Source organism: Photobacterium salinisoli (assembly GCF_003614885.1).
GTDB classification, from domain to species: domain Bacteria; phylum Pseudomonadota; class Gammaproteobacteria; order Enterobacterales; family Vibrionaceae; genus Photobacterium; species Photobacterium salinisoli.
On sequence record NZ_QZMS01000011.1, the window covers coordinates 1,375,379 to 1,427,710 of the forward strand.

Genomic DNA, 52,332 nt, shown 5'->3' on the forward strand with positions numbered 1-52,332 from the left:
TTCGACCATCATGATGATTACCCGTGAAGACGGTGGCGTGATTGGTGCCTGATGGCGCGTGATGATGAAACATTAACAGCGCAATAATCACCAGAACGAAAATGGCCTCAGTAACCGCTGAGGCCATTTTTTCTCAGACTGACCAGCCTTTGATTAGGATTGGACAAAGCAGCGGTGATCGCAGCGTGTGGAGCACTGTCTTGTTATCTTGTCGTGGTGAATCAGGATAACTATGGTATAATCCGCCGCTAAATTTTCTTCCGGCTGTGAGCCAGGTCACAAGCAATCAGCGGGAAATTTTCTTGTTTTAGAGCGTTTTACCGGAGCAATACTTTGCACTTTAAAGATCTTGGTCTTGATCAGCGACTGTTGAAAAAATTGAATCATATGGCCTTCTCGCAGGCGACAGAAATCCAGCAGCAAGCTATTCCTGTTGCGATTGCTGGAAAAGATTTGCTGGCTTCCTCGAAAACCGGTTCCGGTAAAACTCTGGCATTTTTGCTGCCGGCCATGCAGCGCATGTATCGTGGCAAACCGTTTACCAAGCGTGACCCGCGAGTGGTCATTCTGACACCGACCCGTGAACTGGCAAAGCAGGTTTATGCACAATTACGCACGCTGAATGCCGGTACACCTTATGACAGCACGCTGATTGTAGGTGGTGAAAATTTCAATGATCAGGTAAAAGCGCTGCGCAATGACCCAATGTTTGTGGTGGCAACGCCTGGCCGTTTAGCGGACCATCTGGAGCACCGCAGCACGCATCTGAACGGTCTGGAAATGCTGATTATGGATGAAGCGGATCGCATGTTGGATCTGGGCTTTGCGCCGGAGTTGCGCAAAATACACCAGGCCGCTGATCACAGACGCCGTCAGACGCTGATGTTCTCTGCTACGTTAGACGATCCGGAAGTGATTGATATCGCATCTGAAATGCTCAATGACCCTAAGCGTATTGCCGTCGGACATGCGGCGCAGGATCATGGTGATATTGAGCAACGTTTTATCTTGTGTGATCACCTGGATCATAAGCAGGCTATTTTGGATCGCTTGCTGGAACAGGAAAATTATGACCAGGTTATTATTTTTACCGCGACCCGGGAAGACACAGACCGACTGACCGGGCTGCTCAATGAACGCAAACTCAAAGCGGTTGCCTTGAGCGGTAACCTGAATCAAACGCAACGTAACAATATCATGAGCCAGTTTGAGCGTAATGTTCACAAGATTCTGGTGACTACGGATATTGCCTCGCGTGGTTTGGATATCAGTAAAGTCTCACATGTGATTAACTTTGACATGCCCAAGCATGCGGAAGAGTATGTTCACCGTATCGGACGTACCGGACGGGCCGGCAATAAAGGTGATGCGGTTTCGCTGGTGGGGCCGAAAGACTGGAAAAGCTTCAAGAATGTAGAAGCTTTCCTGCAGAAACAAATTAGTTTCACCGCTCTGGAAGGGTTGGCAGGTAAGTTTAAGGGCCTGAAACCAGCGCCGAAGAAGGCCTATACGCCGAAGAAAAATACCAAGGCGAAACCTCAGCAGGATAAAGCCAAAGCGGCGTCTAAGCCGAAGAAGAAGCTGGACAAACGCTTTTACGACAATATGGCAGTCGGGGACAATGTCTTTATGCCGAAGAAGAGAAAACCGGCAGAACCGTCATCAGATGACGAGTAACGGAAGACAAAACTGAAGAAAACAGGCCAGCTTTGCACTGGCCTGTTTTTTATGTGTTACCCATGCGGTTTTGACAAGTGCTGGACAAGGGCCCTGACAAACCGGGCAGCTTCACCTCCGGTGCAGGCTCTGTGATCAAAGGTCACTGACAGCGGCATGGCTTTTACAGACAGTGGCTTGTTATCTTTCATCACGAGTTTATCAATCAGCCGGCCTGCGCCCACTATGGCAACCTGTGGCGGGGTGACCACCGGTGTTGCATAGATCCCCGCAATCGCACCGAAGTTAGACAGTGTGATGGTGGCATGCTGAAATTCTTCCCGACCTATTTTTCTTGACCTGATACCTTCTGCTGTTTCGTCGATCCAGCGTCGGATGGCTTTGGGATTCAAACTGCCTGCATCCCGGAGTACCGGGACATACAGACCGTGAGGGCTGTCGACCGCGATACCGATATTAACTTTTTGGTGTACGCAGCGAGTCATGGTGTCGGCATCAAACCAGGCATTTAACGCCGATTCCTGTTCACAGGCAGAGACGATGGCCTGAATTATACGGGTGGTGATGTCTTCGTCTTTTGGCCATTTGTCCAGCAATGCTTCTTCAGTGATGGTAACAGCGGCGACTTGCTGATGGGCTTCAGTCATGCTGCCGACCATAGTACGGCGAGCGCCTTTTAGCACTTCAGTGCCGGGCAGTTGCTGATCGCAGGCCCGGTATACATCGGCTTCGACAATCACGCCATTGGGTCCGCTTCCGTTGATCTGCCTGAGGTTTACCCCCAGTTTCTGAGCCAAAAGCCGGGCGGCAGGTAAGGCGCTGATATGTTCAGAGGACGGTTTTACCTGACTGCCAACCCAAAACTCATCAACACTGACACTCTGCGCATGGTGAGAAACGTTGCCCACCACTGTGGCGGCATCGGCACGTTGTTTTTTTTCCGATTGCTTTGTTTCTTTGGCATCGGTATCGGTAGAATTTGTTTCGTCGATCTCCAGCAGCAGGCTACCAATGGAGATAACATCACCTTCATTACCGTGCCGACTGACAATGGTGCCACTGTAAGGCGCAGGTACTTCAACGGTGGCTTTTGCTGTTTCAACTGTCAGCACGACCTGGTCGACTTCCACGGTATCACCGACACTGACATGCCATTCAATAATTTCTGATTCGGCGAGTCCTTCGCCCAGATCCGGCAAGGAGAATGTTTTCATTTCCACCCCTCCACAAGTTGTTTGGCCGCAATGACAATGTCGTCTTTATTGATCATGAAATACTCTTCATTGCGGTAATAAGGCATGACGGTATCCATACCTGTTACCCGAATCGGTGGCGCTTTTAACAGGCACAATGCTTTCTCAGACACTTGTGCCAGCAATTCGGCACCGACACCGCAGGTCTTACTGGCTTCATGCACCACCAGCAAGCGGCCTGTTTTTTCCAGCGAAGCAATAATGGTGTTGATGTCGATAGGTTTTATCGATGCCAGATCGATGACTTCGGCTTCAATGCCCATTTTTGAGAGTTCGTTCACTGCTTCCAGGCTTTCGACAACGCAGGCTCCCCAGGTAACTAATGTTAAATCTCGCCCTTTACGCAATGTGAAACAGGTATCGAGCGGAAGCGCTTCACCGTTGTCGATGACATCGGATTTCACTGTCCGGTAGATGCGCTTGGGTTCGAAGAACATAACGGGGTCATTGCTGCGGATCGCTGCGAGCAGCAGGCCATAGGCACGTTTCGGCGAGGAAGGGATAACCACTTTCAAGCCTGGTGTATGGGCAAAAATCGCCTCAACACTTTCTGAGTGGTGCTCCGGGGCATGAATCCCACCGCCGAAAGGAGCGCGGAAAACGGCCGGACAGGTGAGGCGGCCACGGGTACGGTTACGCCAGCGGGCTGCATGGCAGAGCAGGTGTTCTAGTGCAGGAAAAACAAAACCCTGAAACTGGAACTCAGCGACCGGGCGAAGTCCCTGGCTCGCCATCCCTATGGTGACACCGCCAATCAGAGATTCAGCTAACGGCGTGTCAATGACACGCTTTAAACCGAATTCTTTCTTCAGGCCTACAGTGGCACGAAATACACCGCCGTTATCGCCTACATCTTCCCCCAGTATGACCACATTAGGATCCCTGGCCATTTCGTGATGCAGAGCGAGGTTGACGGCTTCCAGCATGGTAATCTCAGCCATGACGGCCTCCCTGCATGCGCATTGCTTTATTGATAATCGCATCCCGCTGGGGATGCATGTCATCAGTAGGTTGTTCATAAAGATAATCGAAAGCTGACTCAGGAGGTTGAGGTGCAATGGCTAGATAGCGCTCTACTGCATCTTCCACGACTTTACGGCAGTGTGTCAGCCATTGTTTTTCATCGTCTTCAGACCAGGCGTTTTGTGACACGAGAAACGCTTTCAGGCGTTTTACGGGCTCATACTGCCAGGCTTGCTGCAGTTCATCTTCACTCCGGTAGCGGCTGGCATCATCAGCGGTAGTATGATCACCTAAGCGATAACTGACGGCTTCAATTAAGGTCGACCCTTTGCCTTTTCGTGCACGGTCCAGGCTTTTTATAATGATGTCGTACATGGCAATGATGTCATTGCCGTCAACGGTTATGCCGGGTATGCCAGCGCCTTTCGCTTTATCGGACAGAAACTCGGCACCGCACTGCAACTTGCGGGGCACGGAGATAGCCCACTGGTTATTGTTAATGACAAATACCAGCGGGATGTTCCAGGCACCGGCACAATTAATGGATTCTAAAAAATCCCCCTTAGATGTCGCGCCATCACCACAGGTGACGAGCGCAGCATGATGACCGCCCTGAATTTTCAATGCGGCAGCAACGCCAACGGCATGGGTGCATTGCGTGGCAATAGGTACACAAAAGGGAAGATCACGGCAGGGCTGGTCGTTAAACGAAAAATCGCTGCCTCGCTCGTCACCGCCCCAGTACTGAAGATTTTTCTCCATTGCTATCCCGCGAGCCCACATTGCAGGCATGTCGCGATAGTAAGGCACAAATACATCGTCTTCTCTGAGGGCACGGCCAACAGCGATACCTATAGCCTCTGATCCTAAATGGGATGGGTAGGTCCCAAGTTTACCTGTACGCTGAAGCGCGACAGCTTTGTTGTCGTAAACTCTGGTCAGCACCATGTCCCGGTAAAAGCCTTGCAGCGTCGGGATGTCCGCCCATGCCGGAAGAGGCGAGAGCAGTTGTCCCTGATAATCTAAGTAGCGGTGCATGCTTGTGGCTTGAACATTCATATCAAGCTCCTTCTGTCACTGCCCGAAACGATTAGGGCAGAAAAGTCACTGTTGTTAATTGCGTATTGCTAAGCCTGGCTATCCCATTCATCCTTAGCGTTGCAATTAGTTTCGGTGCAACCTGGCATTTTTGGGTATAGTAGGTGCATTACATACATGGAATGGCGAACACTTCTAATTGTAATCAAAGTGTTAAAAAATGCGTTGGTAGCACATTGCCAACATAGTAAAGAATTCGGTACAGCAGGTGATTTTCCAGTGTTAAATGCTGTATTTTTATGAGTGTCAGGGAGATGTTTGGATGAAGTTGATTGGAATCGCCAGACGAAAAGCGTCACGTGCTGTTATGGAAGAATTACATCAAGTCAATGTAACCTGTAAAAACGGTGTGGAAGGTGACTTTCGTGGTAAACCCGGCAAGCGACAGGTGACAGTACTATCCTTTGATTCCTGGCAAGATGCCTGTGATGAAGTGGGGGAGACATTGCCGTGGACTATCCGCCGTGCCAATCTGCTGGTGGAAGGAATGCGCTTTTCAGAGAGTAATGTCGGCGATGTTATATCAATTGGTACTTTGCAGCTGCAGATTACACGGGAAACAGATCCCTGTCCCCGTATGGATGAGCAATTTCAGGGCATGACTCAAGCGCTCAGACCAGAATGGCGCGGTGGCGTATGCTGTCGCGTGTTAGCGGATGGCGATATTCAATTGGGGGACAGTGTTCAGCTTGTCACTCAGGTTGAGTCCTAAGTTTCTCAAGAGATAACAAGATGTCTCAGTGCTAAGAAATCGCGACCTTTACACGTGTTGATCAGAGCATTTCACGCATACTTTTCTATATATTGAAGGGCCGCGATATGCTGACGCAGCCCGGATCCTGAACGGGAAGTGTGTGAAATGAAGTTGTATTTTGTTGTCTTTATTGCCTGCTTTACGGCATCTGCCTGTTCTTCACAACGTGGCAGCGATAATGTCTATGCCCAGCAGGAGAGATACGTGCAGCAGGCATGTTACAGTCATTCAGCGATAGACAGCTACGCTGAGAACTTCAATACATTCCTGACTGAACGTAAAAAGGAATTGAAAGTACTTCGCCCTGAGCTAAGTTCCGAGAATTACCAGCAGTTGGATACAGCATTAAATCATTTTGCAGATTATTGGCAAACGCTGAACGATGAGCGGGATCTTGCGTGCGAAGAGCAGGCCGTCTGCGAGTTCATGCAACTGAAATCGCCCCAGATCAAAATAGCCGATTCAGAAATGTGTGATGGCTCAAAGTTTATGTACAGTGTCAGCCGGGCCAAGATCATCTCATTTTTTAGTGATATTGAACGGCTCCAGTTGCAGCGAACCGATTTTTGAATTTGACGGCAAAAGCAGCGACTTGTCCCACTCTGTGATATTGAGTTAAGTTAACGGGGCTGGCACTTGCCGTTATCCTGGTTTTTTATAAGTTGTGGTATACTGGCGGAAATTTGTATCAGGCGGCCTTTCTGAGCAACAGAGGACAGGCTGGGAAAAAGGGAAAACATGCCAAGTTTTACTGTGAGCTGTCCACATTGTCACAAGGCAGTGTCTCTGCAGACCACATCACTATCCAATACCGTTTCTTGCGTACATTGTTCTAAAGCCGTATTGGATGGCAGCCCGGTTGAGGCCGACAGTAAGAACTTTGCTATGCTGATTCAAAGTCCCAAACCTGTGATAGTGACGTTTTGGGGCAATAATTGTGCGCCCTGTCAGGCATTTAAGCCCGTGGTTGAGCAAGTCGCTAAACAGAAAAAGCAATACCGTTTTGTCAGGGTGAATGTTAACCAGCATCCGGATTTGGCAAAACGATACAGAGTAAGAGGTGTTCCGACTGTTCTGGTTTTCAGGAAAGGGCGTCAACAGGCAACCTTGAACACTGCATTACGAAAACCTGCGTTTTTGCAATGGCTTGAAGAGGCACTTGATTGAGTGCATGCTATCAAAGCGTGTTTCGCAGCTTCATTAAATCGTCATGCTTTAATGGTTGACTGACAAGAGGTCAACAGTTTTAAGCTGATACTTAAAATCAACACTTTGGAATAAAATGAGGAGGTATTTATGGCTATCAGCCGTAAAATTAGTAAGGAACGTCTGGCACTGAAAATGTCTCTTGCCGGTACGGTCCTGCTTGCCACTATGGGTATAGGTTATGGGCTGTATGTGGGATCTAGTGCGATTCTGCTCGACGGTATGTTCTCTTTTCTGAGTATGGGTATGACAGGCCTGAGTCTGTATACCGCCTACCTGGTCTCAAGACCGGACGATAACCACTTCCAGTTTGGTTACGCCCACATCGAACCTTTGATCAATGTCGTCAATGGCTTGCTCATCTTGGTAACCTGTTTGTTTGCACTCGCTAGTGGTGTGCAAACCATTGTCAACGGTGGCCATGAAGTTGTGCTCGAGCATGCAATGGTATACGCAGTGCTGTCTACCATCAGTTGCTTTGGCATCTATTTCACGGAAACTCACATTGCCCGTAAGGTAGACTCGGAACTTGTTCGGGTCGACTCACAGGAATGGTTGGTCGATGGCATCTTGAGTGCCGCAATTTTAGTTGGTTTCATGCTGGTAATGGTGTTCGACAAAATAGGCTATTCACATTGGAATGCTTATGTCGATCCAATTTTGGTGTCTGCAATGGCGATAGCTGCGTCGGTTCTGCCGATTAAAGTGTTACGCCGTAACCTGCGTGAGGTGCTATTGGTCGCTCCTCATGACCAGGTGCAGAACCGGGTCGATAGTGTCATTGAAGATTTGTCTAAACAGTACAACTTTGATGACTATACTCACCATTTCGCTAAAACAGGTCGTCAGTACGATCTGGAAATCAACATCCTTGTAAAAGACGATAAATACTGGACGACAAAGCGCCAGGACAAGATCCGTCAATTATTGTGGGATAAATTGAAAGGCGAGTTGGGTGATACTTGGCTGTCTGTTACCTTTACCGGCCAAAAACGCTGGCTGTAATGCTTCAGGTAGAGAGATGAATGAAATGCGGCCCACTGGGCCGCATTTTTTATTAGTTAAACTTATATCAAGTTCAAAGAATCGTAAGGCAAATTTTGCTGGAACTTTGTGCAAATAAAGCGCAGAATACGCGTGGCTAAAAAATAGTCGCCGGGATGTTAAAGCAAACTTTCAGTTGGAAAGCCGGATTTGAACCTTTTTCTCAGTATGCTATTGATACTGAGTCCCTTTCGGATGTGCTGCCTGAACTGATAATCGCCAAACCGGAGACGGAGGAACTACTTTCTTGTAGGTTTTAGCCGTTCTGTATATTTTTTCTTGGCTGGTCATTTAGGACTGCAGTGATTATCTGAATTTGGGGAAAGTTATGTTCGAGACACTACTGGTTATGGCGTTTATTGTTGGCGGGATTGTGGTTGTATTAAAAGAAAAGAAAACCTGCAAGAACATTAACTACTCCAGTAAATCACTGTAAGTCAGCACAGATATCCACCTGCACAGGTGGTAACAGCACGCTTCTTTACACATCAATCCCTGAGCTCTGCTCGGGGATTTTTTTATATACTATCAGACAAAACAGCAGGCGATTAACTGTACGGTAATTCACCTGTAAGGTGACGTATGTCTGTCAGTGAGATGCTACAGGCGGGTAAGTGCGGACATGCAGACCAAAAGTGAAACACTGGAGTTTATGTAATGAAGTGTTTTCGATATTATTGCCATGAATACAAAATTTTACTTTTCATAAATATCAAGGATAAGTCGAGATGGCAGCTAGTTCTCGAAAAACGACAAAGGGAGAGCTTACCCGACAAAAAATCATTGAAGCAACATTGGATTTGATTGCGACTACAGGTTTAAACAGCCTGTCACACCGAAATATTGCCAATGCTGCTCAGGTTCGGTTATCACTTACCAGTTATTACTTTGAAAGCATGGATCATTTGATCCTGAGTGCATTTGAAGAGTTTGCCCAACGAGAAGTGAAACAGATTCAATGGATTCAGGAGCAAGTGGACACGATACTCAGGGAATACCTGGATAAGGGAGCGACTGAAGCTCGCGAATCATGTGTTCAGCAGCTAACCGAATTGTTAACACAGTACATTTCGACTGAGTTGACAGATGAGGCGCGCAGAAAACAGCTGACAATCCGCTGCCATTTCCTGTTTGCTCTTGGGCAGTCAGAGATGCTGGTCAAGAGAGTCAGTGAGTATAAATTGCAAGTGTTGCGCTTGATCGAAAAGACGGCTGAATTGATAGGTAGTCCGTATCCGGAAATTGATGCCAATCTGGTCATTTTCACCTTCAGGGAGTTTGAGTTTGCGTTGGTCAGCGGGGATCAAAACTTCAATCAGGAGATTGTTTCTAAAACGTTAAAGCGATTATTGTCGACACTTATTGCTACTGAATAACCCCCATTTCTTTATTGAGTTTTTTCCTTTTCTTTACCTTCTTCTTTTTCGTAGCTTGACCTATAACCGCCGCTGTGTGATTACACAGTGGCTTCTTCGCTGAACTCCGCATTTTCACTGACTTTACCAGTTTGAATTCTTTGAATCATAGTCACATCTCATGGCGATTTTTTGTGACAGAACAGCACACACTTAAAATAATTGGACGTTTGACCTATTTTGTGTGGACGTTCAGCTTTGATTCAGTTAACCTCATCTTGAAACAAAATAATAACGAAGTGTTAACAATCTTGTTGGGAACTTCGAAGATAAAACGACAACGGATGTCTCGTCTCATCGAACAAAGATAGCAGGGGTGTTGTTAACCGTAGAAGCTCACGACGGCACACAGTGCAGTTCAAGCGGGTTAGCAATAGGGGGGAAATAGCCTTGTTATCACACTGTGGTGAGCACGGGTTCACATGTAGAGGTATTCGATCAATGAAGTTGAAATATCAATCATTACTCGCCGCAATTTTGTCTGCAACGAGCTTTTATTCTCATGGTGCGGCCTATGAGTTTGGACGCTATAGCTACAGCAATTTGTACAGCCCCGATGATAAGGTGGCAGTGTCGTATTCCTATTTTAACTACGACATCCAGGGCAACCACCCGACGTTTGGTAGCACAGGTGATATTTTCAATGATACTAACTATGTCCAGGGAGCCGTGAATTACTTTTTTACGGAGAAGTTCTCAGGAAATGCGCAGTATTACCTTTCAAACAATATCGATACTCAGCACACGGGCGGTTTTTGGCAGGGGTCCAGCGCTAACGTAAAAACCCGCACCGTGGCTTTAACGGGCAAGTACCAGTTTTCCCATTCGTTTTCAGCTTTTGCTGGCCCGACTATCAATCAAACTGAAATTAATGCCAAATTCAACACCAACATGAATGGTGGTTTTGGTGGTTTAGATTTGGACCTGGGTGATGATATAGGTTTTGGTTATACAGCAGGCGCGTCTTACCACATTCCTAACATGGCGTTACGCGCCACTGTCGCGTATCAGTCGGCGGTAGAGCACTCGTTTGATACAACCGAATCCGGTGCCTTAATTGTGAATAAAACAGCGGGCAAGGCAAGCTCAGTATCAAGTCAGTCGGAAATTGAATTGCCAGAGACTATAGATTTTGATTTCCAGACGGGGGTTGCAGAGAATACATTAATGACTTTCTCTGCTCACTGGCGCAGATGGAGCGAGCATGTGATAAAAACCCAGGTACGTGGAGAAGTAGTTACCTTTGATCGGGACAGTGTCACTTATGCACTGGGGCTGGCTCGCCAGTTTACGCCATCCTTTGGGGGTGGTATCGAACTGAATTATGCCGAAGGAGCCGGTGAGGGTAATCTGAATCCTCTTGCGCCAGGAAATGGTGCAAAAGGTGTGCAGCTAGGAGGCAAATATGCCTTTGGTAACACCTCGCTGTTTGGGGCGGCTCAGTACAAAATAGTCAAAGACGGTAAAGATATTTCCGGCACTGTCTACGAAGATAACAGCCTTTATGGTCTGACAGTTGGGGTAGAACACAAGTTTTAACTCAGCGCCATGCCCGGCTTAAATAACAACGCCCGGTCTTCCGGGCGTTGGTGCTTTGATGATATGAACAGGGCAGCAGAGAGTTAAAAACGGATTAGTGCGTTTTTTCCTGCCATTCTTGATGAAGTCGATGAATGGTTTCAGAGCGCTGCTTCCATTCAGTCGTTCTTACCATCTCTGCATACTGTGCAAATGGCTTTTTGAGTAAATTATTAAGCACGGGAGCCTGCGTTTGCGGCAATGCTTCAAGTGCCTCAATCGCTCCACTGCGGTTGTTACATAGCATTACCATATCGCAGCCTGCTTGCAGAGAAGCAACAGCACGATCGCCGTAGGAACCCAGTACATCCGCACCTTTCATATTAAGATCATCTGAAAAGACGACCCCTTTAAAGTTAAGTTGTTGCCGGAGCACGCTCTTTAACCAGTATTCAGAGCCGCTGGCAGGTTTATCATCGTATGACGGATAAATCACATGAGCTGGCATCATGGCATCCAGTAATTGTTCCTCAATTAATGCTTTGAACACCGACATATCACGAGCGACGATATCATTACGTTCATCAACGGGGGTTTCATGATGTGAATCTGCAATAACGCCACCGTGTCCGGGGAAATGTTTGCCTGTTGCCGCCATTCCCGCCTCTTTCATACCTCGTATAAACGCACTGGCATAGTGAATAATTTTTTCGGGTTGATCTGAAAACGCGCGGTCTCCAATGGCTTTACAGTCAAAGCCGATATCCAATACAGGTGCCAGGCTGAGATCGATATCCATAGCCAGTAATTCAGCGGCCATCAACCAGCCCCCCTGACGGGCAAGGTTGACACCGTTGTCGGCCGTTGCAAATGCCCGGGCAGGAGGCAGTAAAGTAAAACCATCACGAAAGCGTTGGACTCGTCCGCCTTCCTGATCCACCGCGATGATCAGAGGGCGCTTTGCAGCCTGACGAATGGATTGTGTCAGAGCAAACAACTGCTCTCTGTCGTGATAGTTGCGGGCGAAAAAAATGACTCCGCCTACTGTGGGGTGTTGAAGAATTTCACGCTCTTCGGCATCAAGTTCGAAACCTGACACATCTAGCATTAAAGGCCCCATGGTGGCACTCCGTTTTGACTGTATCTCAGAAGAAACATAGGTGTTAGAAAGCATTAAGTTATCACAAGCTGATCAGAGTCAAAACCGCATTTTGCTGATTGGCTCTGGCCTCGGACAGCTGATTGTTGTGGCATTGTTCACTGTATTAAACATTGTGTTTCATTTATTTCATTGTATGTGTGACTGGTGTCAATTTATTGGATGGGTAGAGTGATTAGACTTCTGTATTCATCGTACAGGCACTATCAAGTTAGCGTTTTCAGAGGTCTTAACATGTCAGCATTAATTGCTATAGCAATAACAACCGGTCTGTTATCTGGTCTGTGGGGCTGGGTAGCTGTTTCACTTGGCTTGTTTAGCTGGGCCGGATTTCTGGGTTGCACCACATACTTTGCCGCACCAAAGGAAGGACTAAAGGGTATGGGTATCAGTATGGCAACCAATTTGAGTGGTGTTGCCTGGGCAATGCTGATCATTCACAGCTCAACATGGATCGGTATAGAGCTGTTCGGCTACATCGCAACCGGGATCGTTTCATTTTTGATGTGTGTACAGGCAAAGCGTGAGTGGCTTAGCTTTATTCCGGGGACTTTTATCGGCTGTTGCGCGACATTTGCTGCGGCCGGTAACTGGCAACTGGTTATCCCTTCATTACTAGTTGGAGTAGTGTTTGGTTATGCGATGAAAACATCCGGTTTGTGGTTGAAGGCGCAAGCTGAAAAACGCACGCAGAAGGCAGCGTTTAAGTCTGAACTTGCCCCTGCCGCTGCTTCTACAAAATAAAGGGTTACAGTGAGGGAAGTACCTCACCATCGTGTTGCTGACAAAAAGCAGAAAGTGGTGCTGAAGTACTTCCTTTTTTGACCAGAATACAGACGCGGACAGCCTGACTGAGTAGAGCTTCTGCCTTTTCCAACAGGCTCTCCATACTGCAAGCTTCACGATCAGCATCTCTGCGGCACAGATCAATGAAACCCGCCTGACTTTCTTCATCGGTGTACAGTACCATTTCAGCCTGCTGCATCAGTCTTAATGCTTTCAATGTCAGCATTTCAACATCGGTACCGGTTTCTACAACACATATTGTCCCTGTTGCCTGATTGTCCTGAGCCAGTAGCTGGACAAAAGCCGCTTCAAGGACTTCAGCAGACTGGGCATTTTCTACCTGAGGTAAGCGGAAGAATTGCTCCCAAAAGTGCCTTCTTTTATCGACAGTATCGTAATGTTGTTTCAGGCGGTTTCTTTGTCTGCCTGCGAAATCTGCCAGCAGAGACAAATTTTGCGCGAGCTGGGTTTCAAGCTTTTCTCTGAGATAACGCACGAGTACAGGTGAAGCGCCACCACTGGATATGGCCACCTGGATCGGGGAACGATCTATCATGGAAGGGGTAATAAAGTCGCAATGGGCAGGATCGTCAACAGCATTGACCCAAATTTTCTTCTGCTGGGCATCCCGAAAGATACGCTTGTTTAGCTCGCGATCGTCTGTTGTTGTCCACACCTGATAATACCCTCCCAGACTGCCAGGCTGGTAAGATTCAGCTAACCAGCGCAGTTTTTGCTGGCTGGCCAGCTTTTGCAGCGCAGGATGCAGACGTGGTGATATAAGTGTGATTGCCGCTCCGGCCCGCAATAAAAGATCGACTTTACGGCAGGCAACTTCTCCGCCCCCTATGACCAGTACAGGTTTATTGTGTAATTGGGTGAAGACAGGAAAGTAGTCCATATTCGCGTCCTTGCAAAATCAGAAAGTGCTGGCACCGAGTTCAGGGACATTAACCTGATGAACAGCTGGATTCAAGCAAAGCCTGCTTTTGTTTGATGTGGCAAGTGGCTGGATTTCTGAGAAAAAGGTTTAGTCTGGGTGTATTACCTGCTATCACTATCACCATGTAGGAATGATAACCTGAACGGCTGTTATGGAGATGGTTATCTTGTTTAATATAAACAGCTGAATTTGATAGGGATAGGTGATTAGAGTATGGCAAAAAATTCATTACCGTCGTCTGTTGTCAGTGCTGAGTGGTTGCTGGAACATGCCGATGCGCAAGATACCGTGATAGTGGATGCGAGCTGGTTCATGCCTGGCAGTGGCCGTGATGCCAGAACAGAGTGGGAGAGTGAACGCATTCCAGGATCTGTTTTTTTCGATTTTGATAAAGAGATATGCGATAAGGATTCCAGCCTTCCGCATATGTTGCCTGGCGCAGATCAGTTTGCCAGCCAAGTGTCGGAACTGGGAATCAGCAACAAAGACACTGTCATTGTTTATGATTCTCACGGACTGTTTTCTGCACCGCGGGTGTGGTGGATGTTTAAAGTGATGGGGCATGACAAAGTCGCGGTACTGGATGGCGGGTTGCCCGCCTGGAAAGCGGCCGGGGGATCGTTAGAGTCGGGTAGCGTAACTGAAATGCCTGAAAAAGGGCAATTTTCTGCCAACTTCAGAACCGAGTGGGTGATTGATGCACAGACACTGCTGGAAAAATTAGCAGACCCACAGGTTGTTGTGCTGGATGCACGTCCGGCAGCGCGTTTTTATGCTCAGCAGCCCGAGCCGAGAGAAGGCATACGCAGTGGTCATATGCCAAATGCCAAAAGTCTCCCGTTTGGCCAGTTGGTGAAAGACAGCAGGCTAGTGTCGCAATCAATACTGAAACAACGTTTTGATGCGTTCTCGGAACAAGATCAGCAGCTGATTTTCAGTTGTGGATCCGGGGTAACGGCGTGCATTCTCGCCCTTGCCGCTGATGTCGCCGGCCGTAAAAACCTGACAGTCTATGATGGTTCCTGGACGGAATGGGGCGCAGGCATGAAATATCCGGTGGTATCCTGAACAAAACGTGGCTTACCTGATTGATCAGGTAAGCCAAAGAGTGCGTATTGTTTAATGCACAACGGGAATGTAACCGCGATCATGCAGTAATTTCTGGCTGTTTTCAGACAAGAGATAATTGAGGAAGTCGCGACCATCCGATGTTAGCTTTTGGCTTCTGTAAAGCATGATGAACGGGCGGGAGATTTGATATTGTCCCGACTCCAGATTTGTCAGGCTGGGTAATACACCTTCGAAAGCAAGTGGTTTGACTGAATCATCAACAGAGCCAAGTGACATATAGCCAATGGCGTGCTTGTTTCTGGTAATCAGGCTTTTTACCATGCCATTGGTGTTAACCACCAGAGCTTTTGCATGGATATCAGAGACGCTTTTATCACCAATGGTACGTGTCAGGTCCATAAAATCTTCAAAAGAAAATCGTGAACCGGAAGCGTTCTCTCTGCTGACAACTGCAATGGGGAGGTCATCACCACCGACTTGTTTCCAGTTGGTTATTTTCCCCTTATAAATCGCCATTACCTGTTCTTTGCTTAGGCTTTGAATTGGGTTGTTTTTGTTTACAACCAGTGCAATGCCATCATGAGCAATTAATGTGGTTGATACATCCGGGCGAATTTCGTCCTCTTTCAGAAATCGCGAGCTCATTCCGAGCTCAGCAGCATCTTGTTTGACTGCCGAAATACCCGCAGATGAGCCAGTCCCTTGCACTGCAATGGAAGTATCGGAATGTTGCTGCTCATAGTGTTCAGCTAACACTTCGAGTATATGACTGACGGATGTGGAACCTGATACGGTAACGGTTTTGGCATTAGCCTGAATGGGTAATAGGGTGATAATGGCCAGTAAAGAAGCCAGGCGAAGCAACATTGCGTCTCTCCAAATTTGAACTACGGGGGTAGCCGCTATGGTATGACGAGGATATGACAGAAATGTGAATCAGACGTGAGGTTACCCGACACGAGTTTTTTGTTCTTTTTCCTGATACATGGCGGTATCTGCTTTAGCGAGCAGTAAGTCCGGATCGCTGAGGTTGCCGGGATGAAACGGGACAAGGCCTACACTGATACCTAGTTTGAATGTATCTCTGAGTTCTTGAGTTTGCTCATAGAGCTGATCAAGCCATTCCTGACTTTGGCATTGGTCTTCACTGGGCAGAAGAACAATGAATTCATCACCGCCTATGCGATAGACCTGACTGCCTGTTGGCGAATGCCTGAAAATGATGTTGGCAATTTCAATCAGTACCAGATCTCCCTGGCGGTGACCAAGGCGGTCATTTACCTGTTTGAAGTTGTCTATATCAATGTAAGCCATAATGCCGCGATTAAGGTTAATCGCCATGTGATCGAATCGTCTGAAAAGAGAGCGTCTGTTCTGCAGCCTGGTCAGATCGTCCTGCAGTGCCTGTCGGCTGAGCTCCAGTTCCAGTTCACGGGATTTGGCAATTTGCTGCTTGAGTTTTTGTATTAACTCACGGCGTTGATGCAAGAGTTTAATGAAGCAGAAACACAGTAAAAAAACACCAATATTACTGAACACATCATCGGTGCGAATCAACAACCAATGATTCGTAAGTTCCGGAATATCATCAAGAAGATCCGCAATTACACCAACTCCGTAGGTACAGGCAGACAGAAGTAATAAAAACTTCATTTCTTTGCTGGCGACTTCGCGAACCAGCAGGATAATCAGTACCAGTGTCAGGCTTGAAGTAACGGCATCCAGGTTACCTTGCATGGGAATAAAGGTGGTTATTAACACCCCAAAACACACAAAAATTGTCAGCCCGACAGGCAATTGAGAGATCTTCTTCATAATTGAGTAAAATATTATCACGATGATTTGTGTTGAGATAGCGCAATGTAGTAACAAATCAAGACATAGTCCGAATCTTAAACATGCATCGCAAACCCTTACATTCTGTGATTTTGTGCTCATCCTGAATGCTTCAAAAATGAAATCAATGATTGATCTATGTTGGTTACCTCCCCAGTTTGATATACCCTGTTTGTAACAAAATATGTATATTAACATACTTGTAACAATGTGTTTTTTACGGCTATTCTGTGGCTAGAATGAGATTTTTCAGCACCACCCATTTCATTTCTATATCAGACCCTTTTGCCTCGAGGAAATGACAAACATGCTATCTATGGCGGCCAATAGTCTACCCAATAAAGCGCTGCTTGCTGAGCGGGTAGAGAAACTTATTCAGGCTCTGTCAAACGGGGTCTATGAAAGAGAGCATACCATTCGACTCTGCCTGCTGGCGGCTCTGTCTGGTGAGAGTGTATTCCTGCTTGGCCCTCCCGGAATAGCAAAGAGCCTGATTGCTAAGCGATTGATTGAAGCCTTTGATGGCAGCCGCTTCTTTGATTATCTGATGACACGTTTTTCGACCCCGGAAGAAGTGTTCGGGCCTTTATCGATTCAGGAGCTTAAAGATCACGGTAAATATGTTCGTTTGGTTGATGGCTATTTACCAACAGCGGAAGTTGTTTTTCTCGATGAGATCTGGAAAGCGGGTCCTGCGATTCTGAATACACTGCTAACGGTCGTTAACGAGCGGACATTTAAAAATGGTCAGGAAACGCTGAGCGTACCCATGCGTTTGCTGATTACGGCATCCAACGAATTGCCGGATGAAGACAGCGGTCTGGAAGCTTTGTACGACCGTATGCTGGTTCGTGTTTTCGTCAATCGCATACAGGAAAAACAAAATTTCAAAGCCATGTTGCTGGGTGAAGGCCCAGAGATGGCGAGTTTGCCTGCCGAGCTGAAAATCAAAGAAGAAGAGTATCAGCAATGGCAGGCATTGATCGATCATATCCAGCTTGATGAGGCGACATTTGAAACCATCTTCCAGCTGAAAGCTGTGATCGAGGAGAAAGTGGAATCGGGCAGCAGCGAGCTTTACATTTCCGACCGGCGATGGAAAAAATCGGTAAGGCTGCTCAAAGCCAGTGCTTTCTTTAATGGCCGTGACAGTATTAATCCACTTGATTTGCTGTTGCTGCAGGAGTGTCTGTGGCACAGCCCGGAATCCCGGCAGGATATCAGGGAGATCTTACGCGACTTTGCTATCAACCAAGTCTTCGGGCAGCAAGCAGCCACTCAGCAGGCCGATACGGCGCAGCATCAGATAGAGGAAGTCCACCAGGCAGTTGCCAGCAAACTTTGCGTGACGTTTGGGCATGACACGCTGATGGGTAAGGAAAGATACAAATACGATTTTTCCGGTGCCAAGCGGTATACGGTCAACAACAATCCGCGCATGATCAAGCTGGTCATGCTGCAGCATAATCCTTCCGTCTCCGAACAGGAAACCGGTGATAGCCGCTGGGTGTATGTAGATGGGGACGAGTTTGAGAAAAAGATCAAGGCAGGACAGTGTGATATCTATGGCTTTGTCAACAAGAACACACATTTATGCAGGCTGCATTTTGAAATTGACGCCTCAGATCGCCTGGTGATCAAAGATATCGCTAACCGGAACGTGCTGGTTGGCATGGCCGGAGATTACGGCGTCAGCCAGGAGCAGCTGGTTGGCTGGCAGCAAAAAGTTGAGCAAGCCACGGATGCTATCAGCGAAGCGGCGCACTTACTGAAACTGGCACGAAGTCGCTTTCACGGAGCATTGCCTCACAATTTCGTGGACCCTGAATTTCCGGTGCTGATTGAACAAAGTCTGGCAACTGCAAGTGAGGAAATAGCGACAATCCAGAGGCATTTGGACAAAAGTGCTATGCGTTTAACCCGTCTGACCGAATACTTCGCATAACCGGGAGGGGGCATGCCAGTTACCGAAGGTATTAACCTCGCTCTGATGCTGACAGAGTCGGGTATCATTGAAAATGCAGTGAACGAGCTGATGACACGGCCGCAGCTGATGATGGCAGCAGACTCCAGTCCGGGTATTAAGTCATCTATGAAGCTGCAGGTCGGTAAGTGGCGCAGCTATGTACAGCACCGCATCGCAAAAGTGGATGTGGCTGAACGATTCAGTCAGGAGCTGGCTTTATACCAAAAGGTTCGGCAATGGTCTGCGGATACTTTTATGGACAATGCAGAGCAGGTCGTCAGTGAACTTGAAACAACGTCCGGCTTTTATTTTAAAGCGCGCCGATTGCTCGACCACGATCAGAAAAAACATAACCCAATGTTTCACAGCTACTTTTGTCATCAGTGGTATGAACATTTGCAAGTGGCATTGAAGAAAGCGCAGGAATCTGAATTAGAGCATCATAAAGAAGCTCTGTTAAAAGACCTGTATCAGCGCATTGAAACCATGCAGCAAATGGAGAAAGTCGATGAAGCAGGTGATGAAAAGCGTGCTGGGCGGTTGTGGGATATGGCGAAAGCCAAACTGACCAAAACGGATGTCGAACGTTTAAAATCAATCGCAAAATTTCTTCAAAAAAATGATGAAATTCAGGAAATTGCCGACAAGTTGGGCCGCATGGCTAACGAGGTCGATGATCCGAGTCAGGCCAGGGTTCAGACGGAAGAGCTGAAAATGGTCGAAGAGAAGAGTGACAACGTCACTGATGACATAGTGGGTGTGCACCCCAGTGATGATCTGGCTCGCTTACTGCCTAACGAGGCGATGTTTCTTGCCTATCCTGAGCTGGAGGTGGTGTTTTACAAGCACCTTGTTGATAAGCGTTTGATGAATTACCGAATGCAGGGCGTCCAGCGCAAACTGCGTAAAGTGAAAGCCTACAGGAAACAGAGTAAGCAGGTCGAGCAGGATAAGGGGCCATTTATTGTTTGCATCGATGCATCAGGCTCTATGTCCGGTTACCCTGAGCAGTGTGCAAAAGCGTTGGCCTACGGGTTAATGCAGATTGCACTTGCTGACGACAGAGATTGCTTTGTCATGTTGTTTTCTACTCAGCACATCACCTATGAGCTGACCCGGCAGGATGGTTTAAGTGAAGTGTTGAATTTCCTTTCTTATTCCTTTCACGGCGGCACAGATTTAACCCCTGTGTTGGATCAGTCCCTGATGCTGATGAGCGGCGATAAATACAAAAATGCTGATCTCATTGTCTTGTCCGATTTCATTGCACCATCGCAATCGCCAGAGATGCAAGAGCGAGTGGCAAAGCTGAAAGAGCATAAGAATCGTTTTCATGCCGTTTGTTTGTCACGGTACGGCAACCCGGCTTTGATGGACATGTTTGATACACACTGGTCTCACCATCCCTCGGCACTTGGCCGGCTTTTTTCACGCCGCACTTCCTGAATTACCTGTCGCTGTGCTGGGTGTCATGGCTCTGCACTGCGATCAATCCTACACCGAATTCTGTGCGCTATGCTTAAGGTGGTGGATAACCAACGCCTAAGAGTTCAGGTTTTCCTATCTGGTTCAGTCTGGTACACCTACTGGGAGCATGCGCCATGAAGTTGTTTTCCATTCTGACATTCTGGCTGGCTTTACTTTGGCCAATGTGTTCTCAGGCATCCGATGTATGGCTAATTGATATCAAAGGCGGGATCGGCCCTGCCGTCAGTGATTTTGTATCACGTGAAATTAACCAGGCCCATGAGGATCAGGCCGCTCTCATCGTGCTTAAAATGGACACACCGGGCGGTTTAGATACCTCAATGCGGGAAATCATCCGCGCCATCACAACATCTCCGGTTCCAGTGGCAACCTGGGTTGGCCCCTCTGGAGCCAGAGCAGCGAGCGCTGGGACATATATTCTGTATGCCAGCCATATTGCTGCGATGGCACCGGGTACAAATCTTGGTGCTGCTACTCCTGTTTCTCTGACAGGTGGCTCACCAGGCGGCAAAAAAGATAATCCGTTTGATGACTCTGACGATAAGGAACCGGCAGGAAAGGATGACGCGGCTAAAGAATCAGACGAAGGCACACAGTCAGGTCAGGAAGTAAACGCCGAAACAGCAATGGAGAAGAAAGTCATTAATGATGCTGCGGCTTATATAACCAGCCTGGCTAAATTGCATGGCAGAAATGAAGTCTGGGCAGAGAAAGCGGTGCGGGAAGCGGCAAGTTTGGATGCCGAAGGAGCATTGAAAGAAAATGTCATCGATTTTATGGCAACAGATCTGGATGATCTGGTTAACCAGATTAATGGTCGAACCGTGCTTATTAACGGGGTAAAGCAGACATTATCGCTTGAGAATGTCGCGTACGTAGAACGCCAACAGGACTGGCGGTTTAAGTTTCTTGCTGTCATTACCAATCCGAACGTGGCCTACATTCTCATGCTGATTGGCATCTATGGCCTATTGTTAGAATTTTACAATCCCGGGGTGGGTTTACCTGGTGTACTCGGCGGTATTTGTCTGATTCTGGCTATGTATTCGCTGCAACTCCTGCCCGTAAGCTATGCGGGACTGGGATTGATCATACTGGGGATCATTCTGATGGTGGCAGAAGCCTTCAGCCCCAGCTTCGGCATATTGGGGCTGGGCGGTATCGTTTCCTTTGTGATTGGATCTGTCATGCTGATGGATACCCAAGAGCCGGGGTATCAAATTGCCGTTCCTTTGATTGTGGGTCTGACAGTCACTTCTGCGCTGTTTACCTTTGTTATTCTTACTTTATTGCTAAAAACTCGCCGTAAGCCTGTTTCCACTGGGGTAGAAATGCTCCTTGGGGATCACGGTAAAGTGGTAAGTGGTTTTCCCGGTGAGGGGCGGGTACTGGTGGAAGGTGAAATCTGGCAAGCCCGATGCGACACGCCGCTGCGGGTTGGTCAGGAAATTATTGTTAGGCAAGTCGATGGCTTGTGTTTACATGTTGCAGCCAAAGAGAAGGAATAAACCATGATTACGTATACCCTGGCAACCGTTATTGTGCTGGTGCTCGCGCTGATCATCAGCATGTTCAGAGTGTTGCGTGAGTATGAGCGTGCTGTCGTCTTTCTGTTAGGGCGCTTTTATGAAGTAAAAGGGCCTGGTTTGATCATCATTATCCCGATCATTCAACAAATGGTTCGGGTCGATCTGAGAACCATAGTGCTGGATGTGCCAACACAGGATCTGATCACCAAAGATAATGTGTCGGTTAAGGTCAATGCCGTGGTTTATTTTCGGGTGCTCGATCCTAAGATGGCGATCATTAATGTCGAAAATTACCTTGAAGCTACCAGCCAATTGTCTCAGACAACACTGCGATCAGTACTTGGTCAGCATGAACTGGATGAATTGCTATCGGCAAGAGATACATTGAATAAAGATTTGCAGGGCATTCTTGATATGCACACTGACAATTGGGGTATTAAGATAGCAAATGTTGAAATCAAACATGTCGATCTGGATGACAGCATGGTGCGTGCATTAGCTCGCCAGGCTGAGGCCGAACGTTCACGTCGTGCAAAAGTTATTCATGCCACGGGTGAGCTGGAAGCATCTAAAAAATTGATGGAGGCAGCAGAAGTGCTAAATAAAGCGCCTAATGCCATTCAACTTCGTTACCTGCAGACATTAACTGAGATTGCCAATGACCGGACGTCAACCATAGTATTCCCTTTGCCTATCGACTTAATCGGTAAAGTCAAAAGTATCGTTAATAAGAATAATGAGTAAAAGTCAGTACAGAACAGCGATATTTCGTCAAGCAACTTCATCGTGATTGGTTGTTTTTAACTCAACGAAAGCGGGCGGATTTTTTAAAAAGTGGACTTCGAGCTAAGAAAATGTAATCAAATAACTTTTTGGCCGGTATGAATTGAATTATAGCTTTAAGTTGTTATGATTTTGGACGCATAAAAGAGATGCAAGCATTTTGCGTTAATTAAGTCTAAGGAATAACAATGAAAAAAGTAATTGCAGCGGCAGTTTTCGCGGGCATGATGCCATTCTCTCAAGCAATGGCTGATCAGGATATCGGTTGTGGTCTGGGTTCTATGGTGTTTGCTGGTCAAGAAGGTAAAGTATTCAAAGTACTGGGTGCGACCACTAACGGCACTTCAGGTAACCAAACTTTCGGTATCACGTTCGGTACACTGGGCTGTGACGGCAACGGCGTGATCACTTCTAAAGAAAAACTGGCTATGTTTATCGACGGTAACATGGACAACCTGGCTCGTGATATCGCGCGTGGTGAAGGTGAAACGCTGGCAACTCTGACTGATGTTTGGGGTATGAGCGATGAAGCAAAAGCGGAATTTAACGCGACTGCTCGTAATAACTATGCGTCTATCTTCGCTTCTGAAAACGTCACTTCTGCAGATGTTCTGGCTAACCTGAACACTATGGTTGCTGATCAGAACACGCTGGCAGCTTACGCACTGTAATTTAGTACAGCTGTGAACCGTTCAGATACAGCGCCAATGGGCGCTGTATCTTTTTCTAATCTGGTGCCTTGTTCATTCAACGCGCTTGACTGAACCTATTTGATCCCATCGATGTTTTCATGAAGTTCTGGTTATCTCTGCTCCCTTTCAGCGTTATCAGCGGCACCGCTTTTGCGTATACCCAGCAAGATCTGGTGCATCTTTCCACCTCTGATTATTGGCATACCCTGGGGCATTATCAGCCCGGGCTGACCGGCTCGTTCACAAGCCTGGTCGATTCACCTTCTTTTTTTCTCAGTCCACAGGGTAAAGATGATCCTCTGGCTGAGCTTAATGCCACCGTTGAGGGTTTTGAAAGCGAGGCGAAACAGCCCGATAGTCCGCCCAATGATCAACGTTTGAGCTGTCGGTATCCGGCTCGTTTTCATTGGTTAAAACAAAAATTAAATACAGATTGGCCAGCCGCCGTTTGTCCTGAGCAAGCTCTTTGGAAGCAGGCACTGAACCCCAAGGGGCTGACACTGGTTTTTCCGACCGCATTTATGAACAGCCCATCGTCTATGTTCGGGCATACTTTGCTTCGTGTTGATGCCAAAGATCAGAATCGAAACCGCGAATTAGTGGCCTTTGCAATCAATTTTGCCGCAACGCCTGAGAGCAATGACAATGCATTTTTGTACGCGGCAAAAGGGTTGTTCGGAAATTATCCTGGCACCTTCAGTGTCATGCCTTATTACCGAAAAGTGCGTGAATACAATGATTTAGAATCGAGGGATATTTGGGAATATGCCCTAAACCTGGACGAGGAAGAAGTTCAGCAGGTACTGCGCCATCTCTGGGAAATGAACGGTGTTGAGTTCGACTACTACTTCATTGATGAGAATTGTTCCTATCAGTTGCTGGCACTGCTTGAAGCAGGCAGGGAAGGGTTGGATCTGACTTCCGGTTTTGATTATCAGGCGATTCCGTCAGACACAGTCAAAGTGCTCAGAGAAAACGGACTGCTTGATGCTCCCAAGTACCGGGCTTCTTTTGGTACACGCTTAATGCATTATGCTGAGCAGCTGGATAATCAGCAGCTTATGGCAGCCCGTGCTGCCATGTCGGGCCAGTACCCGACTGAAGGATCACTGAGCGAAAAGGCAGCCATTCTGGAAATGGCCTATGAGTGGCTCAACTTTGAGTTTTATGATCAGGCGCTCGCGCGGGAAGAGATTGCGCCTCAGTTACAGAAACTGTTGATTGCCAGAAGTCAGCTGAATACTCCTTCGCCATTCTCTGAACCAGTAAGGCCTGCCATGTCGCCCGATGAAGGCCACAATTCAAGCCGGTTAGGATTGGGATACCGCTACAGCAATCACAACGCCGATCAGGCATTACTGGAATGGCGAGTGGCCTATCATGATTTATTGGATAACGCAGGCGGTTACATTCCAGGGGCACAGATCAGCTTTTTCGACCTGCAATTAGGGGTTAACCAGGATGGCGATGTGGATCTTAACCAGTTGTATCTGATTGATGCTATGTCACTGGCGCCTGATTATCGGGTATTTGATTCATTATCCTGGAATATCCGTGCCGGTTACGACAGACAGCCAGATACTACCGGTTTGACTGGCCGATACTTTATGCAGGGCGGGTACGGTAAATCATGGGGAGATGCTAACCGTCTACACGCGTATGCGTTAGTGTCTTCGGAGCTGAACTATTTTGATGCTCAGGGTGAGAATCTGTCGCTGGGTTTGGGAATGGAGTCCGGCCTGGTCTGGCAGGCTAACGAAGAGCATAAGCTGGCCTTGTCCGCCCAGGGCTTGTATCAGTGGGATGCTATGCGCTGGCGTACGGAATCACAGGCAAGTTGGCATTGGGCGTTTAGCCAACAGCTGGGATTACGCACCGAAGTTACCTATCAGCAGTGGCAGCGTGATGACCTGTCCTCCACCTTGCGGCTCTTTATCTATCTGTGATGGCCTGCGATTGTCTATAGTGATAACACCTTGCGGTTGTTTACCGCAGGGGGTTTTTAGGGCAATCACGTCGTTTTTCTTTGACTGGTTCAGTGCATGTTTCAGCACTCAGTGTGCACTGAATCAGACTGTGAGATTTATCAGTGTAATGTGATAATTTTGCTACCATAAAATTCGTAAACCCATTATTCTTTGCGCCGCTTGATTCCCGTGTTAGTGAATACGTTCGTACAACCTGTTTTTTACTCATTTTTGAACGTCATTTTTTGTTAAACATTGGGATGTACATACATATGATCACCGCATCAATAGCCATATTGCTGGGATTTGCTCTTTTAGTCTGGAGTGCAGATAAATTTGTCGACGGGGCTGCCGCCAGTGCTGGCCATCTGGGTATGCCGCCATTGCTAATTGGCATGGTTATCGTGGGCTTTGGCACATCAGCACCTGAAATGGTGGTTTCTGCCATGGCATCGATTGACGGTAAACCGGATCTGGCACTCGGAAATGCCCTCGGTTCCAATATTGTTAATATCGGTCTGATCCTGGGTATCACAGCAATCATTGCGCCCATTGCTGTTCAGTCGAATATCATCAGAAAAGAGCTTCCACTCCTGATACTTATCGGTATTCTCGCAGGTATTCTCCTTTGGGATGGTGAGTTAACACGCGCTGAAGCGGTTGTCCTGCTGATTGGATTTTTTGGCTTGATTGGCTGGTCTATTTATTCTGCGCTGAAAGGGAAAGGCGATACGCTGGAAGCCGAGACGGAAAGTGAGCTGAAAGCACATGAGATGCCTTTAAAGAAAGCCGTGATGTGGCTATTTATTGGCCTGGTGCTTTTGGTGGTGAGTTCCCGAATTCTGGTCTGGGGCGCGGTGACAATAGCTCAGTCACTCGGTGTCAGTGATTTGATCATCGGTCTGACAATTGTGGCTCTGGGGACGTCATTGCCTGAACTCGCAGCTTCTGTGGCTGCTGCGCGTAAAGGCGAACACGATATTGCTATTGGCAATGTTGTCGGTTCGAACATGTTTAATATACTGGCAGTGATTGGTATTGCGGGTGTCATCTCGCCGATCAGCGGTATTGGTGTTGAAGTATTTGCCCGAGACTGGACTGTCATGATGGGACTGACCGTTGCACTGGTTGTGATGTGTATGGGATTCCGAGGTCCTGGCCGCATCAACCGCTTTGAAGGTTTGTTGTTACTGATTGCAGTGGTGGCCTATAACTTATTTTTATTCAGCACTGTAGCTGGCTGATTATTTCACATACAGTAAAAAGAGAGGGGGCAATTAAGCCCCCTTGGTTATTTCTTTTGATATTTCCGCTGTCAAAAGTGATCTTTCTTCGGTCTTACTGCGCATAATTTGTATGTGTTAGTCTGAAAGTGAGAATCTACACAGGATTGCATTCAATTCTCTTCTGCCTTATTTATCATTACTTAAAAAGTCGTCCATGATTGGTTTGGATAATTTTCTATCTGAACTAAGCAAATATCTCTTTGGGAAAATCTTCATTTGAGAGAATAAGGACGTTAACAATGCGAAAAACCCTCATTCATACGGCAATTGCATTGGTATTGGCCAGCCCAGTATCGGCCTATGCGATTGATTGTACATCTTTGCCTGTCTGGGCAAGTGGAACTCCATATAACGGAGGGACACAAGTACAGCATCTTGATAATGCCTATCAGGCAAACTGGTGGAGCCAGGATAAGGATCCCGTTCAGTATTCTGATCCTTATGAAGATTGGTCTTTGCTGGGTGTGTGTAATGCACCAGATGGTAATCAGCCCCCGACAGTGACTGTGACGTCACCTCTGAATAATGCCCAGTTTGGTGTTAATGAAGTCATCTCTTTGACCGCCGATGCGGCTGACAGTGATGGTCAGCTGGTTGACGTTACATTTAAAGTGGACGGTAATACTGTGGGGATTGATGATACCGCCCCGTATTCTGTGCAGTGGAGTACGGTTGAAGGTAATCATTCAGTCACCGTTGTAGCAACCGATGATAAAGGAGCGAGCCGAACCGATTCCGTGACTATCACTGTGGTGGCAGAAGGAAACAACCAACCCCCCAGTGTGGTATTGACGAATCCGACGACCGTTTCCCAAATTAAAGAAGGTGACGTTGTCACTATAAGCGCTGATGCTTCGGATCAGGATGGTACAGTCGCTTCTGTTGAGTTTTATGTTGATGACCAGCTGGTGGGAACAGCAAGTTCATCGCCATTTGAAACTGTATGGTCTGCCACCGCGGGCAGCCACGAATTTAAATCAAAAGCCACGGATGACAACGGTGCGGTGACCTGGAGCTCAGTCGTTACAGTCGCTGTTGCTGGTGCCACTGGTGGCGGCTGTGCCGGCGTTCCTGTCTATCAGGCTGGCACCAGTTATCAGGTAGGTGATCTGGTCCAAAATGCAAATTACAAATATAGCTGTGATGTGGCTGGTTGGTGTTCGTCAGATTCGGCCTGGGCATATGAACCGGGAACCGGCCTTTATTGGACCGACGCCTGGACTGAGCAGGGAATCTGTGCGGTTGTACCCACAGTCACCTTCAGCGCTCCGGCTGACAATGCAACAGTGCTGAATGGTGACGTTGTCACAATTTCGGTGGATGCAACAGATGCTGACGGCTCTGTGTCGCAAGTGGAATTCTTTGCGGCTGGGCAGAGCTTAGGGATCGACACATCGGCACCTTTCAGTATCACATGGACAGCGACAGGAACAGGGGCTGTCAGTCTGTCGGCTGTGGCAACAGATAATGAAAACAATCAGGGCAGCGCGGGCGTTCTGGTTAATGTCAGTGACGAGCCATTGGTGGTTACCCTGACATCGCCGGCATCCGGTACTTCTGTGGGGCTAGGCAAGTCTGTTGTTGTGTCTGCGGATGCAGCATCACTGAACAGCACGGTGAACAGTGTTGATTTCCTGGTCAATGGTGCGGTAATTGCCACTGATACGACTTCTCCATACAGCACCAATTGGACGCCAGGCGCTGTGGGTAATTACACAGTCTCTGCGAGAGCCACTGATGCAACAGGACTGGCCGTTACATCTGCTGCCTCTACCGTCAAGGTGCTTCAGCAGTCAGTGAAAACCCATAAGCTGATTGGTTACTGGCATAACTTTGTCAATGGCGCGGGTTGCCCTATCAACCTCAGTGAGATGTCCGATGCATGGGATATCATCGATATTGCTTTTGCAGAGAACGATCGCAACAGTACGGGGACAGTCCATTTCAATCTGTACAGTGGTGATATTCACAGCAGTTGTCCGGCACTGGATCCTCAGAAGTTCAAGCAGGACATGGCGGCACTGCAGGCTCAGGGTAAGAAATTCGTCTTATCCCTTGGCGGAGCCGAAGGTACTATTACCCTCAATACGGATTCCGATGAACAGCACTTTGTCAGTAGTCTGACTGCGCTGATCAATGAATGGGGATTTGATGGACTGGACATTGACCTTGAAAGCGGCTCTAACCTGGTTCATGGCTCTCAGATTCAGGCTCGTTTGCCTCGCGCGCTGAAGCAGATTGAAGCTAACATGGGGGGTGATATGTACCTTACCATGGCTCCTGAACACCCGTATGTGCAGGGAGGTATGGTTGCGTACTCCGGTATCTGGGGGGCTTATATTCCTTTGATTAATGCTCTGCGCGATACCTTGGATTTGCTGCATGTGCAGTTATATAACAATGGAGGCTTGCCAAATCCATATCTGCCAGGTGCGGCACCGGAAGGTTCTGTCGATATGATGGTGGCACAATCTAAAATGTTAATTGAAGGATTCACCTTAGCCAATGGCGAGCAGTTTGCGCCACTGCGTGATGATCAGGTCGCCATAGGTCTGCCGTCCGGGCCCAGCTCTGCCAACTCAGGTCAGGCGCCGACTCAGAATATTCTGGATGCACTGGATTGCCTGACCCTTGGTACCCATTGCCAGACTGTGGTTCCGGCGTTTAATTACAGTAATTATGCCGGGGTCATGACCTGGTCAATTAACTGGGATAAACACGACGGTTATAACTTCTCCGGCCCGGTAGGTGCCAAGCTGGATGCGATGAACGCGCAGTAAAATTGCCTTATGGCGTTAAATGAAATACGGGCTGCAGTTGGCAGCCCGTATTATTTGTTGTCATACCTGAAACGTTCTCTATATCGGTAATGTCTGTTTAGTACGCTTTTACGTCCGTCACAAACCCTTTGGGCTTGAGGGCCAGAATGGAGCATTTAGTATTCTGGATAATGTCTTCGGCAGTATTTCCCATAATAAATCCGGGTATGCCGGATCTGGCAACTGTTCCCATTATTAACAATTCAATACCTTCGCTTTCAATGATGTCGGGGATGCAAGTTTGCGGAAGGCCTTTGGGGTGGAATTCTTTTACTGGCCCCGCAATGCCAGATAGCGTGATCAGTTTTTTCAGCCCATGTATGTTTTTTTGTTCCGCTTCCTTGATGGACTGCTGAAGCTCCTGCTCTGGGACATGAATAAACGGGTTGCTGGTAATTTCTTCGTACGGGAAATCCCAGCAGGAAATGATGTTCAGACTTCCGTCACAGTCGTCGGCCAGTGATCGGGACAACTGGAGCAACATCAGATCCAGATCTGTTTCTTCCTTGCTATTGTTTTCTGCATCAATAGCAACGGCGACATGAACTTTTCTCTGCGAATGTGTAATGGGACGGCATAGCCAGACCGGGCAGGGGCACTGCCTGAGTAATTCCATATCAATCGCTTTCAATCCAGCCTCGCTCTGATTGAAACTGGCGGATTTGATCACCATGTCATAATTGTCTCTGAGTACATGCTGAATGATTAAGGTTGAGGGTTTTTTGCTGCTTTCCGCCAGAATGATCGGCATCACAGATTGCTCAGACAGAGACAGTGCTGATTTTGCCTGCGCAAGCTGCAGTTTAGTGTTCTCAATGAGTGCTTGTTCCCAGCGTCCCTGATAATTCCCCAGTGACTCAGGCAGTTCAGGATAGATAATCAGCACAGTCAGGGTGCAGTGGTGAGCTTGTGACAGGCTCAGCGCCTGTCTCAGTCCATCCAATTCATCCTGCACACCATCACTGATGAAGAGCAAGTTTTCAAATCGACGCATACGGATGATCTCCTGTGCTTACAGAGGATTACAGAGGTGTATTGTTAGCCTAGACCAAAGTACCGGGGTTGCATGCATCTGGTTGATAATAACTGGCGGTATAAAAACTGTGCTATAACAACTTATGGTTATAACAAAACCTGCTTTCTTAGTGTGATTAGGTATTTTTATCTGCAGTGATGCTTAAACAATAATGAGCATCAGGAAATATAAAAGTAGTAATAACTCAGATGGATAAGACAAAGAAATCGGTAGCACTGGTATTGCTGCTGACATTAGGCGCAACGGTGACAACGGGCGGCTGGAGCGCTTTGCTGAGTCTGACGGCTTTTTCGCTGCTTTTTTATCAGGTTGCCACAAGAGCCTGGTCCGGAAAAAGGCACAGCAGCGAACAAGAATCGGCACCGCAATGGGATACCGACTAAGTCACTCATGCCGCCCCGAGCAATATGGCAAGCAATGAACCAAGGCCAATTATCAACCACAGTAACATACCCAGAAGCAGTGGTTTAAAACCGGCTGCACGTAGTTTCTGTACCGTAATTCCTGCCCCAATCATAAATAAGCACACCACCAACACGCGTTTCGACAGTGTGAAGATCCCCTGATACAGTTCAGAAAATTGGGGTAGCCAATGCGCAGTCAGCATAGCGACACAATAGAGGACGATGAACATTGGCACGGTGAGCTTTTTCTCTTTTCCCCGGAACATCAGAGCACTGAGAAACGCGAGCGGAATAATCCATAACGCTCTGGCTAATTTGAGCGTGGTGGCTGTTTTTAAAGCCTCGTCGCCATAAGCCCCTGCGGCACCAACCACTGAGGACGTGTCATGTATGGCAATAGCAGCCCAGACACCAAACTCGTGTTGTGTCATATCCAGCAGATGGCCAACAGAGGGAAACAAGAAGAGCGCGGCTGAGTTCAGTATGAAAACCGTCGCCAGTGCCAGCGAGGTCTGATGGCTGTTAGCGCTGATGGCAGGAGAGACTGCGGCAATGGCACTGCCGCCGCAAATTGCTGTTCCGGATGCAATCAGATGCCCGGTTTTGCTGTCTATCTTCAGCCAACGGGTGAGTAACCATCCCATGACTAAAGTCACGAAGATGGAAGCGACAATGAGTCCTAAACCTGCCTTGCTGGCTGCAATGGCAACATCAAGCTGAATGCCGAACCCCAGGCCGATGATCGCCATCGACAGCAATTTTTTTGTGATGGCGGCAACAGGAATATCTGCCGGGACAAGTCCTAAGGTGGCAAGTGAGAAACCCAGAATCAGCGCCACAGGGGAGTTGATAAATGGCATCAGGCAAATACACGCACTCAGCCAGAAAAGGGGATAGCGCGTTAACTGTTGTTTGAGTAAGGCAGGTTGGAACAGCATCTTTCTACAGCACACAGAAAATGAGAGCTGAAGTATACCTCGTCCTGGCAGTGAATATGACTGAAAATTTCAGTCATTAAGGCGTGTTATCTGTTTGAGGTGGCTGAATGGTGCGCTGAAGCTGCGCTTACTTTTTGACCCACAGACCGCTTGGGCTCTGATAGAAATGGCCGCTTTCGGTTTTTTCTATCGCTTTTTTATACGCGAGGCGGCTTACTTCTGGCAATGTCAGCCCGTGAGATACAGCGATACGCTGGTAACTTTCTTTTCGTTCACTGTTAACAGTTTGAATAAGTTGACGTACTTCCGCTGAAGGCGACGGTGCCAAAGCGGCTATGTAGCCATTGTTGGCTTCACCGACTAAGCCTTGTGCTTTCGCTTGTTGTAGATCGATAGCAAATGCATGTGCGCAAAAAAGCATCATGGCCAGGTAAGTCAGTATGCGTTTCATAACAGGCGCTCCGCCTTGTCAGAAGACATCATCGTCACTGAAAAGATCATCGATTTCCTTATCTACTTTAATCCTGATTTCATGTTCAATTTTCACGTTCAGATTGACTTCTATTGGCTTGTCAGAGGCCGCAACCTGTACTGTAGGTGTGCATCCGGACAGACCGAAAGTCATTAAGAGTATCACTGCGAAACAGCCTGTCATACAGTAATACTTAAACTGAATATCCATGGGCGTCGACCTTTTCAAGTCATTTGCAATAAATTCAGCGCAAAAGTCTAATTTTCAAGACCAAGCTGCTTCACAAAAATCCGCTCAAACTGAGACGTATTTATCGTATTGAGCGTTTTGATCAGTGCTGGGATATCGTCTTCGATGTTCAGGTTGATGTTGACCGGCCTTCCGTTCTGAAAGTGAGGATTCCGGCCCTTGAACCTGGCACTAGCATTTAATTGACCCTCTTTGGAATAGTCTATATCAACCGCAAGAGAGTCGTATTTATAATTTCTGAGAATCCGGGTGATCACTTTGAGGCTGTTTTCGCCTCTGGCGCTGACGTTATCATCGATACTTGCCCCTTCTTTATATTTCAGTACTCCCCCCGGACTTCTTGAAAATAAAGCACCTTTTTCAATGACGGGATGTCCGTTCACAACGCGTATGGGCAATAATCCATCCATTGTTCCCGTCAGTTCCACATCTTCAGGGTTAAATAAATCCATTAATTTCTTAAGATTGAGACTCTGGATACGCAAAGGAATCACGTCAATATTGGTCAAAGAGTGGCTCACAACATTGCGGGTGCTTAACTGACCACCAAGCACGTTGGCGGTTGCTCTGTGCAGTGTATAGAGGGGCTTATTGGTGTTGAAATCAATGCTGGCTGTTACGTCGTGAAACAAGGTGCCGAAATGAAGATAACTGGAGTGAACAGTCAGCGGCTGACGGCTCCGTATCGTATTGTTGGTTACCAAACTGGTCAATGACACGTTCAGATCGGCAAAGTGGGTGTCTTTGATATAGCCGCTTAAATGCGTTGTGAAGATATCCAGCGTGCCAGACCAGTTAGTATTCTGATATTTCAGATCTGCTCGGAGACTCACACTGCCATTATGCAGATCTGCACTGATAGGCAGCGGCGCGAGATAGTGTTTCTTAAGGCTCTGTTTTGCGGAAAAAGAAATGGGCTTTTGTGCTATCTGAATGCGGCTGATACGACTCTTCCATTCCTGAGTAAATGAAAAATCTAACCATGGCTGACTTTGCGCGGTACTTAACCAACCTGTTATTGCGAGTGCGTCTGCGTTGAGTGTCAGTTTTCCCTGGTTGCGGATGACAGGCAACGCCTGGTTATTCAGGCTGAGCGCAAGTTGTGTCGAATAATCGCTGGAGAGCCTCCATGCCTGAACGTTTTTCTCTGCCTTTAATCCGTTTAACGTGATTGTGAGATGACCGTCAAAGTGTTGCGCCGGGAGAGAGCTCTGATTCTTTCTCGATTCAGTGTCTTTAGCAATTGTGCGTAAGCTGCTGAATGCCGCATTCAGTGTGGCTGGTGATTCCCCGGTATTGAGCCACCGCAATTGCGATGACGGCGATGATGTGGATGGCAGTGTAAAGAGACTGCCCAGTTGAAGGACTGTATTGGGTATATCTATGCGGACCTGATTTAAGCTGTTTTGCGTTTGATCAGCATAATCAGGCAAGACGATCGTTTGTGCGCTGAGCTGGGTGCTTCCCAGATTCAGCCTGAGCACGTTGCCAGTGCTTTGTATGTCGATGCGCTGTGATAGCTGCAGATTACTGATTTTCAGTGGGTCGAGCTCAAGAAGAGGCGCCTGTGCTGTAAGCGTATTGGTGCCGTGGCATTGAGGCTGTACTGCCTCAGTTAACCGGGCCGGTATAGTCAGCGGCACCTGGCAGGAGAGGGCGTTTATAACAATTTGCCCTTGCGCAGCCGGGTTGTCGACGCTGATGTCCAACTGTTCCGGGGTGGTTAATCTGAACTGTGCCTGTTGCTGATCAAACGATAGTGCCCATGTCCAGATACCGTCATGGTTTAACGCTATGGCACTAGTGTCGTGAGGCTGATGTGAGCGGGGTATTCTGAACTGAATGCTGCCGGGCGCTCTTATCTTAATCGCATAGTGCCATACCGGCGAAAGCGAATCTGGGACAGAGGCTGAATCAGGCTGGTGATCTTTTTTCTCTGGTTGCTTATTCTCCGGGGGGATTGTTTCTATTAGCTTTGCCTCAAAAGCTGCCTGCTGCAAATTCGGATCAGGCAGCGCTATAGATTGGACGGCGAAATAATCCATCACCTTAGTGACATTGTCACTTTTGCAATTAAGAGACTGTGGCATGTCCGACGTAAATTGCCAGCTGGCATCACAGCTCACTAAATCCATACCGGACGAACGTGTTTGCTCAGCATCAGTGAGCTGTAAAGTAAAAACAGCCGGTTTGTTTTCAGACGCCAGAAAGTGGCTGGTAATCGGTAATAAGGTATTCTTGGCTGCTTTCACTTTTCCCTCTAATTCAAACCATGTGTTTTCTGTTTCTCGCTGAAAAATAAACCTGGCCTGAGACAAGTAATCTGTGATTGTCATCGATGCGATTTCAATTTGTTTAACCGGCGCCTGAAACAGCAAACGGGCGATTTGTCCCAAATGGGGAAAATTCTTCGAGGCTGAAGACTGTTCCTGAGACAAGAATGCAGTGGGATTCAAGCGTAATGCGCTGATACTGAGTGCGAGCGAGTGCGCTGGCGACAATAAATCGATAGCCAGAGAGAGTTGGTGTATCCCATCCTGGTCAGATTGATCTGACAATGCGCTTGCCGGTGCTATGTGATCAATTGATAACGAAAGGGGAAGCGATCCCTCCTTAGCCGGCAATGCAAAAGAAAGCCCATTGAACGAGACGGGGTAACTATCTTCTGTGAAAGCGGCCAGAGGGGGCTGGATATTGCCATGCCCGACTGTTCCACTAATCTGCAACACCGGTGTCGTTGAGACAGCAAGACTGATGTGATGTAAAGACTGCCGGTAGAGCGTTTTTGATGAAGGTATCGTTCGTTTAGTGTCTGACAATTCAGTGTCCGCAAGCGCGGCGGTAATAAGGAAGTGCCCCTCGGTCAGTGCTCCTTGGGTCATCAGTGTTACCTTGTCGAAAGTAACGATGTCAGCGATCAACCCATTTTCAAGTAAAGTTTTTCTGAGTGCCGGCGGAATAGCCACTGCCAGCCTGTCGGCTTTAATTATCCAGCCAGCGGCAAGAGAGTCCCGAGGGAAGTCTGGCATGTTCGGCTGTTGTTCCCCGGCATAGCGGTTGAGCAGCAAAACGTTATTGAGGACAAATTCATTATCTTTAATGTTGATACTCAGTTTTTTAACTGAGATACCTTGTTTCGACAGGCTGATGCCAGAGACTGATCCTAATTGAATACCTTCTCCGGCTAACCAGAAAGTCACGCCTACGGCTAAAGAGGCTAAGGCGCAGGTGGCGAATATAAAGACCCATAGCAAGCCCCGTCGAATCCGACGCACAATACTTGCAGAAGAGTGAGCTTGCGCGTTGTCATTGTATTTAGCTGTTGGCATAAAAGCTCAAGCGAGAATGAAAAACCTATGGTGCTTTCTTTACAAGCATAAGCTCTGTCTGGCTGAAATGCGGAATATTTGGTGTAAATCATCGTTTTATGGCCCGTCAGTGCGATGTTTTTTATCAGGCTTCAGCGATAGCATGCGTGGCAATCAATGTTTTTTTTATCGTTTTTTTATCAAGGTTCATAAAATTTACTGATGCAAATGTTACGAGTGGGAAGTGACATATGCTTTGGATGAAGGTTTTTCAGCGCTTATCACTAAATCCAGTCCAGATAGGGGATTGCACAACTTATTTAAACCTGAGACAAAGAAGCTCATTACTATAAAAAACTACACAGGACGTATTTGAATGTCAGACACAGTATCTATCCCGCCGCAATCCAGACAGGGAGGTGGCATCAAGCAATTAATTAAATCCTTAGGGCCCGGGATCATGATGGCGTCGGCCGCGGTTGGCGGATCGCACCTGGTTGCATCAACCAAAGCCGGGGCCATATACGGCTGGCAACTGGCCGCGATTATTTTACTGGTTAACCTTTTTAAATATCCATTTTTCAGGGCTGGTATTCAATACACAATGGGAACAGGCAAAAGCCTGGTTGAAGGCTACGACGAATTAGGGCGTGGCTATCTTTGGGTATTTTCAGGGCTTAATCTGTTATCCGGTATTGTGAATACAGCAGCGCTGTTGCTGTTCAGTGCCAGCCTGCTGGGTTATTTTATGCCGGGCAATTTGCCTCTGCCGGTTCTCTCTGCCATTGTGCTGGTGGCATGTCTGGGCATTTTAATGGCTGGTCACTATAAAGCGCTGGACGGACTGTCAAAAGTCATTATGTCCGTGTTGGTTATCGCTACTATTTCCGCTGTTGTCATAGCGGCAGGCAACGGCAGTGCCGCCCCGGCTGAATATCAGGGACCTTCTGCCTGGACCCTGGCTTCTTTTGGTTTCATTGTCGTGATGATGGGCTGGATGCCGGCCCCAATAGAAATTTCATGCCTGACATCACTCTGGCTGAAGAGTCAGCGTAAAGAGCAAACAGTGACAACGCGCTCGGCATTGTTTGACTTCAATGTTGGCTACATTGGTACGGCAATTCTGGCGGTTGTGTTTCTTTCACTGGGTGCTTTGGTGCTGTATGGAACGGGTACTGAACTGAAAGCGTCAGGAATCGGCTTCTCTCATCAGTTAGTGAGCATGTATGCGTCTACCATAGGTGAGTGGTCTCGTTACCTGATCGCCGTGATCGCTTTCTTCTGTATTTTTGGCAGTACGATTACCGTTATCGATGGTTATTCTCGTGCGCTTGCCGAAGCACAGCTGGTTATTCAGAAAAAACCACTGGAGCAAAACAGCTATATTAATGGGTGGATGATTGTTGTCAGTGTGTTTGCGATGGCGATCATTTTGTTCTTCACTTCAGCACTGATGCCAATGATGGACTTTGCCATGATCCTGGCCTTTATGACGACACCTGTCTTTGCTTATCTGAACTATCGCCTGGTGTCCACGGCATCATTGCCAGAAGATTTGAAACTCACTAAATCAATGAAACTTCTGTCATGGGCGGGTTTAACCTATCTTTACGGTTTTCTGGCCATCTTTATCTGGTGGAAATGGTTGATGTAAGCCACATTCTTGGAATGAAATGTTAAAGCCCTCAACCGAGGGCTTTTTCTTTTGTTATGCTTATAAAACAATATCTTGTGATCTGCTTGTAAATAAATATTTCATTGAAGCTTGTCAAATAGAGTATTTGCTCTAATATGGGCAGTCATTCTTGAGGTCATTAAGGATATATGATGATTGTAAGGCCGACTCTGGCTAGACCCATCACCCTGGCGCTGCTGATAAGTTCCATGTGTTTCCCTGTGAAAGCGGCGACAGTCAGTTTCGACGATGCATGGCGAATTGTCCGAAACAATAACGATGAACTGGCGGCAGAAAAAAGCAATGTAGAAAAGGCCGAATACCTGCAAGAGGCATCGAAAGCACTGTCTTTACCCAGAGTGACGGTGTCTGCCAACTATACCTACCTGGACGGTCCTATTGAGATTGCGCCTTCTGATTTGATTGCGAGTACCCCGGCCGGGCGAAGCCAGGCAAACAGTTTAGGTGGCCTGGCCCAGCTCATGGGGATGACTCCGGGGCAGTTCGACAAAATGTTCACCTCACAACTTACCGACAGAGATATTCTGACCAGTTCAGTTCGCGCTATCTGGCCGGTATTTCTCGGGGGAAGAGTGATGGCAGCCCAGGACATCGCGAAAGGAAAAACCCAGGAAGCCAGGTATATGCTCGAAATGAAAGAGCATGCCAAATTTGAAGATCTGTCGACCTATTATTTTGGTGTGGTATTAGCGCAACAAGTGCTGGACACGCGTCTGGAAGCAGAACGTGGATTGGAAAAGCATTATAAAAATGCCCTGAAGTTAGAATCGCAAGGACAGATAGCCAAAGTTGAGCGTTTGCAAGCACAGTCGTCTTTTGATAAAGCCCGTGTTGAGCGTCTTAAAGCCCAGCGCGATCTGGAAATTGCACAAGTTGCTCTGACACGCTTACTGAAATTACAAACGCCTGCATTACCTTCAACATCCTTATTCGTCAATGAAGGGCTACCGGCAATGACCACCTTTATTGATAAAACCCTTAGTGACTACCCCGGTCTTCATATTCTTGATGCAAAAAAAACGCAGGCGAACGGCGTGTTAGATGCAGAAAAGGGTAAATACTACCCGGAAGTTTTTCTGTACGGGAATTACAACCTTTATGAAGAAGACACGCTGGCAGCGAAAACAACGCCAGACTGGGCGGTAGGCGTGGGTGTCAGTATTCCGCTACTCGACTCTTCAGGCCGTTCAGACAAGGTAAAAGCGGCTCACAGCGCAATGACACAGGTGAATTACCTGCGCGCACAGGCAGAGCAGGATCTGAGCGTGCTGGTTGAGAAAACCTACCGGGAAGCCTCTCAGGCACTGGAGGAATATGACGGACTGGCTTCCAGTATTGCGCTGGCCAAGGAAAGTGTGGTGTTACGTGAAAAAGCTTTCAGTCAGGGCCTGTCGACATCTCTTGATGTTGTTGATGCCGAACTCTATCTGGCGAGTGTAAAAACGCAGCGCTTTGCCGCGGCTTATCACTACGTCACAGCATTGTCACGATTACTGGCTGTCAGCGGTGATATCAATACCTTCGACCAATATGAAAATTACAAAGGACTTAAGGTTAACTGAAATGAGTAAGTTCAAAACTCTTGCCGTGGTATTACCGGCTGCTGCGCTGGCCACTTGGCTGGGATACAGATTCTGGAACGCGTATCAGCCAGAAGTCGAGCGTTTGCAGGGGCAGATTGAAGCTCAGCAATACAATATCTCTTCGAAAGTTGCCGGCCGAATTGATCAGGTACTGGTGCGTAAAGGGGATAAAGTCACAGAAGGGCAATTGATCTTTACCTTACTGAGTCCTGAAATTGACGCCAAACTCGAACAGGCGAAAGCCAGTCAGCAGGCGGCAGGGGCACTGGCTGATGAAGCACAAAATGGCGCACGTGCTCAGGAAGTCGCGGCTGCCAGCGATCAGTGGCAAAAAGCCAAAGCGGCTGCAGCGCTTGGTGAAAAAACCTATCGCCGGATAAATAACCTTTATCGTGACGGTGTTGTAGCAGAGCAGAAAAGGGATGAGGCTTACACCCAGTGGCAAGCGGCCCGCTATACCGAGCAAGCTGCTTATCAGATGTTTGAAATGGCCAAAGAAGGCGCGCGGGAAGAAACCAAACGCGCCGCGCAAGAAAAAGAGCGTATGGCTGCCGGTGCCGTCGCTGAAGTCGAAGCCTATGCGGCGGATACTAAGATATCCAGCTGGCATGATGGCGAGGTCAGCCAGATCCTGCTTCATGGTGGGGAATTAGCACCACAAGGCTTTCCGGTTGTCAGCATCATAGATATGGATAACGCTTGGGCGGTGTTTCATGTCCGGGAAGACAGGCTGGCCGATTTTTCCAAGGGCACTCACTTCGAGGCCAAGGTGCCGGCATTGGGGGATCAAACGATCCCGTTTACTGTAACGCATGTTTCCGTTATGGGGGATTTTGCGACATGGCGGGCAACGGATACCCGGCAAGGTTTCGATATGCGCACTTTTGAAGTAGAAGCACGTCCGTTGCAGCCCGTTGACGGATTGCGTGTCGGTATGAGCGTGTTGGTAGAGCGCTGATATGTGGTTAAACACAATGCAGCGAGAGTGGCAACTCATCCGTCAGGAACCCTGGCTGAAGGCGATGCTGTTCTTTTTGCCTTTAAGTCTTTTTGTGCTGATGTGGTGGATATTCTCGCAAGGGATCGCGCGTGATCTGCCCGTCGGTGTCGTCGACCTGGATCACAGTCGCCTGTCCCGTGGATTGATCCGATACTACGATGCCAGCCCGACCTTGTCGGTTGCCCGACAGTTCAGCGAGGTAGAAGAGGGTACAGCGTTAATGCGCAACGGAGAAATTTATGCGCTGGTGGTTATTCCTGATTCTCTTGAAAAAGACACATTACTCGGGCGCTCTCCGTCTGTCACTGTCTTCTATAACGCACAGTTTATTTTGATTGCCAAGCTGATAAACAGCGCTTTCGTGTCGGCGCAGTCGACCTATGCTGCCAGCATAGATACGGTAAGCAATATGGTGTCAGGTACGCCAGTACCGCAACAGGCGCTGGGGCAAGCCCTGCCTGTGCGAAATCAGATAACCCCGTTATTTAACAGTAACTCGCACTATGGGCAGTTTTTGGTTTCGGCGGCTATTCCAGCGATGTGGCAGATCTTCATTATTGCCACCACTGTCATGGCTCTGGCGGCTGAGCAGCGGCGGCAGGGGTTACTGGCCTGGTTGGGACAACATCCGGTTAAGCATGTTGTCAGTAAGCTCATACCTTATGCGACGGTTTTTATTCTGCAAGGTGTGTTGTTTCTGTGGGGGATGTATTCGCTGCTGGACTGGCCTATGCACGGTAGCTGGATCATTGTGTTTGCAGCGCAGTGTTTGATGGTGATCGCTTGTCAGAGTGTGGCTGTGCTGTTCTTTTTCCTTGCGATGGATGTCACCCGGGCGATGAGTTTCGTGGCCGGATTTTCAGCACCGGCATTTGCTTTTATGGGAATAACCTTTCCTGCGACAGACATGCCAGCTATCGCAACAGGCTGGCGGGCACTGTTACCTGTCAGTCATTATATTGAAATACAGGTCCAGCAGGTTAACTATGGTACGGGCTTACAGCAAGCTATGCCACAGATGATGGCGCTTGCGGTATTTCTGCTGGCAATGGGGTTAGGAATACTGAGAATGCTGGTCTGGCGTGAGCGCCAGCTGGAGGGCTGCGCATGAGCTGGCGTCAATTGTTTCTGAGTGAATTGAAAGCGGTGTTCACGAACCCGGCGATCATTTTCACTGTATTTGGCGGCGTATTAATGTATTCACTCATTTATCCGCTGCCTTATTCAAACCAGCTTCCGCGCGAGCAGCAGATTGCGGTTGTCAACTTGGACAACAGTGCGGTGAGTCGGACGCTGATCCGCATGGTAGACGCGACACCACAGGTGGCTGTGATGAAAACCGCCGCAAGTATTGAAGAAGCCAAAAGCTGGATTCAGGCACAAGAAGTTAAAGGGATGCTAGTGATCCCTGAGCATTTTTACCGGGATCTCCTGCTGGGTACCAGCCCGACAGTGTCTTTCGCCGGTGATGCGGCATTGTTTCTCGTTTACGGAACTGTGGTTGAAGGGCTGGCAACCGCAACGGGAACGCTCAGCGCTGAAGCAAAAGTGGCTCGTATGATTATCGAAGGCGATAACTTGACCTTAGCTTCTGAACAGTATGCGTCGCTGAAACTCAATATGCGCCCGGTATTCAACCCGACAATGGGCTACATCAATTACGTGGTCCCGGCAGTATTCGTACTGATACTCCATCAGACACTGCTGATTGGCTCTGCATTAGTTGGCGCGGCGCAGAGTGAAATGCACCGAACCGCGGGGCCGGGTTACTGGCATACCTGCTCGCCCTGGCGAATGATTTTTACACGTATCTGCTTGTTTACCATGATCTATATGCCTCTGTGTGCTTACTACTTTGGGTTCAGCTTTGATTATTATGGTATCAGTCGTCAGGCTTCAATCGGTGATATGGTAATGCTGACAGTGCCGTTTCTGATCTCAGTAACAGCGTTAGGTATAGTCATCGGTGAGCTGATCCCCCGTAAGGAACTGGCTACAGTTATCGTTCTGCTCAGCTCACTGCCTTTGGTTTTCTCGGCTGGTTTCGTATGGCCCGTTTCCGCACTGCCGGCCCCGGTTTACTGGCTGGCACAATGGGTGCCTTCGACACCAGCGATCAACGGATTTCTGCGGTTAAATCAGATGGGAGCGAGTTTTAGTCAGATCAGTGCCTGGTGGTTTCAGCTTTGGGGACTGGCTGTTTTGTATTCACTGGCCGCTTTAGGCCTGGTGTTCAGAAACCGCCGCCGTCGGGAACGCGTTTCTGAGGCTCCGGCAACAGTTTGAACCTGATGCATTGAGCGGTATGCACAGATAGGCATTTTCAGGTGAATGTGTTAAAACAGCCTCATAATAAATGGCTGTATTGGCACAGGGATTGAAAGTGAACCGGTTATTATCCTTTGAAGCATTGATGGTTTTAGATGCTATTGAGCGTCGTGGCAGCTTTGCTGCAGCCTCAGAAGAACTCGGCCGAGCGCCATCTTCCCTGAGTTACCAGGTTCAGAAGCTGGAACAGGACCTGGATCTGGTTATCTTCGATCGCTCCGGTCATAAAGCTGCGTTTACCAAAGCTGGCCGGTTGTTGCTGGATCGGGGGCGGTTATTATTATCCGCGGCGGATGAAATGGTCTCTGATGCAACAGCGCTGGCACACGGCTGGGAGTTAGATCTTACAATAGCTTATGACGGCTTGATTAAGCTCGAGCTGATGTTTCCACTTGTAGATGCACTGGCGAAGAAAAGTAAGACCCGCCTGAAATTTCGAGAAGAAATTCTGGCCGGATGCTGGGAAGCGCTTGCGCAGGACAGAGCCGATATTCTGATTGCACCTCCGCCGAGTGTCGCGCCACCGGAGGTGAAAATTCAGCCGCTTGGCAAAATGGATATCGTCTGGGTTGCTCACCCGGATCACCCGATTCATAAGCATGATAACCCGCTCGATCCTGTTATTCGTCAGCAATATCGAGGTATAGCGGTTGCCGATACCGCACGGAATCTGCCGCCGATAACACACAATATTCTTGAAGAGCAACCGTTACTCACCGTTTCCAGCATGAATGACAAGTTGAATGCCTTACGAGCTGGCCTTGGTGTCGCGACAATTCCCAGTTTTTTCATTCAGGATGATTTAGCGACAGGTAAGCTGGCTATGGTGGGAGATAATCCTGTCAGAGAGTTTGAACTGGTCCTGGCCTGGAATCGCAGTCGCATGGGCAAGGCAAAAACCTGGGCGATTAAACAACTTGAGCAGTTATGGAAAAAGCACCTGAACTGACGCTCGTTTGTGTCGACGTTTTGAGTAGCGCGTTAACTCAGTAAGCCATGAAAAAGCAGGCTGACCTTTGGTTGATGGTCAGCCTTTTTATTGTCACCGCTAGACCCCTGCCACGCTTGTGGAGATTGGTTAACCTTGGGCGGGCTGGCTGTCATCCTGTAACGCCAACAGAAGTTCTGCAGTTTTATCTTCAAAATGTATCTCTACCTGAAAGCCGCTTTTTCTGGCGAGTGACAACATTCCCTGATTATTAGGCATGGTTATCCCAGTTAACCGTTGTAACCCCCGCTGCCGACAATATTGAATTATGGTGTTAAGCAAGATACTCCCCAGTCCTTGCCCTTTGAGATCAGAGCGAACCAGCACTGCAAATTCAGCTTCTTCGTTACTGGGATCGGAGACCGCACGACTGACACCAATAATATCGGTTTCTGTGTGTGACTCAGGCTCAAGCCTTACCGCAATAAAGGCCATCTCGCGGTCATAATCAATCTGAGTGAGATTAGCCAATGCTTCGTGATTGAATTCACCGACTTCAGAGAAAAAACGGCTGTACAGGTCATCATGTGAAACCTGTGCAATAAAGGCTTTATGGCCGGGTTCATCTTCTGGTCGAATCGGACGAAGTAAAATGGGCGAACCGTCTTTCAGCTTGGTGTAAATTTCCAGCTCTTTTGGATAAGGGCGAATAGCCAGCCTTTGTTGTGTATCGCCATTAAAGGGGTGAATGGTCATGGAAGCATCGATCACTGTCATGTCTTCACCGGCCGCCAGCAAGGGGTGTATATCCAGCTCAATGATTTCCGGGCAATCAATGATCAACTGCGACAGCTTAACCAGTAATTTGCACAGTGCAGGGATATCCAGCCTATCTGGTAAACTGCGCTGTTTAATTTTTCCTGTCTTCAGGGCATTGATGACAAGGTATCGTGCCAGCGCCATATTTAGCGGCGGAATGGCAACGGCGGCATCACGATGGATATCCCACTCTGCAGCTTCATCGCCAATAAGTATGACAGGCCCGAATACTGGATCAGTTTGAACTGCAATGCGTAACTCCTGTGCACCGGAGCGGTTGGCCATGCGCTGCACCAGCAAGCCGTCGATGCGGGCTTTCGGAAAATTATAGGAAACACGATCCAGAATCGCCTGAGAGGCATTGGCAACCTCTGCTGCCGTTCGCAGATGCAGCATGACACCATGCACTTCTGATTTATGGCGGATATCAGGAGACCGCAACTTAACGGCAACCGGATAGCCAATTTGCTCGGCAATATGGGCGGCTTCTGCGGGATCTGAGGCAATCCAGGTCGGCAGGGTATGAAAACCATAGCTTTCCAGTACAGGGCGTACTTCATGTGTTTCCAGATGATAGATTTTCTGATCGAGTAACTGATCCAATAACTGATGCACCAACCCAGGGTTACTTTGAGTCTCACCGAAAGAAGACGGTGTTTCCATCAGCTGTTTCTGATTGCGCCGGTACTCCACCAGGTGCATGAAGGCGGTAACAGCACTTTCCGGTGTTCGGTACGCAGGAAAGCCAGACTGTGTGAAAACGTGTCTGGCTTTCAATGCCTGATTCTCTCCGGCCCAGTTACTGAGGATATTGAAATGCAGGGTGCGGGGGTGCTGTTGCAGTACCTTGACCATGTGCTCAGCTGTTTCTTTGCTCGGTGCGATGGCAGATGGAGAGTGCATAATGAGCAGGGCATCGAAATCGTCGCTGTCTAACAGAATCTTGGTGGCTGCTTCATAGCGTGCGATATCGGCATCCCCGACGATATCAATCGGGTTTGATTGAGACCAGCTGGCCGGCAATACAGCCGACAGTTTAGCGATAGTCTCCTGGCTCAGTGTCGCGAGCTTACCGCCACGTTCGCTGAGGGCATCAACGGCCATAATCGCAGGGCCGCCACCATTGGTCAGAATGGCTAAACGCTCACCCCGCAAAGGCACAGCGTGAGCCAGTGTTTCCACTGCCGCAAACAGATCATGGGTGTTGTGCACCCGCAGCATCCCCGAGCGTTTGATGGCGGCATCATAGACAGCATCCAGACCAATTTCTCCTCCGGTATGAAGGTGAGCAGCGGCACTGCCAATTTTCGTCCGGCCACTTTTCAATACCAGTATGCGCCGAGTCCGTGCTGCTGCTCGTGCAGCGGACATGAAGCGTCGTGCATCACGTATTGAGTCGATATACAGCAAAATGGCTTGTGTTTTACTGTCGCGGCACAAGGTATCTAACAGTTCAGCAAAACCAATATCGCAGGTATCTCCCAGCGAGATAAAGGTTGAAAAACCAATATTCTTGTTCTTGGCCCAGTCCAGAATCGTGGTACAGACCGCCGCAGACTGCGAAATGAAGGCAATATTGCCTTTGTTGGCGGAAACCGGAGAAAAAGACGCATTGAGATTATGCCAGGGAAGAATCATCCCCATGCTGTTTGGCCCGATAAGCCGCATCCCGTACTGTTTGGCGGTTTCATACATGCGCATATCTTTTGTGACGCCGTCACTATCGGGATCTACGTTCATTCCTGCCGCTAATACGATGGCCAGCTTGACGCCTTTACGGCCTAACTGGTCGATAATACTGACGTTCCTGTCACTATTGGTGCATAAAATGGCCAGATCGGGAACGCGGGGCAGACTATCAATATCTGGATAGGCTAACACACCTGCCACTGCGTCATACTTGGGAGTCACTGGCATGATAGGCCCATGAAAGTTACCGGACAGCAGGTTTTTGATAACCACATAACCGGCACGTTTGGGATTATCCGATGCGCCAATAATGGCGACAGAACGTGGCTTTAGTAGTGACTCGAGTCCTTTCATGGCATTTTCTCTCAGTATTTCGTAAAGAATTAACACTCAACGACAGACAATCATTTTTATCGTATGGTTGCATGATTGGGTGGCTGACCATCCACTGATTGTGAGTGTAATGGAACCCATTCGACATTGTGTGAAAAGAAGCCGCCGCTGTGCTTCATTCTTGGTATTTTTATATTGCACAATTTTATTAAAAACTGGAATTTACATAAAAAATCAATCTATTATTGATATAGCTTTGAACCTGTGACATAGCGCCAATTCTATAGCATACAGAGTGATGCAAGCTTGATTGGCATCAGGTCGGGGTGCAGAATCTTTTTAAAGACAAATTTGATCAGGCACGATGATAATGAAAAAAATTGCCTTAATGGTTGCTGTTACATCAGCTTTAGCAGGCTGTGCGCTAGATAATGAACGTCAGACAATGAATGGCACTGTGGTGCCTACATTGGATGAACAGGAACAAGCGGCAACGGCCGCGCAACAGGGTGCAACGGCTGAACCGATGGCGGTTGAGCAATTGAATGAACCCATTCCACCTCTGAACCCAGTTGATATAGCAATCACAGATGAAGTTGTTCCTCTTGATCAGGAGATTGCTCCCGTAGATGCGCCAGCAACTACTGCAGAAAAATCAGTGGCTGTAATCACAGAATCTGAGCCTATGACTGGCTCCGTCGCGGCAGCGCCAAAGACCAACACGTCTGAAACGGCAAAAGTCAGCTATGAATACGCGACAGAACCTGTATCGGGTTTCACCGTTCAGGTGCTGGGGGTTAGTAAAAACAGTGGTTTTGCCTCATACATTGCAAAGTTGCCAGGACAGCAACCAGTGTGGGTGAATCAGAAAACCTTCCATGAAAAGCCTTGGTACACTTTACTTTACGGGCACTTTGATACAGTCCAGCAAGCCCAGGCAGCCATCAAGGATTTACCTGCAGAGATCCGTTCATTCGGTCCCTTCGTTCGTAGTCTGGCCAAGATTCATCAGTCGCCTGAGCCTAAGCTGACCAAGATAAACTAATACACCCGATAAGCTCTTCCTTGGAAGAGCTTATTTTTTGCATCGTTGACCGTTTTCACAGTAGGGAATCAGGCCAATAGCTTGATGCCTGATAGATAAGATGCAATAGTTGATGCCCTGAAGGCTGCCGGGGGCGCTTTGTAATATCATCATTCAGAACAGATGAAACCCGGTGGTACAAACATATTTCGGCCTGTCATGATCGGCAGGTTACGTTTTACAAGGGATCAAGATGAATCCAATTCACGTTTTACTTCTTTGTGGCGGTGGCAGCGCAGAACACGAAGTGTCTTTGGTTTCTGCCAATTTCATAGAACAAAACCTGCAGGCGATTGATGGCGTTCGCTATATCCGTATCGAAATGCAAAAAGACGGCTGGTTTGACAGTGAAGGCCAGCGTTGGCAACTAAACCTGGATCGCAGTATCCAGTCTGAATCTGGCGATAAACTCCCCATTGATTACGTCATTCCGTGTGTCCACGGTTATCCTGGTGAAACCGGCGATCTGCAATCTTTACTGGAAATAGCGGGCGTGCCTTATTTCGGTTGTGGTCCTCAGGCCAGCACGAATTGCTTCAATAAGATCACAACAAAATTGTGGTTTGATGCACTGGGTATTCCGAATACACCTTATGTGTTCCTGAGCGAACAAGACGAAGAGTCGCTACGTACCGCCGAAGACGCATTAGCCAGGTGGGGAAGTGTTTTTGTTAAAGCGGCCTGTCAGGGATCATCCGTGGGCTGTTACAAAGCAACCGACAGGGAAAGCCTGGTCGAATCACTGAACAAGGCGTTTACCTTTTCAGAACAGGTTTTGGTTGAGAAAGCCATCAAGCCCAGAGAGTTAGAAGTGGCTGCTTATCAGTATGGTGATGAATTGATTATTACCAAGCCAGGGGAAGTGACCTGCCCGGACGGTAAATTCTATACCTACGAAGAAAAATACAGCACAGAAAGCCATTCGACCACCACAGTCGAAGCATCCAACATTACTGAAGAACAGGTCGAAGCCATTCGCAGTTATGCCAGAAAAGCCTTTGTGCATATGAAGTTAAAAGATCTGTCACGGATTGATTTCTTTCTGAGTGAGGAAGGTGACATTCTTCTTAATGAAATCAATACGTTCCCTGGTATGACGCCAATATCTATGTTTCCTCAGATGCTGGCCCATCATGGACACAGTTTTACAGACTATCTTGAGCAAGCTATCAAAAGCGCTGTCCATCCATCCAGTCAGTGATTTTTGGTTTCAAAAACGCCAGTCTGACTGGCGTTTTTTTCATTGGCTGCAATACTGACGATGAGACTCGACATGACCCCTATGCTGACAAACAAACAGAAAGCTGCGCGTTTTAAAGCTATGCAGGAAAAGAACTACAGAGCCAGTTTAAAGCTGGAGGGCTTTGAATTAGACGGGGCGCCAGGTACAGAGTCGTCACACGAACCACCCGTGTCTGAGAATGAACAAATCGCTCGGTTAAAAAAGCATTATGCGAGATAAATATGGTGTTCAGCAGGATCCTGATTGCTACCCCGGTTCGGCTGTTCTCATCAACTTACTCAATATCAATGATGAAGATGAACTCGCTCTGGCTGAGCGGGATTTCACACGGGTTCGGGCAGAACATTTTGTACCAGAGTTCGACCGATTTGATTTAGCCTATCTGCGACAAATACATTTCACTCTGTTTCAGGATTTATACTCCTGGGCTGGTGATATACGACGGGTGGATATCACCAAAGGCCAGAGTCGATTTTGTCATGCCAGGAATATTGAAAGGGAGGCGACACGTCTTTTTGCTTCACTTGCTGATGAATCATACCTCTGTGGGCTGGATTTCGATCATTTTATCCGCCGCATTGCTCATTATTACTGTGAATTGAATGTCATACACCCGTTCAGAGAAGGGAATGGGCGTGTTCAACGTATTTTCTTTGAGATTCTGGCCCTTAATGCCGGATACGAAATCTGTTGGGAAGGCATTAACCTCAAGGAATGGGTTGAAGCGAATCAGGCGGGGTATTTTGGCATTATGGCTCCCTTGGAAAGCTTGTTCGAAAGAATCACTCAACCTATTCATGCTGTTGTTCAACCCCAGTGGGCATCCGGTCCAGGCAGTTAAATCTTCACTTACTTCTCCCAGTCTTTTTTCTTCACGTATTTCGCAATTTCCGTATCGTGTCTATCTTTATGACCCACATACTGTGCCGGCATTGCAGGGCTCTTCCAACGCCCCTGAGATTGGATGTCAGGGATGGATACCCCCGCATCGGATAGATCTTTGGCGGCGCCTACTCTGGGTGACTGGCCCGAAAAAACACTGTCTTGGCTGAGTCCGAGTTCTTCACCAGCGCGGCGAAACACCCGGTAGATGGACGAGTGGTCAAGTGGTTGCTCGCCAATATTGCCATGACGATCAATTCTTCGAAAAACAACACCTGATTCAATCATGCCTACCGTCAGCCAGCGCTGCATACTACGAGAAGCAATGGTACTTAATGCAATTATGTGATCCTGGATATGCAGACTAATAAGTCCTGAGGTGTCAATTGAGATATTTTCTATGGTCAGCGCTGCCAGTTCGCTCCGCTTTAACATTGCTTCAAACATAACAGCCCAAATCGCCAGATCGCGAATGTCTTTGGGTTTGGTAGAGAGAGAGAAAACATCAACCAACTGTTGTAAGTGATCATCCCTGAAGGCGTTCGCATTTTTGTAGTCGTCTTTTTTTTCTACACAATATTTATTCAGTACTAGCCTGACTTCAGTATGACGGCAAGGATCGGGGAGGGCATGGCAGCGGTGAACCAATCCGATTGTGACAATGTAACGCTTGAGGCTTGACAGCTTGCGTTTCTTGGCCATCGTATCAATAAAGTTATGTACCGTTTTTACTGTTGCTGGCAAAGGGATTGCGTGTTTGTCCAGGCAGTAATGAAGGAAATTATTCCAATCGTTTTTGAAAGCCAGCAAAGTGTTCGACGAATACTGTTTATGTGTCAAAACTTCCCAGACTTCAATATCTTCTATGGGTAGCGTGAAGAGCTTTATACTGTCTCTTTTTTTATTTTCTTCAGCAATGGGAGGAATTTTCTTCATTTAATGCACTATAACTTATTTGTTGATAACTATTACTATATACTAAGCCGCCTCATAAACAAGGCGGCATGTGATAAACATTAAATGGCTAACCAAAGCGAAGGGGGACGTTAATCGTCTTCATCCAACTTTTCTACATCAACTAAGTAGTCGCCCATCAGCCAGTTTCTGCCAAGCAACAGTTTGTATTCCAGCTTGCTACGATTGCGCAAGTTTACAGTGACTTCTTTATGTTCACCGTTCCAGCTTAAATCCATTTTTACTGCATAGCGACGTTCAACACCTTGAGCATTCCGTATTTTACTGACTTTAACTATTTTTGCTTTGTGAGTGGTTGTTTCACCTTTCTCATTTTTTGTCTTGAATTCCACCATATTGCCTAGATTTTCACGCATATCTTCGCTTTTATCACCTAATATACGGATATCATAAGCATTGATTGAAGACGTGTTCGCGCCAGTATCAATTCGGGCTTTGTATTCGAGTTCCAAATCCAGGACGTTGATAGTCTCAACTTGACCAACAATGGATTTCTTTTCGAGAGGTCGACTGTCAGCCAGGGAAGAGGGGCTGTTAAATGCAAATACAACTAACATTAACGGGATCAATGCTTTTTTCACGGAACCTCCAAGAAAAGTGCCAATAGTAAATATGATTACTATAAATATAAGTTACCTATGTTTGTTCAGCGTAAAGTTAAAGCTCTGATGAGGTAAGCTTAGGTTCAGCTAATCAACCTTTAGTCTCAATGCTGAGCGAATCTGTTGATAACAAGCAGGGGTGGGTGAAAAACGAATGGCCGTTATACCCAGTTTTCGGGCCGCAAGCACATTGTCTTCGTTATCATCGATAAAATACGTATCTTCAGGATTAATCGCGTATCTATTTATAAGCAATTGAAATATTTCAGCTTCTGGCTTCATTAGCAGCTCTTTGGCAGAAACCAGACCGCCATTGAACAATGCAATAAAATCATGCTTTTCGTAAAGCGTATCGAAAAAGGCGCTACTCATATTCGTCAGGTAGTACAGGTTAAAATCCAGTTCCAGTAAGTCATCAAGTAACTGTTTCGACGCTTCGATCACAGTCAGACTGTTTTGAATGTGATCAATGAAGTCCTCCATCCTTGCCTCTGGAAAACCGGTTCGAGCAGCAAATTTTGGGATAACTTCGGCCATCAACATAGTACCGCGATCCAAAGCCAACCAGTCAGGGTGCTGAAGTACGTTCGTCAGCAGTATGTCTTGTTCGTATGTAGACTGAGTGAAAGTAGAGACGATTTTGTGCGGGTTCCAATCAAACAGCACAGCACCAAAGTCAAAAACTACGTTATGAATCATATGCGTTTCCGTTAGAGGCCTATTTATTGATAATATTCGGACTTAGCCTGGTCGCAAGCCTCTATATTCAACCTGAAGGCCAGGTCACACTTTTAAAGCAGTTATTGAGGTCGATTTCATGAGTGATAACAGCCGATTAGTCTATTCAACTGATACAGGCAGAATTAAAGAAGAGAAAACAACCCCAGAACGCCTGAAAGGCGATGGCGTGGTACGAATTCAGCGTCAGACAAAAGGCCGTAAAGGAAAAGGCGTCTGTATTGTCACTGGGTTGGATATGAATGATGCTGAACTGAAGCTTTTGGCCGCTGAGTTGAAAAAAGTCTGTGGCTGCGGTGGTTCTGTAAAAGATGGAACCATAGAAATCCAGGGCGATAAACGCGATATCATCAAAAGCACACTTGAGAAAAAAGGACACACGGTAAAATTAGCCGGCGGCTGAAAAACTAACATCAGCCTGGCAGTCCTGGTTTCAGCTGCTAATCAAGATCTAATCAACGCAATCTGGCAAGAGAGCGAAAAGCTGTCAGGCACATACAAATCTATGCATGCTGACCAAGTTTCCTCCGTATTTGAAGGAATCCCGACGAACACATCGGCGTTCGTCGGCCTTAGGTAATTTCACCTGACATTGAAGAACCAGGCAAACTGACATTTGCAGCAGGACTTAAATATAAGTGTGAATTACCTATTTTATGGTAAATCAGCGTTATGGTTAAATGACGCGCTTTGCCAGCCAGGTAACCATAGAGAAGAGAGCAGAAGAGCTCTACATATAATCCTCGCTGCCCTTTATTTAACATAATCTATG

46 protein-coding genes (1 of these 46 running past the window's edge) are annotated in these 52,332 nt (G+C 47.6%); 30 read left to right on the forward strand and 16 right to left on the reverse strand.

The features are described from left to right. Together D6M16_RS17500 and D6M16_RS17505 are read left to right on the forward strand one after the other, a co-directional pair. Positions 1 to 52 carry the end of a PhoX family protein gene (locus tag D6M16_RS17500; protein ID WP_120513082.1) on the forward strand. The gene continues 1,823 nt to the left of window position 1, outside the view, so the window shows 52 of its 1,875 coding nt (coding positions 1,824–1,875); its start codon lies beyond the left edge, outside the window; its stop codon occupies positions 50 to 52. 335 nt (positions 53 to 387) lie between these two features. Further along, complete coding sequence (locus tag D6M16_RS17505; protein ID WP_205576941.1) at positions 388 to 1,677, forward strand: DEAD/DEAH box helicase; 1,290 nt, start codon at positions 388 to 390, stop codon at positions 1,675 to 1,677. 56 nt (positions 1,678 to 1,733) lie between these two features. Here D6M16_RS17505 and D6M16_RS17510 read toward each other — a convergent pair whose 3' ends face one another. From D6M16_RS17510 to pdhA, 3 genes are read right to left on the reverse strand one after another with little or no spacing between them, the layout of a single operon-like run. Next, positions 1,734 to 2,891, reverse strand: coding sequence for a dihydrolipoamide acetyltransferase family protein (locus D6M16_RS17510; protein WP_120513084.1), 1,158 nt, complete (start codon positions 2,889 to 2,891; stop codon positions 1,734 to 1,736). Then, positions 2,888 to 3,871 carry an alpha-ketoacid dehydrogenase subunit beta gene (locus tag D6M16_RS17515; protein WP_120513085.1) on the reverse strand — a complete coding sequence of 328 codons (984 nt, stop codon included), beginning with the start codon at positions 3,869 to 3,871 and terminating at the stop codon, positions 2,888 to 2,890. The genes D6M16_RS17510 and D6M16_RS17515 overlap by 4 nt, the downstream gene beginning before the upstream one ends. Continuing rightward, positions 3,864 to 4,952, reverse strand: a complete 1,089-nt coding sequence (gene pdhA, locus D6M16_RS17520) for a pyruvate dehydrogenase (acetyl-transferring) E1 component subunit alpha (RefSeq protein ID WP_120513086.1) — start codon at positions 4,950 to 4,952, stop codon at positions 3,864 to 3,866. Before pdhA ends, D6M16_RS17515 begins: the two co-directional genes overlap by 8 nt. A gap of 301 nt (positions 4,953 to 5,253) precedes the next feature. On the opposite strand from pdhA, the gene D6M16_RS17525 reads away from it, so the two are divergent. The 6 genes from D6M16_RS17525 to D6M16_RS17550 all read left to right on the forward strand — a co-directional run bounded on the left by D6M16_RS17525 (position 5,254) and on the right by D6M16_RS17550 (position 10,949). Then, positions 5,254 to 5,703: an MOSC domain-containing protein gene (locus tag D6M16_RS17525; RefSeq protein ID WP_120513087.1), complete on the forward strand. Its 450-nt coding sequence runs from the start codon at positions 5,254 to 5,256 to the stop codon at positions 5,701 to 5,703. A gap of 147 nt (positions 5,704 to 5,850) precedes the next feature. Continuing rightward, positions 5,851 to 6,315, forward strand: a complete 465-nt coding sequence (locus tag D6M16_RS17530) for a hypothetical protein (protein WP_120513088.1) — start codon at positions 5,851 to 5,853, stop codon at positions 6,313 to 6,315. A gap of 168 nt (positions 6,316 to 6,483) precedes the next feature. Next, positions 6,484 to 6,912 carry a thioredoxin TrxC gene (gene trxC, locus D6M16_RS17535; RefSeq protein ID WP_120513089.1) on the forward strand — a complete coding sequence of 143 codons (429 nt, stop codon included), beginning with the start codon at positions 6,484 to 6,486 and terminating at the stop codon, positions 6,910 to 6,912. Positions 6,913 to 7,041: 129 nt separating this feature from the next. Beyond that, positions 7,042 to 7,956: a cation diffusion facilitator family transporter gene (locus D6M16_RS17540; RefSeq protein WP_120513090.1), complete on the forward strand. Its 915-nt coding sequence runs from the start codon at positions 7,042 to 7,044 to the stop codon at positions 7,954 to 7,956. Between the two features lie 767 nt (positions 7,957 to 8,723). Beyond that, a complete protein-coding gene (locus tag D6M16_RS17545) occupies positions 8,724 to 9,371 on the forward strand; it encodes a TetR/AcrR family transcriptional regulator (RefSeq protein WP_120513091.1) in 648 nt (215 codons plus the stop codon). Positions 9,372 to 9,851: 480 nt separating this feature from the next. After that, positions 9,852 to 10,949 (forward strand): outer membrane protein transport protein, encoded by a 1,098-nt coding sequence (locus tag D6M16_RS17550; protein ID WP_120513092.1) that lies wholly within the window; start codon positions 9,852 to 9,854, stop codon positions 10,947 to 10,949. Between the two features lie 94 nt (positions 10,950 to 11,043). Here D6M16_RS17550 and nagZ read toward each other — a convergent pair whose 3' ends face one another. Beyond that, the gene (gene nagZ / locus D6M16_RS17555) at positions 11,044 to 12,048 is read right to left on the reverse strand and encodes a beta-N-acetylhexosaminidase (RefSeq protein WP_120513093.1); all 1,005 of its coding nucleotides are present in this window, start codon (positions 12,046 to 12,048) and stop codon (positions 11,044 to 11,046) included. 273 nt (positions 12,049 to 12,321) lie between these two features. Here nagZ and D6M16_RS17560 point away from each other — a divergent pair, with 273 nt between their 5' ends. Next, on the forward strand, positions 12,322 to 12,831 hold the full coding sequence (locus tag D6M16_RS17560) for a DUF1097 domain-containing protein (RefSeq protein WP_120513094.1): 510 nt from the start codon (positions 12,322 to 12,324) through the stop codon (positions 12,829 to 12,831). Between the two features lie 4 nt (positions 12,832 to 12,835). Here the strand turns inward: D6M16_RS17560 and D6M16_RS17565 are convergent, their stop codons facing one another. Beyond that, complete coding sequence (locus tag D6M16_RS17565) at positions 12,836 to 13,774, reverse strand: precorrin-2 dehydrogenase/sirohydrochlorin ferrochelatase family protein (protein ID WP_120513095.1); 939 nt, start codon at positions 13,772 to 13,774, stop codon at positions 12,836 to 12,838. 255 nt (positions 13,775 to 14,029) lie between these two features. Here D6M16_RS17565 and D6M16_RS17570 point away from each other — a divergent pair, with 255 nt between their 5' ends. Then, the gene (locus tag D6M16_RS17570; protein WP_120513096.1) at positions 14,030 to 14,884 is read left to right on the forward strand and encodes a sulfurtransferase; all 855 of its coding nucleotides are present in this window, start codon (positions 14,030 to 14,032) and stop codon (positions 14,882 to 14,884) included. Between the two features lie 51 nt (positions 14,885 to 14,935). On the opposite strand, the gene D6M16_RS17575 is transcribed toward D6M16_RS17570, so the two are convergent. Both D6M16_RS17575 and D6M16_RS17580 read right to left on the reverse strand, forming a co-directional pair. Then, entirely contained in the window at positions 14,936 to 15,754 is an 819-nt protein-coding gene (locus tag D6M16_RS17575) for a phosphate ABC transporter substrate-binding protein (RefSeq protein ID WP_120513097.1), read from the reverse strand. Positions 15,755 to 15,835: 81 nt separating this feature from the next. Next, the gene (locus tag D6M16_RS17580) at positions 15,836 to 16,648 is read right to left on the reverse strand and encodes a GGDEF domain-containing protein (RefSeq protein ID WP_240435647.1); all 813 of its coding nucleotides are present in this window, start codon (positions 16,646 to 16,648) and stop codon (positions 15,836 to 15,838) included. Between the two features lie 382 nt (positions 16,649 to 17,030). Between D6M16_RS17580 and D6M16_RS17585 the strand changes: the two genes are divergently transcribed. The 8 genes from D6M16_RS17585 to D6M16_RS17620 all read left to right on the forward strand — a co-directional run bounded on the left by D6M16_RS17585 (position 17,031) and on the right by D6M16_RS17620 (position 29,214). Then, on the forward strand, positions 17,031 to 18,668 hold the full coding sequence (locus tag D6M16_RS17585; protein WP_120513099.1) for an ATPase RavA domain-containing protein: 1,638 nt from the start codon (positions 17,031 to 17,033) through the stop codon (positions 18,666 to 18,668). Between the two features lie 12 nt (positions 18,669 to 18,680). Beyond that, the gene (viaA, locus tag D6M16_RS17590) at positions 18,681 to 20,135 is read left to right on the forward strand and encodes an ATPase RavA stimulator ViaA (protein WP_120513100.1); all 1,455 of its coding nucleotides are present in this window, start codon (positions 18,681 to 18,683) and stop codon (positions 20,133 to 20,135) included. A gap of 155 nt (positions 20,136 to 20,290) precedes the next feature. Then, positions 20,291 to 21,685: an NfeD family protein gene (locus D6M16_RS17595; RefSeq protein WP_120513101.1), complete on the forward strand. Its 1,395-nt coding sequence runs from the start codon at positions 20,291 to 20,293 to the stop codon at positions 21,683 to 21,685. Positions 21,686 to 21,688: 3 nt separating this feature from the next. Continuing rightward, positions 21,689 to 22,450, forward strand: coding sequence for a slipin family protein (locus D6M16_RS17600; RefSeq protein ID WP_120513102.1), 762 nt, complete (start codon positions 21,689 to 21,691; stop codon positions 22,448 to 22,450). 227 nt (positions 22,451 to 22,677) lie between these two features. Beyond that, positions 22,678 to 23,160 (forward strand): DUF3015 family protein, encoded by a 483-nt coding sequence (locus D6M16_RS17605; protein WP_120513103.1) that lies wholly within the window; start codon positions 22,678 to 22,680, stop codon positions 23,158 to 23,160. A gap of 119 nt (positions 23,161 to 23,279) precedes the next feature. Continuing rightward, positions 23,280 to 25,127 carry an Lnb N-terminal periplasmic domain-containing protein gene (locus D6M16_RS17610; protein ID WP_120513104.1) on the forward strand — a complete coding sequence of 616 codons (1,848 nt, stop codon included), beginning with the start codon at positions 23,280 to 23,282 and terminating at the stop codon, positions 25,125 to 25,127. A gap of 293 nt (positions 25,128 to 25,420) precedes the next feature. Then, complete coding sequence (locus tag D6M16_RS17615; protein WP_120513105.1) at positions 25,421 to 26,392, forward strand: calcium/sodium antiporter; 972 nt, start codon at positions 25,421 to 25,423, stop codon at positions 26,390 to 26,392. A 281-nt stretch (positions 26,393 to 26,673) separates the two neighbouring features. After that, the gene (locus D6M16_RS17620) at positions 26,674 to 29,214 is read left to right on the forward strand and encodes an Ig-like domain-containing protein (protein ID WP_120513106.1); all 2,541 of its coding nucleotides are present in this window, start codon (positions 26,674 to 26,676) and stop codon (positions 29,212 to 29,214) included. A 97-nt stretch (positions 29,215 to 29,311) separates the two neighbouring features. Here D6M16_RS17620 and D6M16_RS17625 read toward each other — a convergent pair whose 3' ends face one another. Beyond that, positions 29,312 to 30,247, reverse strand: coding sequence for a universal stress protein (locus D6M16_RS17625; RefSeq protein WP_120513107.1), 936 nt, complete (start codon positions 30,245 to 30,247; stop codon positions 29,312 to 29,314). 230 nt (positions 30,248 to 30,477) lie between these two features. On the opposite strand from D6M16_RS17625, the gene D6M16_RS17630 reads away from it, so the two are divergent. After that, positions 30,478 to 30,672 (forward strand): hypothetical protein, encoded by a 195-nt coding sequence (locus tag D6M16_RS17630; RefSeq protein WP_120513108.1) that lies wholly within the window; start codon positions 30,478 to 30,480, stop codon positions 30,670 to 30,672. Between the two features lie 5 nt (positions 30,673 to 30,677). Here the strand turns inward: D6M16_RS17630 and D6M16_RS17635 are convergent, their stop codons facing one another. From D6M16_RS17635 to D6M16_RS17650, 4 genes are all read right to left on the reverse strand, one after another. After that, complete coding sequence (locus D6M16_RS17635; protein WP_120513109.1) at positions 30,678 to 31,631, reverse strand: YeiH family protein; 954 nt, start codon at positions 31,629 to 31,631, stop codon at positions 30,678 to 30,680. A 127-nt stretch (positions 31,632 to 31,758) separates the two neighbouring features. Then, a complete protein-coding gene (locus D6M16_RS17640; protein ID WP_120513110.1) occupies positions 31,759 to 32,082 on the reverse strand; it encodes a YdbL family probable chaperone protein in 324 nt (107 codons plus the stop codon). Positions 32,083 to 32,100: 18 nt separating this feature from the next. Beyond that, positions 32,101 to 32,313 (reverse strand): YnbE family lipoprotein, encoded by a 213-nt coding sequence (locus D6M16_RS17645; RefSeq protein ID WP_120513111.1) that lies wholly within the window; start codon positions 32,311 to 32,313, stop codon positions 32,101 to 32,103. Positions 32,314 to 32,360: 47 nt separating this feature from the next. Continuing rightward, positions 32,361 to 35,681, reverse strand: a complete 3,321-nt coding sequence (locus D6M16_RS17650; RefSeq protein ID WP_120513112.1) for an intermembrane phospholipid transport protein YdbH family protein — start codon at positions 35,679 to 35,681, stop codon at positions 32,361 to 32,363. Positions 35,682 to 36,036: 355 nt separating this feature from the next. Here D6M16_RS17650 and D6M16_RS17655 point away from each other — a divergent pair, with 355 nt between their 5' ends. From D6M16_RS17655 to D6M16_RS17680, 6 genes are all read left to right on the forward strand, one after another. Then, a complete protein-coding gene (locus D6M16_RS17655; RefSeq protein ID WP_120513113.1) occupies positions 36,037 to 37,314 on the forward strand; it encodes an NRAMP family divalent metal transporter in 1,278 nt (425 codons plus the stop codon). Between the two features lie 173 nt (positions 37,315 to 37,487). Continuing rightward, positions 37,488 to 38,918 carry a TolC family protein gene (locus D6M16_RS17660; RefSeq protein ID WP_120513114.1) on the forward strand — a complete coding sequence of 477 codons (1,431 nt, stop codon included), beginning with the start codon at positions 37,488 to 37,490 and terminating at the stop codon, positions 38,916 to 38,918. 1 nt (position 38,919) lies between these two features. Then, the gene (locus tag D6M16_RS17665; protein WP_120513115.1) at positions 38,920 to 39,897 is read left to right on the forward strand and encodes an HlyD family secretion protein; all 978 of its coding nucleotides are present in this window, start codon (positions 38,920 to 38,922) and stop codon (positions 39,895 to 39,897) included. 1 nt (position 39,898) lies between these two features. Further along, positions 39,899 to 41,050, forward strand: coding sequence for an ABC transporter permease (locus D6M16_RS17670; RefSeq protein ID WP_120513116.1), 1,152 nt, complete (start codon positions 39,899 to 39,901; stop codon positions 41,048 to 41,050). Continuing rightward, positions 41,047 to 42,225 (forward strand): ABC transporter permease, encoded by a 1,179-nt coding sequence (locus D6M16_RS17675; protein ID WP_120513117.1) that lies wholly within the window; start codon positions 41,047 to 41,049, stop codon positions 42,223 to 42,225. The genes D6M16_RS17670 and D6M16_RS17675 overlap by 4 nt, the downstream gene beginning before the upstream one ends. A gap of 70 nt (positions 42,226 to 42,295) precedes the next feature. Further along, positions 42,296 to 43,216 carry a LysR family transcriptional regulator gene (locus D6M16_RS17680; protein WP_205576928.1) on the forward strand — a complete coding sequence of 307 codons (921 nt, stop codon included), beginning with the start codon at positions 42,296 to 42,298 and terminating at the stop codon, positions 43,214 to 43,216. Between the two features lie 129 nt (positions 43,217 to 43,345). On the opposite strand, the gene D6M16_RS17685 is transcribed toward D6M16_RS17680, so the two are convergent. Further along, positions 43,346 to 46,057, reverse strand: coding sequence for a bifunctional acetate--CoA ligase family protein/GNAT family N-acetyltransferase (locus D6M16_RS17685; RefSeq protein WP_120513118.1), 2,712 nt, complete (start codon positions 46,055 to 46,057; stop codon positions 43,346 to 43,348). Between the two features lie 349 nt (positions 46,058 to 46,406). On the opposite strand from D6M16_RS17685, the gene D6M16_RS17690 reads away from it, so the two are divergent. From D6M16_RS17690 to D6M16_RS17705, 4 genes are all read left to right on the forward strand, one after another. Next, complete coding sequence (locus D6M16_RS17690; protein WP_162941097.1) at positions 46,407 to 47,081, forward strand: SPOR domain-containing protein; 675 nt, start codon at positions 46,407 to 46,409, stop codon at positions 47,079 to 47,081. A gap of 232 nt (positions 47,082 to 47,313) precedes the next feature. Next, positions 47,314 to 48,321 carry a D-alanine--D-alanine ligase gene (locus D6M16_RS17695; protein WP_120513120.1) on the forward strand — a complete coding sequence of 336 codons (1,008 nt, stop codon included), beginning with the start codon at positions 47,314 to 47,316 and terminating at the stop codon, positions 48,319 to 48,321. A 120-nt stretch (positions 48,322 to 48,441) separates the two neighbouring features. Further along, complete coding sequence (locus D6M16_RS22740; RefSeq protein ID WP_420812265.1) at positions 48,442 to 48,582, forward strand: YhfG family protein; 141 nt, start codon at positions 48,442 to 48,444, stop codon at positions 48,580 to 48,582. Beyond that, positions 48,572 to 49,204 carry a putative adenosine monophosphate-protein transferase Fic gene (locus tag D6M16_RS17705; protein WP_120513122.1) on the forward strand — a complete coding sequence of 211 codons (633 nt, stop codon included), beginning with the start codon at positions 48,572 to 48,574 and terminating at the stop codon, positions 49,202 to 49,204. The genes D6M16_RS22740 and D6M16_RS17705 overlap by 11 nt, the downstream gene beginning before the upstream one ends. Before the next feature lie 8 nt (positions 49,205 to 49,212). Here the strand turns inward: D6M16_RS17705 and D6M16_RS17710 are convergent, their stop codons facing one another. The 3 genes from D6M16_RS17710 to D6M16_RS17720 form a co-directional block, all read right to left on the reverse strand. Then, complete coding sequence (locus tag D6M16_RS17710) at positions 49,213 to 50,181, reverse strand: tyrosine-type recombinase/integrase (RefSeq protein WP_120513123.1); 969 nt, start codon at positions 50,179 to 50,181, stop codon at positions 49,213 to 49,215. 110 nt (positions 50,182 to 50,291) lie between these two features. Further along, complete coding sequence (locus tag D6M16_RS17715; protein WP_162941099.1) at positions 50,292 to 50,801, reverse strand: ATP-dependent zinc protease family protein; 510 nt, start codon at positions 50,799 to 50,801, stop codon at positions 50,292 to 50,294. A 108-nt stretch (positions 50,802 to 50,909) separates the two neighbouring features. Next, positions 50,910 to 51,521 carry an HAD family hydrolase gene (locus D6M16_RS17720; RefSeq protein ID WP_120513125.1) on the reverse strand — a complete coding sequence of 204 codons (612 nt, stop codon included), beginning with the start codon at positions 51,519 to 51,521 and terminating at the stop codon, positions 50,910 to 50,912. Between the two features lie 118 nt (positions 51,522 to 51,639). Here D6M16_RS17720 and yciH point away from each other — a divergent pair, with 118 nt between their 5' ends. Then, the gene (gene yciH, locus D6M16_RS17725; protein ID WP_120513126.1) at positions 51,640 to 51,963 is read left to right on the forward strand and encodes a stress response translation initiation inhibitor YciH; all 324 of its coding nucleotides are present in this window, start codon (positions 51,640 to 51,642) and stop codon (positions 51,961 to 51,963) included. Positions 51,964 to 52,332 lie beyond the last annotated feature (369 nt).

Excerpts from the sequence above, each read along its gene's own strand:
- D6M16_RS17505 (WP_205576941.1), top strand. The coding sequence starts at position 388 with ATGGCCTTCTCGCAGGCGACAGAAATCCAGCAGCAAGCTATTCCTGTT.
- D6M16_RS17510 (WP_120513084.1), bottom strand. The coding sequence starts at position 2,891 with ATGAAAACATTCTCCTTGCCGGATCTGGGCGAAGGACTCGCCGAATCA.
- D6M16_RS17515 (WP_120513085.1), bottom strand. The coding sequence starts at position 3,871 with ATGGCTGAGATTACCATGCTGGAAGCCGTCAACCTCGCTCTGCATCAC.
- pdhA (WP_120513086.1), bottom strand. The coding sequence starts at position 4,952 with ATGAATGTTCAAGCCACAAGCATGCACCGCTACTTAGATTATCAGGGA.
- D6M16_RS17525 (WP_120513087.1), top strand. The coding sequence starts at position 5,254 with ATGAAGTTGATTGGAATCGCCAGACGAAAAGCGTCACGTGCTGTTATG.
- D6M16_RS17530 (WP_120513088.1), top strand. The coding sequence starts at position 5,851 with ATGAAGTTGTATTTTGTTGTCTTTATTGCCTGCTTTACGGCATCTGCC.
- trxC (WP_120513089.1), top strand. The coding sequence starts at position 6,484 with ATGCCAAGTTTTACTGTGAGCTGTCCACATTGTCACAAGGCAGTGTCT.
- D6M16_RS17540 (WP_120513090.1), top strand. The coding sequence starts at position 7,042 with ATGGCTATCAGCCGTAAAATTAGTAAGGAACGTCTGGCACTGAAAATG.
- D6M16_RS17545 (WP_120513091.1), top strand. The coding sequence starts at position 8,724 with ATGGCAGCTAGTTCTCGAAAAACGACAAAGGGAGAGCTTACCCGACAA.
- D6M16_RS17550 (WP_120513092.1), top strand. The coding sequence starts at position 9,852 with ATGAAGTTGAAATATCAATCATTACTCGCCGCAATTTTGTCTGCAACG.
- nagZ (WP_120513093.1), bottom strand. The coding sequence starts at position 12,048 with ATGGGGCCTTTAATGCTAGATGTGTCAGGTTTCGAACTTGATGCCGAA.
- D6M16_RS17560 (WP_120513094.1), top strand. The coding sequence starts at position 12,322 with ATGTCAGCATTAATTGCTATAGCAATAACAACCGGTCTGTTATCTGGT.
- D6M16_RS17565 (WP_120513095.1), bottom strand. The coding sequence starts at position 13,774 with ATGGACTACTTTCCTGTCTTCACCCAATTACACAATAAACCTGTACTG.
- D6M16_RS17570 (WP_120513096.1), top strand. The coding sequence starts at position 14,030 with ATGGCAAAAAATTCATTACCGTCGTCTGTTGTCAGTGCTGAGTGGTTG.
- D6M16_RS17575 (WP_120513097.1), bottom strand. The coding sequence starts at position 15,754 with ATGTTGCTTCGCCTGGCTTCTTTACTGGCCATTATCACCCTATTACCC.
- D6M16_RS17585 (WP_120513099.1), top strand. The coding sequence starts at position 17,031 with ATGCTATCTATGGCGGCCAATAGTCTACCCAATAAAGCGCTGCTTGCT.
- viaA (WP_120513100.1), top strand. The coding sequence starts at position 18,681 with ATGCCAGTTACCGAAGGTATTAACCTCGCTCTGATGCTGACAGAGTCG.
- D6M16_RS17595 (WP_120513101.1), top strand. The coding sequence starts at position 20,291 with ATGAAGTTGTTTTCCATTCTGACATTCTGGCTGGCTTTACTTTGGCCA.
- D6M16_RS17600 (WP_120513102.1), top strand. The coding sequence starts at position 21,689 with ATGATTACGTATACCCTGGCAACCGTTATTGTGCTGGTGCTCGCGCTG.
- D6M16_RS17605 (WP_120513103.1), top strand. The coding sequence starts at position 22,678 with ATGAAAAAAGTAATTGCAGCGGCAGTTTTCGCGGGCATGATGCCATTC.
- D6M16_RS17610 (WP_120513104.1), top strand. The coding sequence starts at position 23,280 with ATGAAGTTCTGGTTATCTCTGCTCCCTTTCAGCGTTATCAGCGGCACC.
- D6M16_RS17615 (WP_120513105.1), top strand. The coding sequence starts at position 25,421 with ATGATCACCGCATCAATAGCCATATTGCTGGGATTTGCTCTTTTAGTC.
- D6M16_RS17620 (WP_120513106.1), top strand. The coding sequence starts at position 26,674 with ATGCGAAAAACCCTCATTCATACGGCAATTGCATTGGTATTGGCCAGC.
- D6M16_RS17625 (WP_120513107.1), bottom strand. The coding sequence starts at position 30,247 with ATGCGTCGATTTGAAAACTTGCTCTTCATCAGTGATGGTGTGCAGGAT.
- D6M16_RS17630 (WP_120513108.1), top strand. The coding sequence starts at position 30,478 with ATGGATAAGACAAAGAAATCGGTAGCACTGGTATTGCTGCTGACATTA.
- D6M16_RS17635 (WP_120513109.1), bottom strand. The coding sequence starts at position 31,631 with ATGCTGTTCCAACCTGCCTTACTCAAACAACAGTTAACGCGCTATCCC.
- D6M16_RS17640 (WP_120513110.1), bottom strand. The coding sequence starts at position 32,082 with ATGAAACGCATACTGACTTACCTGGCCATGATGCTTTTTTGCGCACAT.
- D6M16_RS17645 (WP_120513111.1), bottom strand. The coding sequence starts at position 32,313 with ATGGATATTCAGTTTAAGTATTACTGTATGACAGGCTGTTTCGCAGTG.
- D6M16_RS17650 (WP_120513112.1), bottom strand. The coding sequence starts at position 35,681 with ATGCCAACAGCTAAATACAATGACAACGCGCAAGCTCACTCTTCTGCA.
- D6M16_RS17655 (WP_120513113.1), top strand. The coding sequence starts at position 36,037 with ATGTCAGACACAGTATCTATCCCGCCGCAATCCAGACAGGGAGGTGGC.
- D6M16_RS17660 (WP_120513114.1), top strand. The coding sequence starts at position 37,488 with ATGATTGTAAGGCCGACTCTGGCTAGACCCATCACCCTGGCGCTGCTG.
- D6M16_RS17665 (WP_120513115.1), top strand. The coding sequence starts at position 38,920 with ATGAGTAAGTTCAAAACTCTTGCCGTGGTATTACCGGCTGCTGCGCTG.
- D6M16_RS17670 (WP_120513116.1), top strand. The coding sequence starts at position 39,899 with ATGTGGTTAAACACAATGCAGCGAGAGTGGCAACTCATCCGTCAGGAA.
- D6M16_RS17675 (WP_120513117.1), top strand. The coding sequence starts at position 41,047 with ATGAGCTGGCGTCAATTGTTTCTGAGTGAATTGAAAGCGGTGTTCACG.
- D6M16_RS17680 (WP_205576928.1), top strand. The coding sequence starts at position 42,296 with ATGGCTGTATTGGCACAGGGATTGAAAGTGAACCGGTTATTATCCTTT.
- D6M16_RS17685 (WP_120513118.1), bottom strand. The coding sequence starts at position 46,057 with ATGAAAGGACTCGAGTCACTACTAAAGCCACGTTCTGTCGCCATTATT.
- D6M16_RS17690 (WP_162941097.1), top strand. The coding sequence starts at position 46,407 with ATGAAAAAAATTGCCTTAATGGTTGCTGTTACATCAGCTTTAGCAGGC.
- D6M16_RS17695 (WP_120513120.1), top strand. The coding sequence starts at position 47,314 with ATGAATCCAATTCACGTTTTACTTCTTTGTGGCGGTGGCAGCGCAGAA.
- D6M16_RS22740 (WP_420812265.1), top strand. The coding sequence starts at position 48,442 with ATGCAGGAAAAGAACTACAGAGCCAGTTTAAAGCTGGAGGGCTTTGAA.
- D6M16_RS17705 (WP_120513122.1), top strand. The coding sequence starts at position 48,572 with ATGCGAGATAAATATGGTGTTCAGCAGGATCCTGATTGCTACCCCGGT.
- D6M16_RS17710 (WP_120513123.1), bottom strand. The coding sequence starts at position 50,181 with ATGAAGAAAATTCCTCCCATTGCTGAAGAAAATAAAAAAAGAGACAGT.
- D6M16_RS17720 (WP_120513125.1), bottom strand. The coding sequence starts at position 51,521 with ATGATTCATAACGTAGTTTTTGACTTTGGTGCTGTGCTGTTTGATTGG.
- yciH (WP_120513126.1), top strand. The coding sequence starts at position 51,640 with ATGAGTGATAACAGCCGATTAGTCTATTCAACTGATACAGGCAGAATT.